Below are 57671 nucleotides of genomic sequence, written 5' to 3'. Positions count from 1 at the left end.
TCCAGCACCGGGTCGTGGGTCTCGCGGATGAGCCCGCCGGCGGGGGCGAACCCGAGCTGGTTCGGGCGCGAGTCCGCGGCCCGCTGACCCGCCGCGCCCGGCTTCGCGCCGACGGGCTTGACCCAGATCACCGGATCGAGCGGCGAGCCGAGCGCCTGGGCCAGCGCGTGGAACCGGAACTGCTCGCCTTTCTTGGCCTTGAACCGGAAGCAGTCCACGTCGCCGGGCTTCTCGATGATGCCGTTGAACGCCACCGGGAGCGGCGCCGCAGTCGCGGGCGCGGCCTCGGGCGTGTCGTTCGGTTCGACTTCCAGCACGTTCGAGAACGGCGACGCCCGTAACCGGTTCGGCGAGGGGGCCGAAACGCCGTCGCTCACCGCGACGAACGGCACGTCGCCGGGCGCCTTCGGCAGCCGGGCCGTCTGGTCCCACGCGCCCTTCGGGTCGCCGAGCACGCGCACCTTGAGTTCTTCGCCCGCCGGGCCGCCCGCGGGGTACACACCGGTCGGGCGGGCGAACGTGCCGACGTGCAGTCTGTACACGTCGTTGGCCGCGTTATACATGCTGTGGCGCACCTCCACGAGGTACGCCCCGTCCCGCGGCGCGACGACCGATAGGACCGGGTCTTGAACGAACAGCGCCGAGTCGTCGGCCGCCGCGAGTTTGGCCCCGTCGGGCGCGTAGATCGCGAGGTGCAGGTCCGGGATGCCGCGCTCGACGCCGAGCCGGGCCGCCTCCACCTCGGCCGAGACGCGCTGGCCGCGCTTCACCTCGACGCGGTACAGGTCCACGTCGGTCGGGTCGTTGAGCTTGCCGAGAACGGTCACGTTCGCGGGCACCGGCGTGGCGGTCTCGGGCTTGTCGTTGCGCGTCTTGCCGATGACCTCGTTCTCTTCGACCGTGGGGAACGGCCCGACGAAGAACCGCTGGTACTCGGTCAGCCCGGTGGCGGTGCGGAGCCGGAGCCCGTGCGGCCCGAGCGGGCAGTCGGCGGCGAGCTTCAGCTTCACGCGGACCCGCGTTCCGGGGTCAACGGGAACGGCCTTCCCGGTCGGCCCGGTCGTGCTTTCGACCGGCTCGACCCCCTCGACGGTGATGCCGGGTTCGTAGAAGAGCACCTCGCGGGTCTGGGCGAGCGCGCGGCCGGTGAACTCGACCTCGACGGTCGTGCCGCGCTGCCCCCCGGGCGGCGACAGCCGCGCGAGCTTCGGCGTGTCGGCGGCGGCGCCCGCCGCGGCCAACAGGAGCGCGGCGCACGTGCTGGCGGGACGAAAGAATCGCATTGCGAGCGGCTCCGGGCGGTGCCGAGGTGAAGCGCGGGGGCGAGTGGGGGCGTAAGCCCCCGAGTGACTTCTGGAGTTCGCGCCGCGGTCCGGCGTCAGCCGACCAGGTCCTTCACCACTTTACCGTCGTCGATGATCTCGATGGGGCGGGCACCGGGGGCCATCAGCTCCTTATCGGCGTTGATGCCGAGCTGGTGGTACACGGTGGTCAACACGTCCTCGACGCGGACCGGGTCCTCTTCGGGCTCGCTGGCGGTGGAGTTGGACGAGCCGTACACCAGCCCCTTCTTGAACCCACCGCCCGCGACCGCCAGCGAGAACACCCGCGGGAAGTGGTCGCGGCCCGCCGACGCGTTGATCTTCGGGGTGCGCCCGAACTCGCTCGTCACCAGCACAATAGTCGAGGCCAGCAGCCCGCGGTCGTCCAGGTCGCGGATCAGGCCGGCGAGGGCGGTGTCGAGCCCGGGGGCCTGGCGCTTCATCGCGCTCTCGATGCCGGCGTGCATGTCCCAGCCGCCGTAGCTCACCGTCACGAACCGCACGCCCGCCTCCACGAGCCGCCGGGCCAGCAGGAACCGCGGGCCGGCGTCCGAGGGGCCGTACTTCGCGCGGGTGGCGGCGGACTCCTTCTCGATGTCGAACGCTTCACGCGCCGCCGAGGAGCTGATGAGGGCGTAGGCGCGGGCATAGAACTCGTCCATCGCGCCCAGCGCTTCGGCGTTTTTGGCCTGGGCGCGGAAGTGGTCGTCCACCACGCCGCGGATCTGCTGGCGGGTGCCGAACCGGCGGTCGTCCACGCCCGGGGGCAGCGTCAGGTCGCGCACCTTGTACCCGCCGCGGGCCGGGTCGCTGCCGATGCCGAACGGCCCGAACTGCGAGCCCAGGTAGCCGGTGCCGCCGTACTCCGACGCGGACGGGACCGCGACGTAGGGCGGCAGGTCCCGGCGCGGCCCGAACTCGTGCGACACCACCGCCCCCATCGCCGGGTGCTCGAGCGCCGGGCTCTTGCGGTAGCCGGTGAACATCGTGTACGAGGCGCGGCCGTGATCCGCCTCCTTGCCGGCGATGGAGCGAACAATCGTCATCTTGTCCGCCACCTGCGCGACCGAGCGGAAGTTCTCGCTCAGCACCACGCCCGGGAGCTTCGTCTTGGCGACGTTGAACGGCCCGCGGTACTCCAGCGGCGCGTCCGGCTTCGGGTCCCAGCTCTCCTGGTGGGCCATGCCGCCGGGCAGCACGATCTGGATGACGCTCTTGGCCACGCCCTCCTTGCTGGCGTAGTTCTTTTGATCGGCCCGGGCCTTCAAGGCGAAGAAGTCGCCGAGCGTGAGCCCCAGCGAGCCGACCACGCCGACGCGGAGGAACTCGCGGCGGCCCGGCGCCCGGGTCGGTGCGGCGGTGAGATTCGTCGACATGCGCGTGGGCCTCTTCTCTGCGAATGAGTGGGGAACGCGAGGGCGTGTTTCGGGGCGGGTCGAGCGAAGGCGGGCACCGGCGGGCGGCGCAGAAACCGACACCATGTTATCTTCGGTCCGCGACCACATAACTGTGAATTCCGCCGCCCCGCGTTCCAGACATCCGCGCGGCAAATTTTCCCCCGCGGGCTACAACAACAATCAGCGATTCGCGCCGAGTGACACGTGTAACAACTGATGCCACAACCGGTTGCCGCGATCGCCACCTCAGCACGACCCCACCTGCGGTGTCGCTTTCTTGCCGAGCCGCGACCGCCCGGGAGCGGTGCCACGTACCCCGCTCCCGGGCGGTCGCGGCTCAGCAAGAAAGCGGCCGTATCACCGCGTTCGCCACCTGAGAACGAACCCGCACACACGCGCAACGGGTGGCAGCCGCATGTGCCGGGCGTCTTTAGTTCCGGCAATCGCGGCTCACGCGAACAGGTCTTTTACCACGGTGCCGTGAACGTCGGTGAGCCGGAAGTCCCGGCCCGCGTGTCGGTATGTGAGCCGCTCGTGGTCCAGCCCGAGCAGCGCCAGGATCGTGGCGTGCAGGTCGTGGACGTGGACCTTGTTCTCCGCCGCGTGCCAGCCGTAATCGTCGGTGGCGCCGTACCGGAACCCGGGCTTCACCCCGCCGCCGGCCATCCACACCGTGAACCCCTCCGGGTTGTGGTCGCGGCCGTCGTTCCCGCCCCCCTCCACCGTGGGCGTGCGGCCGAACTCGCCGCCCCACAGCACCAGCGTGTCCTTCAGCAGCCCGCGGGCCTTCAGGTCCTTGAGCAGCCCCGCGATGGGCTTGTCCACCTCGCGGGCGTTCTTCGCGTGGTCCCGGCGCAGGTTCCCGTGCTGGTCCCACTGCACCTTGTCGTCGCTGTGCGTCACCTGCACGAACCGCACCCCGCGCTCCGCCAGCCGGCGCGCCAGGAGGCACTGGCGCCCGAACGGCGCGGTGACCGGGTCGTCCAGGCCGTACAGCGCCCGCGTCTTGTCGGTCTCCTTCGAGGTGTCTTCGGCCTCGGGCATCGCGCGTTGCATCCGGAAGGCCAGCTCGAACGATTCGAGCCGCCCTTCCAGTGCGCCGTCCGGACCCGTCTGAGCCAGGTGCTCGCGGTTCAGGTCCGCGAGCAGGTCGAGCTGCGTCCGCTGCGCGTCGCGCGTGAGTGCGGGGTTCTCGATGTACTTCACCTTCGCCTTCTCGAACGGCGTGCTGGCGTTGCCCAGCGGCACCCCCTGGCACGACGCCGGCAGGAACGCCGAGCCCCAGTTGTTCACCCCGCCGTGCGCGAGCGTCGGGCACACGGTGACGAACGCCGGCAGGTTCGCGTTCGCGGTGCCCAGCCCGTATGCGATCCACGCGCCCATGCTGGGCCGCACGAAGTTGTCGCTGCCGGTGTGCAGCTTCAGCGCCGCGCCGCCGTGCGCCGGGTTGGTGCCGTGCAGCGAGTGGACGAAGCAGATGTCGTCCACGCACCCCGCGACGTGCGGGAACAGGTCGCTCACCGGGCTGCCGCTCTGGCCGTACTTCTTGAACTTCCACGGCGACTTGAGCAGGTTCCCGGTCTTGGCGAACACCACCCGCGGGCGCGGCCCCGGGTACGGCTTGCCGTCGTCGCGGTCCAGCAGCGGCTTGGGCTCGAACGTGTCCAGGTGGCTCGGCCCGCCCTTCATGAACAGGAAGATGACCCGCTTCGCCTTCGGCTCGAAGTGCGGCTTCGGCGCGCCGCCGGCGTCGGCCGCGTGCAGCAGGTCCGCGAGCGCGAGCGAGCCGAACCCGAGCGCCGTGTTGCGCAGGACCTGGCGCCGCGAGGGCCGGAAATGAGTGCTCATGTCGCCCCTCGGTTACGGAATGTGAATGAACTCGTTGGCCGCGAGCGCCGCCTGACACACCGCGGCCCACGCCTTCCGGGCGCGCTTCGCGGGGTCGGCCTCGCTCGCGAACTCGCGCTCCAGGGCCGCCACGCCGGCGGTCACGCGCTGGACCTCCTTTTCGGACGGCGGCCGACCGTAGGCCAGCGCGAACAGCAGCCCGACGCGCTCGGCGGCACCGCGGTCGGGGCCGGCGAGAACCCGGCCGGCGAGCGCGTCGGCGGCGCGGGTCGCGAGGTCACTGTTCATGAAGAACAGCGCCTGCGTGGGGACGGTGGTGGTGGCGCGGTCGCCGTTCGGCACCGCCGCGTCCGGGGCGTCGAACAGTTGGAACACGTCGTACAGGTTGTTCCGGACCACCGGCAGGTACACGGACCGTCGGGCGCTCGTGTAGGTTGTCTGGTCCTTCGACGTGTGGTCGAACAGGAAGTCGCGGTTCTTGACGTGCGCGAGCACCGGCCCGCCTGCGGAGCGGTCGAGCTGCCCGCCCACCGCGAGCAGCGAGTCGCGGACCGCCTCGGCTTCGAGGCGCTTCACGTTCGCGCGCCACAGGAGGCGGTTGTCCGGGTCCGCGGTCACGGCTTTCGGGTCGTGGGCCGCACTCATCTGGTACGTCGCGGACTGCATGAGCTGCTTGTGGAGCGCCTTGACGCTCCAGCCGTTGCGGACGAAATCGGCCGCGAGCCGGTCGAGCAGTTCGGGGTGCGTCGGCTTCTCGCCGATGAGCCCGAAGTTGTCGGCGGACCGCACCAGCCCCTTACCGAAGTGCCAGCGCCACACGCGGTTCACCATCACGCGCGCGGTGAGCGGGTGCTTCGGGTCGGTGAGCCAGTTGGCGAGTTCGAGCCGGCCGCTCTGGGTCTTCGGTAGCGGTGGCTGCTTCTCCCCGGCTAGCACGACCGGGAACCGCCGCGCGACGACCGGCCCGGGGGTGAGGTGGTTGCCCCGGCGCAGGAGCGGCACGTCAACGGGCGTGCCCTCGGTCGTCCCCATCGCGGAGGGGAGTTCGGGCGCGGCCTTCTCCAGCGCGGCGATCTCGTCCTGGAGCTTCTTCGCGGCCTGCTTGGACGCCTCGTCGGGCTTCCCGCCGAGCGCCTTCAGTTCGCCCTTCCGCTTTGCTACTTTCGCGTCGTGTTCGGCCTTTCGCTTGGCCTCCTCGGGAGCGGTGAGTGGGTTCTCGTGCCACCGCGCGACCTTTCGGAAGTGCTCCATCGTCTTCGTACCGGCGAACACGCCCGCCAGCGCGTAGTAATCGGCGAGCGTGATCGGATCGAACTTGTGGTCGTGGCACCGGGCGCACCCGATCGTCAGGCCCATTACCGTGCGCCCGAGCGTGTCGAGTTGCTCGTCCACGATGTCGAGTTCCATCTTCTTTTCGTCGGGCTCGGCCAGCACCTTCGGCCCGAGCGCCAGGAACCCGGTCGCGATCAACTGCTCGTTCCGCGCGGCGGGCGTGTCGGCCGGGAGCAGGTCCCCCGCGACCTGCTCGCGCAGGAACCGGTCGTAGGGCTTGTCGGCGTTGAAGCTCGCGATGACGTAGTCGCGGTACCGCCAGGCGTTGCCGTGCGCGATGTTCTCGTCGAGGCCGTTGCTGTCCGCGTACCGGGCCACGTCGAGCCAGTGCCGGCCCCACCGCTCGCCGTAGTGCGGTGACGCCAGCAGCCGGTCGACGACCGCCTCGAAGGCGCCCGGGGTGCTGTCTTTCAGGAACGCGTCGATCTCTTCGGGCGTGGGCGGCAACCCGGTCAGGTCGAACGTCGCGCGGCGGATGAGCGTGCGCTTGTCGGCCGGCGGAGCGGGCTTCAGACCGGCGGCTTCGAGCTTCGCCAGCACGAACCGGTCGAGGTCGGAGCGGGGCCACGCCGCGTTTGTGACCGCCGGCGGAGCGGGCGCGGCGACGGGCTGAAAGGCCCAGTGCTTCGTCGGGTCCGCCGTTGCGGTACCGGCAGCCGCTGGGAAGAAGGCGCCGCGGGCGGCCCACTTCGCCAGATCGGCAATTTCGGCATCGGTGAGCTTCTTGTCGGGCGGCATCTGTTCGACGCCGTCCGCGTGGCGCACCGCGCGGAGCAGCAGCCCCTCGTCGGGCTTGTCCTTTGCGAACAGGGGCGTGCCGGACCCGCCGCCCTTCGCGAGCGCCGCGGCCGAGTCGAGCCGCAGGTCGCCCTTTTGCTTCTCCGGTCCGTGGCACTTGAAACACTTTTCGACCAGGAGCGGCCGGATTCGTGCTTCAAAGAACTTGACATCTTCGGGCGTCGGGTCGGCAGCGCGGGCCGGCGCCCCGAGGGCCAGCAGAAGGACAGGTAGAGCGAGCGGGGTTGATCGCATGGCGTGCCGGGTTGGGAAGCGCGGCGGGTGGGAGTCGATATCTTCCCACAGCGACCGCACCGGTGCAAGTCGCTAGACGCCACTCGGTCCGCGGGCGCCTCAATAACCAGATGGCACCGCGCCTCATTTCTCGTGTCGGGCTTCTCGGAAGTTCGCGTTACCGCTTTTTGAGCGGCTCGGCGTCGCGTGTTGCCCGGAGTCGCGAGAGAACACACCGAGGTTATTTGAACGCAAATTGCTATTTCGCAATCGCTTGCGCCGTTGGGTTGAGCGCCGCAAGCCTTCGCTTTGCGAACCACATCGTGCGTTGGCAGGCTGGAATTCGTGGTAGCGGTGCCCCAGCGAACGGGGAGTCGGTTGGTAGCGAGTCGGTAGCAGAGGGCCAGCAAGGAGACCAGCCGGCGACCCGCTCGTCTGTAACCCCTGTTACAGCGACAGTACCGAGTTGGGAGCAGCAAATTACGAGTGGTCGCTCCGTGCTTCTGGCTTGAATTGTGGCTCGCGTGCCGCGAGCGGTTGCGACATCGTGCAAAGTGCATTGGGCACCGTTCATTTGACACACGGAGCGAGCGGGCCACGCTCACGCCAGAGCTCGTTTTGCGGGTCGGGGGCGCACCGGAGCGAGCCACCAACCCTCGTAAGGGCACATATACGGCTGATGGCCCGACGCCATAATTCGGGTTCCTCGCCATTCGGCGCCACGGTGAACGCGCGAGGGGAGTGAGCGGACGGCCTCGCGATTCGATCGCGCCGGGTTCGGCAACGTGAATGAAATTTGCGCCCCGTCTTGGTAAAATCCGGGAGGCCGCCGGCGGCCGGGTGCCCCGCGCCCGGCTCGAAAACTTCTGCGCCCCTGCCCCCCACCGGTCCGTTTCAGGAAGTACGATAAGGGTACCGGGTTGGCGCGGGCGCGCCCCGCCGGCGCAGGGAGGAGTTCGCAGACGATGGCTGAGATCGAAGCGATCACCGACGTCCAGGCCGACCCCAGGAAGTCGGCGGTCATGGCGCGGCAGTACGGGCGGCGGTTCCCGCTGCCCCCGAACAAGCCGCTCAACCTCGGCCGCGACGAAGGCAAGATGGACATCGCCATCCCGGAGGACGACCAGATCTCCCGGTTCCAGGCGATCCTCACCTGGGAGCCGGCCAAGGAGAAGCTCACCGTCCAGACCCGCCCCACCAACCCGGGTTACCCCAACCCCCCGGCCAACCAGACCCTCATCTTCGACGAGAAGTCCAAGAAGCTCGTCGAGGCCCCGCTAGGGCGGTGCGTGGTCGGCCGCGGCGAGTCGTTCTGGATCGGGCAGACCCGGTTCACCCTGCACAGCGACGACGAGGCGGCGCCGGAGAGCCCGGTGGACGCGACCATCGCGCCGCGGCAGGAGGAGAAGACCCGCGCCCAGCTCGAAGAGATCCCGTTCGCCAACCCGTCGGCGGCGCTCCGCGCGATGGAGAACCTGCCCAACACCATCCGCTCCGTCGGCAACGAGCAGGCCCTGTTCCGGCAGATGCTGCGGGTGGTGATGGACGCGATGCCGCGGGCCGACGCCGCCGCCATCGTCCGCATCCCCCCGGACTGCCCGCCGGGCGAGAAGCGGCTCAGCGTGCCGGAGTTCAGCGTGCGGCCCAACACGTCGCACGCCCAGAGCGGGTTCAACCCGTCCAAGCGGCTCGCCCACCGGGCCATCCTCGAGCGCCGCCGGAGCTGCCTGCACTGCTGGTCCCCGGACTCCACCGGCAGCGGCGGCGCCGCCGAGCTCACGATGGCCGACACGCACGTCCACGGGGTCACCCCGTGGGCCGTCTGCACCCCGTTCCAGGACGGCTCCCGGTACGCGCTGTACGTCGCCGGCCAGACCAGCGGCCAGTGGAACATGCTCGACAAGGCCGCCCAGGACAAGATCGTCAGCGACCTCACGCAGTACCAGAAGATCGCCGAGCTGCTCGTCGGGGTGATCGAGACGACCCTCCGCGTCAGCCGGCTCACCGAGCAGAACAAGGTGATCCGCCGGGCGTGGCCGCAGAGCCTGTGGAAGTACCTCGACGACCCGGCCGAGCTGGAGCGGATGCTGGTCCCCGAGGAGAAGACCATCACCACGCTGTTCTGCGACCTGCGGAACTACTCCCTGTTCGCCTCGCAGAACGCGTCGCAGCTCATCCAGTCGCAGCGCGAGATCGGCAACGCGCTGAACACGATGGCCTCGGCCATCACCGACCGCGACGGGGTGGTGGGCGGGTTCCGCGGGGACGCGGTGCTCGGGTTCTGGGGGTGGCCGAAGCTCCAGCACCGGCAGGTGGAGCTGGCGGCCCGGGCGGCGCTGGCGATCGCCGGGCGGCTGAACGACTACACCCGGACCGGGCGGTGCGGGGTGGCCATCACGCACGGCACCGCGGTGGCCGGGCGCCTGGGGGCGCACGACCTGGCGGTGGTGGACCTGTACGGCCCGGTGGTGAACCTCACGTTCCGGCTCGAGGGCATGACGAAGGCGTTCGGGGTGCCGATCATCGTGTCGGAGGAGATCGCGCAGCAGGTGCGCGAGGCGGACCCGACCGGGCGCGAGATGCGGACCCGCCCGCTGGGCAAGGTGCGCGCGAAGGGGTTCCCCGAGCCGCTCCAGGCGTTCGAGCTGTACTCGGCGGTGCTGCCGAGCGTCCCGGACTGGTTGCAGGAGCAGTGGGCCGACGCGGTCGAGCTGTTCACCGACGGGAAGTGGGACGCCGCCGCGAGCCTGCTGGTGGACCAGTTCCCGGACGACCCGGCGGGCAAGTGCCTGATCCGCGTGATGGACGCGCACAAGCGCCGGGCGCCGAGCGCGTGGGACGGCTCGTTTGCGCCACCCGCCCCGGCCGGCTCGGAGTAACACGACCCACGCGCACAATACCCGAGTGGGGTTCGTTTTCGTCCTCTGTCTTGTGGCACAGGCATTCCTCAGTAGTTGCCACGGCTACGGCGTATTCGGTAGTTCGGTCGCTGCTGGGGTTTGCGCCATTGGTCCGGTGGTGGTGGCGGTGGCGGTGTTGGGTGTGAAGATGATGATCAGGTCCCAGCGTGTGGTGGCGAGTGTGCCGGTGCCTCCGGCCATCCACCACGCGCGGATTAGCAAGCTCACCCCGACCAACAGCAGTCGGTACACCGGGTCGTCGCTGGTGGTACGGGCCAGGCACTCGCCCAGTTGCCGATACGAGGTCTCGATCCCGAACCGGGTGCGGTACTCCAACACCACCCGGGGCAACCGGTCGAACCCGTCGGAGCACGCGAACACGAGCGGCCGCCGGCCGTCGTGTCCGGGCACCACGGCCACCCGCACGGTGGCCGAATCGGCCCGGCACTTGCGGCACCGGATGGTGTGCTCGAACCACCCCCGGGTGCCGCGCCGGAACAACGGCTGCACCGCCTTCCCGCGCCGCACCATCGGGATGATGAACCGGAGCTGGCGTCGGGCCAGCGCGTTGGCCACCCGGGCCGAGTAGAACCCGCGGTCCAGGAGCACGTACCGGACCTTCACCCCGGCCCACCCGAGCTGGGCCAGGAGCCGCTCGACCAGGGCGTCGGGGGTGTCCCCGGGGCACATCGCGGTGAGCCCCAGGGTGTGCCGGTGACCCGGCACCAGGGCCACCGCCGTGGCGTACCCCCAGAACCACTTGGCCCCGTCCTTGGGTTTGCCCCCGACCACTCCGGGTGTGTTCTCGTAGTCCCCGTAGAACGGCCGCGCGTGGGTGTCGATGGCGATCGGGATCGGGTGCTCCTGGAACGACCGCGGGAGGTGCCGACGGAACCCGGCGGCCAGGTGCCGTTCCAGCGTGTCCCGGTCCCGCGGCAGATCCCCGGCCAGGGCCTTGCGGACCGTCTCCCGGCCCACGGCCGCGACCCGCCGGGCGACCGCCGAGAGGGCTACCCGCAGGGCCGACGCGACCAGCAGGCACCGGGCCACCGCCACCCGGGTCACCGACGCACCGTCGGTCAGGTGCAGCACGTCGGCCAACGCCCCCGCCCAGGAGTGTTGGCTCTGCACCGCGACGGCGGTATATCGGGAACGGCGCATGGCGAACTCCGCTCGATGGGTTGGCAGCACAAACCATTGTCACGGAAACTCATGCGCCGCTCAACCACCGTGGCAACTACTGATTCCTGCCTGTGCGGCGCGAGGTGGTGGCACAGACCGGAACGTCTGTGCCACAAGGCAGAAGATAAGACAGAAACACTTGGCCGAACCGCCAATGCGGTCGTGGCCTCCGGGAACGATTGACGCTCTCGGGACGGAACTCACCTCACGGGCAGGCGGTCGCGACTCGTTCCCAAACGTTACACCCGTCTTCGGCCGCGCGCGGACTTACTTCGCGCGCCCTCAATCGTCTCTTGATTCGCTCTGCCCCCGCCGGTATGCGGCCCGCCAAACTGTGGTTGCGCGGGCTGTTTTCTGGGGGAGTTCGGCCATGCGATACGTCCGCTCGCTGTTGGGGGTCGGGGCACTTTTGGTCGGCGCCGGTGGCGCCGCGGCCCAACCGGGTGCGTTCCCCGGCGCCGGCGAGCGGGCGCCGGGCGGCGCGCCGTCGGCCCCGATTTCCGCGCCGGCGTCGCTCCCGCCCGCCAGCACCGTCCCGTCCGGAACGGCACCGGCGGCGCCGGTGCGGTCGCTCGCGGCGCTGTCCGACGATCACCTGCCGGTCAAGGACCTGACCCCGCACGGCGGGTTCGGGGACATCCACCCGCCCGCGGACCACGGGAGCCACGAGGTTTCCGGCGCGCTGAACGCGGTGGTGCCGAGCCACGGCGGCTGGTACGTGTCCGCCGAGTACCTGCTGATGCGACCCCGCAACTCGGACCTCGACTTCGCCATCCGGAACACCGCCGCCACCGGGCTGGCCACCACCGGCCCGATCGACTCCCTCAAGTACCAGCTCGGCAGCGGCATTCGGGCCGGGCTCGGGTACGTGTTCGACGGCGGCAAGTGGGAGGCGACGTTCCAGTACACGTACCAGACCGCCGGCGGCGACAGCACCGTCTTCGCACCGGCCGCGGCGGCGAACCCGGCGGCCAACACGGTGTCGAGTTCGGCGGTGCTGTTCCCGACGCTGACCCGCCCCGGTCTGACCGACCGCGCGCTGAGCGCCGCGGCCACCGCGGACCTCGACTACCAACTGTTCGACATGGTCGCCGGCCGCCGGTTCGTGGTCTCGGACAACTTGGCGGTGCGGGCGCTGGCCGGGTTCCGGTTCGCGGACATCCGGCAAACGTTCAACGCGTTCTACGACGGGGCCGACGCGCGGAAGGCGGCGGTGAAGACCCGGTCGCGGTTCGAGGGGTTCGGCCCGACGCTCGGGGCCGAGGGCACGCTGGCCGCGGAGTACGGGTTCCACCTGTACGCCCGGGGCCAGTTCGGGTTCCTCAGCGGCCGGAGCACCAACCAGGTGCTCGAAACCAACGACAGCGGCGCGACCACTTACGTGAACGTCCGCAACGACACCCAGCGCGAGGTGCCGTTCGGCACGGTCGCGCTCGGCCTGGGCTGGCAGTACCGCACCATCGCGCTCCGGGCCGGGTACGAGGTGACGCACTGGCAGGACATTTTCTCCCGCCCGCGGTTCACCGACGACGTGGGACAGGGGAAGGTCATCAACCGCCCGTCGAGCCTGTCGCTGGAAGGGCTGTTCATCCAGGCCAGCGTGATCTACTGAGCGCGGGGGTTGGTTTCGGCCCCAACCCGGTCGTTGGGAACACATACCACCTCGACAAGACTGCACCAAACGGGTTGAAACTGACCCGTCTTCGGAAGCCGGCCGGCGTGAGACCGATGGTAACGTGTGGTGGCGCACCGGCCTCACACCGGCCGGCCCCAGAAGACGGTGTGGGCATCGATCCAGCGGATCGGCATCCGGTCATAAGGTCGCAAGAATTCGCTCTGGCTGAATTTGCAACTTTTGACGAGCGGACTTTGGACCGGAAGCCCTTATCGCACCCCGACGCGGATCAGCACCTTTCCACCCTTTCCGGGCTGCGCCGCGTGATCGACGGCCTTGTTCACCTCTTCTAACGGGTACGTCCCGGCGAACTGCGTTTGCAACACCCCCTCGGCCATGAGCGCCCGCACCCGGCGGAACAGCCCCAGCATCGTGAGGATGCGCTGCTGCTTCGCCCACGTCCCCAGCCAGAAGCCCTCGATGTGAACGTCGTTCCCGATCAGGTGCCGCGGGTGCGCCGAAACGGGCTGGTCGGTGAGCGAACCGTACAGCAGGCACCGCCCGCCGTGCGCCAGCGCCGCGATGATTTGCGAGCCGGTTTCCCCGCCCACGGGGTCGAGCGCGTACCGCACGCCGTCCGGCACCAGCTTCCGCACCTGCTCCGGGATCGGGCCGTCGGACTCCACGACGACGTGGTCGGCCCCGATCTTCTTCAGCTCCTCCACCTGCTCGCGGCGGCGCACCACGTTGATCGTGCGGAACGCGAACTTGTGCCCGAGCCGGATCACCATCTTCCCGAGCTCGCCGCCGGCCGCGGACTGGAGCAGCCACGCGCCCTTCGGGACCTTGAGCACGTCCTGCGTCATCGCGAGCGCGGTCGCGGGGTTCACGAAGAACGACGCGGCCTGCTCGTCGCTCATCCCGTCCGGGACCGGGATCACCTGCCGCGCCTTCGTGACGGTGTACTCGGCCCAGGTGCCGCGGCCGTCGTTGATGACCGCGACCCGCTTCCCCTTGCGGAGCCACCCGAGCAGCCCCCCGCCGGTCGCCTCGACCACGCCGACGCCCTCGAAGCCGGGCGTGGCGGGCAGGTTCGGCTTCAGCCCGTACTTGCCCCCGATGTACATCAGGTCCGACGGGTTGACGGGGCTGGCGAGCATCCGCACCAGCACCTCGCCCCACTTCGGCTGCGGGGCCGGTACGTCGTCCTCGAGGCGCAACACTTCGGCCGGCGGGCCGACCCGATCGAACACGACGCGCTTCACTGGTGCTCCCCCTGCTCGCGGTGGTCACCAGACTCTCTATTGGCGCGCGGCGCGAAGTCCAACCGCTGCTATACTGGGGGCATGCTGTTCTCCGAGTTCGTCGTCGTGGTGTGGCCGGACCACGCGGGCTGGTTCCTGCTCGCGGAGGCCGCGCTCACCGCCGGCACGCTGCTCGCGGTGCTGCACTACAAGCGCGAGCCGATGTCGGCCATCGCGTGGTCACTACTCGTCCTGCTGATCCCGTTCCTGGGCGCGTTCCTGTTCCTCGTGTTCGGCTACCAGACCGTCCGCCGGCGGCTCCGCCGGCGCCAGGCCCGCAGCAAGGCGTACCGGGAGTTCGCGCGCACGAAGGCGGACTCCGCGGGCGTGCCGGCGGCCGTGGAAGTGCTCGCGAAGCTCGGGAGCCACGGCGACGGGTTCCCGGTCAGCGGCGGGAACGCGGTGACGCTGTACCGCGACGGCAACCCGGCGTTCGACGCCATGCTCGACGCGATCGGCCGCGCCCAGCACCACGTCCACGTGCAGTCCTTTATCGTCCGCTCCGACGAGACCGGCCGGCGGTTCGTCGAGGCGCTGTGCGCGTGCGCGCGGCGCGGCGTGGAGGTGCGGTTCCTGGTCGACTCGGTCGGCTCGTACGCGCTGCCGTACCGGGTGCTGCGCCGGGTCCGCGCCGCCGGCGGGAAGGCCGCGACGTTCCTCCCGCTCTCGAACCCGCTGCGGTGGAACCTGCGCAACCACCGCAAGGTCCTGGTGGTGGACGGGCGGGTGGGGTTCTGCGGCGGGCTCAACATCGCCGACGAGTACCTGAGCAAGAGCCCGAAGTTCGGGCACTGGCGCGACACCCACTTCCGGCTCGAAGGGCCGGCGGTCGAGGGGCTCCAGCACACGTTCCTCGACGACTGGTACTTCGCCACCCACGAGGCGGTGAAGGGCGGCGCGTACACGCCGTCGCACCCCGCGACGCCCGGGGACGTGCTGGCCCAGGTGGTCGCGTCCGGCCCGGACAACGACTACAAGGCGATCCGCGACACCTACGTGGCGGCGGTGCTGCAGGCGCGCGAGCGGGTGTGGATCGCCAGCCCGTACTTCGTGCCGGACGCGGGGCTCCGCGACGCGCTCATCCTCGCCGCGCGATCCGGGGTGGACGTGCGGTACCTGGGCCTGTCGAAGCCGGACAAGTGGCTCCCGTTCCTGGCCGCCCGGTTCTACTGGGAGGACATGCTGGCGGCAGGGGTGAAGGTGTACCAGTACCGGCGCGGGATGATGCACAGCAAGTTCGTGCTCATGGACCGCGAGTGGGCGTCCGTCGGCTCCGCGAACACCGACAACCGCAGCCTGCTGCTGAACTTCGAGTGCAACTGTCAGTTCTTCGACGCCGGCGTGGTGCGGGAGCTTGAAACGGCGTTCCTGACCGACCTGGGGGACTCGCTGCTGCTCCGCGCTGAGGCGTACGCCAAGCGACCGCGGGTGGTGCGGCTGGCGGAGAACGCCGCCCGGCTGTTCAGCCCGATCTTGTGAAGGCGAATCGGCCGCGAAAGGGGTACAAGAAGCAGAAGAGAGATGGGCCACAAAAAAGCACAAAGGGCACAAAAGAAAACCAAGACAGAAGACAGAAGGCAAAGAGTATTGGCCGCAAAAAAGCACAAAAAGCACAAAAGAAGACAGGAGACCAAAATAGAAGAATGAGCTAAAACACTTCTCTTCTATCTTGGTTTTCTTTTGTGCTTTTTGTGCTTTTTTGCGGCCAAACTCTCTTCGGTTTTCTTTTGTGCCCTTTGTGCTTTTTTGTGGCTAATACGCTTTGTCTTTGATCTCCGCGCCGATGGCCGAAGTCAATTGCGGTTATCCGCACAGCTTAGCTCTCATCCCCGCGGATCTCGAGCTTAACCGCCCCGATTGCCACGTCCGACGTGACCACCAGCGCCACTTCGTTTCGGGGGGCGAGTAGCGAAGTCACGTCCGCGGCGAACGAACCGGCGGTGGCGAGCGTGCCTACTCGGGCACCGTTTACGGCCACTTCGGCCGATCCCGGAATGTGGTCGCACACGAGCCAAACGCGCTCGTTCGGGTCGAGCGTGCGGGGGCGCCCGAACTTCCGTGCGTGACGCACGGTGCCGTCCGCCGCGGCGACTTCCCACGGCGGGCCAAGACGAATTGTGTGCATGGAGGATTGGAAGAAGATGCTAGAAAGCCGTTTTGACAGGATGTGAAAGGCAGAGTGCCCTGCTGTCTTTCACATCCTGTTTATCCTGTTCATCCTGTCAAAATGTCCTCTCACTTTGGTCACGCGGACTGCATCCGGTCGTGCCACTCGTCGAGCAGCTTGCCGATGTTCTTGAAGGCGAAGTCGAGGTTCGCCAGCTCGTGGCCCAGGTCCAGCGCGCGGGCCAGGTCGCCGTTCTCCGCGGCGCCGGTGGCGAGCTGGTACAGCAGCTCCTTCTTCACCGGCTCCTCGGATTCGGGCACGCCGGTCAGCCCTTCCTCGAAGTTGCGCTGCGCGAGCCGCCAGTTGTTCCGCTTCTTGAAGCACAGCCCGAGGTACAGCGCGGCCCGCCACTTGAGGCGGTCGTCGCGCCGGGCCTGCTGGAGCTCGGCGATCGCCTCGTCGATCTGGTCCGCCTTCAGCAGCCGGGTTCCGAGTTCGATGCGGTGGCCCGGCTCGTTGGGGAACCGGTCCGCCCGGACGCGGTACAGCTCGATCTCGCGCGCCAGCACCTCCTTCTGGAGCTTCGCGCGGAGGGCGGCGAGTTCCGCCTCGGTCATCTCCTCGTCGGTCCCGGTGTCGGTGTCGTCGGCGGCCCGGGCCTTCAGCTTCTTGAGCCGCGCGTCCGCGTGCTCGAGGTTCTTGCGCACCGGGGCGAGGTCGAGCTCCATGAGCTCCAGTTGGATCTGGAACGCGTTACCGGTCGGCCCCAGGCCCTGCTGGAGGACGGCCCGGGCGCGGTCCTCCTGGCCGCCGCGGCGGTACACCGCGGCCAGTTGCAGGTACAGGCTCGGCTCGGTCGGGTCGGCGGCGATGCGGGTCAGCAGCGGGCCGGCCTCGCGGGTCAGCCGGTCCGCCTTCTCGGTCGCGCGCGACTCGATCCGCCCCACCACCGGCGACTCCTTCGTGCCGGCCGCGGCCTGCTCGTACCCGCCCTTCTGGATCGTGGCGTTGGCGGCGAGGTCCTTCGCCTTGTGCTGCGCTTCCACGTCGCTCGGGCTGGTCTCGCGGACCAGTTGCCAGAGGATCATCGCCTTCTGGAAGTCGCCGCGCTTCTCGAACAGCCGCGCCAGGGCGCGGTTCAGGGTGGCGTCCTTGGGGTACTTTTGGCGCGCCTGGTCGAGCGAGAACACCGCGAGGTCCGACAGCCCCAGCGCGTCGAACGCCTCGGCCATGTCCATCTGGGCGCCCAGGTCCCACGGGTTGCGGCACAGCACCTGCTCGCCGTGCTCCAGGGCCTTCAGGTACTCGCGGTTGCGCTTCGCGGTGCGGAGCTTGGCTTTCCACCGCGGGGTGGTGAGGAACGCGAACCGGCTGCCCCGCAGGTTGTCTCCGTATTTGGCCTTCTGCGTCTCGCGGAGCTGCTTCCGGTAGTGGAAGTTGGCCGGGTCGAGCTTGCAGCAGGTGAGCAGCAACTGGATGGCGTAGTCGTACCCGCCCTCCGCGAGCAGCTCCTTGGCCTTGGCGAAGCTCTGGACCGCGATGCGCTTCTGCTCGGCGTTGGGCGCCGGGACCGGGCTCGCGGACGGTTGTTCGGGCATGGCGCTGGCCTTCTCGTGCGTAGCGGCGGCACCGCGCGGGGTCTGGGAACCGCGTACCATGATGTTGTACCACAAAGGGGAGGGGGAAACTGCGCCTTGGAAACGAGCGTCCTGAAAGTCGACCCGACGAATCCCGAATCCGACGTGATCGGCCGCGCCGCGGCGGTCATCCGCTCGGGCGGCCTCGTTGCTTTTCCCACCGAAACGGTGTACGGCCTCGGCGCGAAAGGGCTAAGCGCCGAGGCGGTCGCGGGCATCTTCAATGCGAAGGGCCGCCCGTCCACGAACCCGCTGATCCTGCACGTTTCGGACGCGTCCGAGGTTCTAAACGTGGCCGCGGACTGGCCCGCGACGGCGCAGACCCTTGCGGCCCGGTTCTGGCCGGGGCCGCTCACCCTCGTCGTTCCGAAGCGCGACAGCGTACCGCACATTGTAACCGCCGGCGGCCCGACTGTGGCGGTGCGGTGCCCGAATCACGCGGTCGCGCGCGCCTTGATCCGCGCGGCGGGCGTTCCCCTGGCGGCCCCGAGCGCGAACCGGAGCACCGAGCTTTCGCCGACGCGCGCCGGACACGTTCTGAAGGGCTTAAACGGGCTCATCGCGATGGTGTTGGACGGCGGCCGGTGTTCCGGCGGGTTGGAATCGACCGTGGTTGATGTGACGGGCGAAATCCCGCGCGTGTTGCGCCCGGGCCTCATCACGGTTCCGATGCTGGAAGCAGTGTGCGGGCGCGTCGAGGTGGGGGCAAAAAGCGAAGGCGTGGCCCGCGCCCCGGGGCAGATGGCGAAGCACTACAGCCCGCGCACGCCGCTGGTGCTGGCAGAAGACGCCGACGCCGAGCACCGACGTTTGAAGGACGCGGGCCTTCGTGTGATCTCGCTCGGCTACGACCTGATTTACGACTACCGGTTCATTTCAGACGACCCGGCGGAGTACGCGGCCGACCTCTATGCGCTGCTTCACGAACTCGATAACGGCCTGTACGACCAGATCGTCGTCGAGATGCCCCCTGACACGCCAGAGTGGGCGGCCGTGCGGGACCGGCTCACCCGCGCCGCGGCGCGCGAGTGAGTTACGCGGCCGCAGCTCGGCGGGCGACCGATTCGAGCCCGCGCCCTCACTTGGCGGCCACGTCGTAGCACCACAGCACGTCGCGCTCGCGGACGTAGAACTTGCCGTCCACGACCACCGGGTGCGCCCAGGTGTCGTTCTTGCCGTTCGGCACCTTGAACGCGCTGATCTCGGTGTACTTGTCGGCGGTGGCGTCCGCCAGCACCACCCAGCCGTCCGAGTACCGGATGTAGAGCTTGCCGTCCGCGTAGGTCAGCGACGCCGACCCGCGCCCCTCGCCGCCCTTGCGGGTCCAGAGCACCTTTCCGGTTTTGAAGTCCGCACAGAACGGGGTGCCGCTGTCGTCGCGGTCGCCGAACAGCTTGTCGCCCACCAGGATCACACCGCCGTGCTTGTTCGTGAGCTGGTTGGCCCAATAAACCTCCTCGACCGCGAACTTGCCGCCCGCGGCGCTCACCTTCAGCAGCGCCGCGCCCCGGCCGTACCCCGCCGACGCGAACACGTACTCGCTCGTGACGATCGGGGTCGGGATGTTGGCGGTGTTCCCCCCGAACCGGCTGCTCGCGGTGCCGTACCGCCACAACTGTTTGCCGGTTTTCGCGTCGAACGACACGAGCCCGTTGGCCATCAGTTGGATGTACTGCTTCACCCCGCCGAATGTGCCGATCACCACCGACGAGTACCCGGCGGCGTCGCCGCCCTCGACGGCGCCGGTCCACACCGGCTTGCCGGTCTTCTTGTCGAGCGCCACCATCGTCGCCTTGGCCCCGCCCGGCGTTACGATCAGGTTGTTGCCGTCGAGCAGCGGCGACTCGGTGAAGTTCCACCCGCCGGCCTGCCCGCCGAAGTCCTTCGGCAGGTTCTTGCGCCACACCTCTTTCCCGTCCTTCGCGCCGGCGCACACGAGGTCGCCGAACTGCCCCAGCGCGAACACCAGTGTTCCGTCGGTCGCCGGGGTGCAGCGCGGACCCTGGTAGTTGCCGCCGGTCTTGCCGACCTTTCGCTCCCAGACCTTCTTGCCGGTCTTGCGGTCGATCCCGAACAGGAAGCTGCTGTCCTTCCCGTCGCCCATCGTGAACACGCGGTCGCCGCTCACGGACACGCTGGAAAACCCGATCCCGATGCCTTCCGTCTTCCACGCCAGCGGCGGGCCGTCGCCGGGCCACTCTTTCAGTAGCCCCTTGTCCTTCGATACGCCAGTGCGATCGGGGCCGCGAAACAGGGGCCAGTCGTCGGCGCGGATGGGGCTCTCGACGAACGCGAACGCGACGAGAAGAAGCGCTACGGGCACGCGGGACATGGTGACCTCGGGGGCGGGAGATTGTTGACTCGTGGCGTGATGCAGTGGGAACGGGGCGGCGCTCGGCGCGGGGCGGGCCGGCAGCCACACCCGACAGGTGTCAGGATTTCATACTGGCGCCATTCCCTGGGGCAACGATAGCACGGGCGACCCGGCCACCGCCACCAAGATGATGTGAGTTAGGTAGGCTGGCTTCGGAATGCGGAAGCCGAGGCCGTTCGCGGTGGGCTGTGCAAATGGCGGTGCTATCGGCCGAAACGTGCGCCGAACGACCCGAGTCCAAGAAGTCGGGTGGACCCGCGTGCTATCCGGCCGAGGCGAGCGGGGCGCGCTCCCGCAGCACGCGGTCCACGAGCAGGATCAACTTCTCTGGATCAACGGGCTTTTGGAGGAAGTCGTACGCGCCGAGCCTCATGGCCTCGACCGCTTCGCGCACCGACCCGTGCCCGGTGACCACCACCACCTGGCACCCGAGCGCGCGGTCCTGCACTTCGCGCAGCACCCGCATCCCGCTCGCCTTCGGCATCCGTAAATCGGTGATAACCAGCGCGTACTCGCGCTCGGCAAGCAGTTCGAGGCCGCGCATGCCGTCCGAAGCGGTATCGACTTCAACGCCGAGCGCGACCTGAAGCAGATCTTGAAGAGACGTGCGGCTGTCGGGCAGGTCTTCAACCACCAGTACGCGGCGTGAAACGGGCGGGGCCAGGCGTGCGCTCATCGCGGGCTCCTGTGTCGGTCCTGACATCGGCCAGAACCAGTATACAGGCGACCGATCGCGCAACTGCGACAAATTCGCAGATTCGATAAATACGCTACAGTTTCCCCAAGTTAATTGTAGCGGCACGAATCGCCCTTCCACTTGAAGTGCCGGCGCCGGTCGTGCCGATTATGATGTTGTGCCACATCCCACGACGAACGCGCGACGCCGTCGCGCGCTGTGGTTCGCCGGTTACGCGCTGCTGGCGCTCGCGGGGTGCCACGCGCGGCCGTCGTCTTCGTTCTCTCCGGTGCCGGGGCCGGCACAACTCCCGGTCGCAAGCCGGCCCAATTTCGAGCCCGACCTGTCGGGTGTAACGGCCGAAGCGGTGCCACTCGTCCGCCCGGACAAGGGGCGGCGCCTCACCGCCCCCGACACGCGCCGGCTCGCACGCGCCAACGCCCCGTTCGCGGCGGACCTCGACCGGCACGAAGACAACCAAGGGCCGAACCACGAGAAGCTGAACAGGAAAGCGGCACGGTTCGCCGCGGCAAGCCGCCTCGTGCGCGGCCACGCCGCCGACGAGCTGCGCAACCGGGCCGCGGGCGAGGCCCTCGACGAGTTCTTTAAACTGGCCGGGGCCGAAGGGCAGTTCGATCTGCTGGCCGCCGCCGCGGCTGAACTCAAGGCCCAACTCGGCGAAGCGGAGCGGGCCGAACAGGCGGGATTGAAGGACCGCGCCGACACCCCGGCGCTGCGGCGCCAGTTGCTCGACATCGAGGCGCAGCAGGCGCAACTCGAGGCCGGCATCGGGGCGCTGAACGCCAGCCTCCGCGCCCGTCTCGGGTTGGAGGCGGGCGATCCGCTGCCGCTCTGGCCGGTCGACCCGCTCGCGGTCCGCCCCGACGACATCGACGTGCCGGCGGCGGTTGCCACCGGGTTGGTCTACCGGCCGGACCTGAACGCGCTGCGGGTGCTCGCGGACGGCGGCGCCGCGGACCTGACGGACGCGGTGCTGACGGGGCTGAACCCGCTCCTGGCGAAGCTCAAACCGGACAGCCCGCTCGCGCTGCTGCTACTGTCGTGCGTCAGGGAACCGGAGCGCCAGAAGGAGGCCGCGACCGGCCGGGCGGCCAGCGCGCTCGCCGCCCGAACCCGTCAGGCCGAGGCCGAGATCCGGGCCGCCGCGGTGGGTCTGCGCGGGCACCGCGCCGCGGTCGCGGCCCGCGCGCTCGATGTCCGGGCCGCGGAGGCGCGCGTCAGCGAGTTGGAGCAGCGCAAGACGGCCGGGCTCAGCGTGGCGGCCGACCTCGCCGCCGCGAAACTCGCGGTGCTCAAGGCGAAGGGCGAACGGCTTTCGGCCGTGATCGAGTGGCACACGACGGAAGTGAAGCTGCGGCAGGCGATGGGGCTACTGGTGCGGGAGTAAGAACTGGTGGCGGAACAGGCAGTTGCTCATGGCTTTGTTTCGGCACATGCGAGCCTCGTGTTCACGAAGACAGATTTTGACAGGATGAACAGGATTTACCGGATGAAGCCCGATCGATTTGAAATCCTGTTTATCCTGTAGATCTTGTCAAAATCTTCTGGAATCGCTCCGACGATCGTTGGCACCACACGCCCTCGTCTCGGGCCTACTACCCCCGATCGCAGTTCATTCCGCCACACGTTTTAAGCGAAGCGGAGCGCGGACCGAAAGCCAAAGGCAGCAAGTGCTTTTGGCTTTCGGTCCGCGCTCCGTACTTCACTGGCACGCGATCCGGTAGGCGGCTTTTGTTTCTTGTGGCACAGACATTCCTGTCTGTGCGGCGATTTAAGACCGCACAGACAGGAATGTCTGTGCCACAAAGCCAACAGCCAATGTGGCACCTGCAACCGGGTCGCTAATTACGGCTTGATCGACGCGCCGACCGCGTTGGCGTCGATCTTGTACTTCAGTGTGGCGGTGGTCAGCTCGGACTCGACGCGGCCGAGCTTGTCCTTCATCTGCACCTTCACGTCACCGCTCATGGCGACCTCGCCGGTGCCGGCCATGAACGACAGCTCCTCGCAGGTGCCCTCGACGCCGAACCCGGCGAACCGCACCTTACCCCGGGCGGTCACCGCCGAGAGGCCCACGCCCTTCTCCGGCGACTTGATGTCCACCTTCTCGCACGCCACCTTCAGCACCAGGTCGTCGCCCGACTTCACCTCGAACGTCGGCTCGCCCTCGCCCACGCGGAGCACGATGCGGTACTTCATCGCCTCCACCTTGACGGCGCCGGCGCCGGCCGCCGGTGCCGGGGTCGGCTTGCTCGCCGGCACGTCCAGCGTCGGCTTTTCTTGCTCGATCGGCGTCGGCGCGATCTTCGGGCTCTCGATCAGCGCGGGCGGTTGGGCCGGCGCCCCGGTACCCAGCGGGAGGATCGAACCGGTCGGCTGCGCGGTGCCGGAAGCCGGCATCACCGGCGGGGTTGCCAAGGGCTTACTCGGAACGGTGGCGCCCGTGCTCGCAGGCGCCGGCAACGGGTCGATGACCGGGGCGATTTTCGGCACCTCCGGGACCGGCTTCGGCGGGTTCATCGGGGGCGCGGCCGGGGCCGGGGTGGTCGTCTTGGTCGGCTCCAGCGCCGGCTTCGCGTCCGGGAGCGGCAGGGTCGGCAGCGCGGGGGCGGCCTTCGGCTCCTCCGGCTTCGCCGCCTTTTCAATCGCCGGGACCGGCGGGGCGCCCGCCGGCATGGACCCGACCGGCGCCGGGAACGCCGCCGGCAGCGCGGGCGGCAACTCGGGGAGCTTCGGCGACGACGACGGGGGTGTCAAATCGGGGAGCATTGGCGCCGACGGCGCGCCGGCCGGCGGCAGCTTCGGGGCCTCGGCGGTGACCGGCGCTTCGGGCTGGCGGCCCTTGGTCTTGTCCAACTTCGGGCACTGGCTCGCGGCCGCGGCCAGGCCGCCGATCGACACGCCCAGCACGCCGGCCATCAGCTTCCAGCGGGTCAGCAACATGGTGATACACCTCTGCGCGGCGCGGCAACCAGGGGGACCGCGGGCATCCGAGCCCGGGGGTCACGTGCGCCAGGTTAAATCCCGGACAGGGAAATACCCGCGCCGGCTTCCCGTGTCTGCGCCACTTTCCCAGTGGCTCGGCTCGCGGTGGCAAGGCGGGGCAACCGGGCGCCCAATCACTACACCTCACAGGAACCCGCTCGCCCCCGATTCGAGTGCGCAACATGAGCCGTCCAAAGGTGTTCATCGCCCGCCGTATTCCCGACGAAGGGCTGAACGCGATCCGGGCCGTCTGCGACGTAGACGTGTGGCCGGAACAGCTCCCCCCGCCGCCCGCGGTGCTGCGCCGCCACGTGGCGGACTGCGACGGGCTGGTTTCGCTGCTCACCGACCGCGTGGACGCCGAACTCCTCGACGCGGCACCGAAGCTGAAGGTGGTGAGCAACTTCGCGGTGGGGTTCAACAACGTCGACGTGGCCGCCTGCACCGCCCGCGGGGTGTGCGTCGGGAACACGCCCGGCGCGCTGACCGACGCGACGGCCGACATCGCGGTCACGCTGCTGCTCGCGGCGGCGCGGCGGGTGGGCGAGAGCGCCACCGACGCGAAGGAGGGGCGCTGGCTGACGTGGGAGCCGCTCGGGTGGCTCGGCTCGGACCTCGCGGGCCGCACGCTCGGGATCGTCGGCATGGGCCGCATCGGGTTCGCGGCGGCGAAGCGGCTTCACGGCGGCTGGGGCATGAAGGTGCTCTACACCGCCCGCGGCCCGAAGGAGGACGCCGACAAGGAGCTGGGCGCCACCCGCGTGGAACTCGACGAGCTGCTCGCGCAGAGCGATTTCGTGTCGGTCCACGCGGACCTGAACCCGACGACGAAGGGCCTGTTCGGAGCGGCGCAGTTCGCAAAGATGAAGCGGACGGCGGTGTTCGTCAACACGTCGCGCGGGCCGCTGGTCGATCAGGCCGCGCTGGCCGCGGCGCTCCGCGACGGCACCATTTTCGCTGCGGGGCTCGATGTCACCGACCCGGAACCGCTGCCGACCGATCACGAGCTGTTCCGGCTCCCGAACTGCCTGATTGTGCCGCACGTCGCCAGCGCCACCATCGACACGCGGAACGCGATGGCGCGGCTGTGCGCCAACAACCTGCTGGCGGGGGTGCGGGGCGCGGCTCTGCCGAACTGGGTCAACCCGGAAGTGGCCGACAAGCGGCGCGCGTGACGAACGGTGTGGGCCGGAGCGCCGGCATTTCTGGAGTGCGGGCCTTCGGCCCGCCGGTTTGCTGCGAGGTGCCGCTCAGCGGATTTCCCGAAGGCACCTCACTCGCCGAGCCAGCAGCCGGACTCCGGGAAAGCCCGGCTCCGCGAAAGCCGGCCGTTCATATGTCTTTGACTTCACGTGAGGCTGAAAGCGGCTGGAACTGATTTTTGTCTTTGTGGCACAGACACGACCAGCCGGCTCGCAACTCAGGCGCCCGAAGCGGGCGGCGAGAGCGGGCACACGTCCATCGCCCGGATCAAGCCGGACTCGATCGTAAAGCGGTGGCCGACGGACACGTCGGCGATGACGGCCCCGGTCATGTCGCGCACGACCTGGTGCACGTGGACCAAAACCTGATTCGCGGCCTCCGGGTGGAAGGACGTGGGCTCGACCCGCGGGTCGATCTCGGACCACTGCTCCGTCCAGTAGGCGCGGACCTCCTCGTGACCGCGGGCGAACCCGCCCTTGAACGCCTTCGGCCAAACCACGTCCGGGGCCATCGTGGCAAGAGCGGCATCAATGTCGCGGGCGTTGAAGGCCGTGTACGCCGCGCGGAGCAGGCCGACGGGGGCCGACAGTTGATCCGACATGAACGCTCCCAAGTACACGCTTCGATCGCCGAGTCGCGAACGCACCAGCCGCGCACCACAGTGCGGCCGACCGCGCACATTATACTTTGCGCAGGCAGGAGTGAGGCCGCGTCGAGTTTCTGGAGCTGGGGTGTCATCCACGAACTCGACGTGTCGGCGTGAGTGGTGCCGATCCGTTTCCTGAGCGTCTGTTGGACCATTGCGGCGCTGATGGCATTGCCCCCCTCAACGGCACCAATTCTCCGCCGTTCCCTTCTCGCGGGCGATGGCTGCCTCACAAACCGTCCGTTCGGCGCCCTGATTCACGGCCCGGCTGGTCGTGTCTGTTTCTTGTGGCACAGACATTCCTGTCTGTGTGGCCTTCTCGCGCTGCACAGACAGGAATGTCTGTGCCACAAAGACAAAAAATAAAACGGACAGCAGCAGCCAGTTCGTGTGTGAGCCGAACGATGTACTTCTTGTTCACGGACGACGTGGATTGAGTTCCGGTCGCGCGGGGCGGCCAATTGTGATCGCTGTCGTCGAACTTCGGGCCGCAGCGCGGAACTCGGTTGGGAGCGATCCCCGCTCCGCCCCGCGCCACCCGGAGTCACGCCATGTCCGCGACCGCCACAGACCTGATCCCGGTCCGCGCCCTGAACCAGGTGACGTACTGCCCGCGCCTGTACTACCTCCAGTACGTCGATTGCGTGATGCCCACCAACGAGCACGTCGAGGGGGGGCTGCACGACCACCGCCGGGTGGACGCCCCGGACCTGAAGAACAAGACCCGCACCGACCGCGGCACCACCACCAGCCGCGGGGTCGCGCTGTCCAGCGAGCGGCTCGGCGTCACCGGCGTGCTCGACGTGCTCGAGGAGAAGGGCGGCGCGCGGTACCCGGTGGAGACCAAGCACGGAAGCGCCCCGCACGACGCCGACGGCAAGCCGACCGTGTGGGACAACGACGCGGTCCAACTGTGCGCCCAGGCGATGCTGCTGGAGGAGGCGTTCGGGCAGCCGGTGCCGCACGGGTTCCAGTTCCACGCCGGGAGCCGCGAGCGGGTGCCGCTGGAGTTCGCGCCGGAGCTGCGCCAGAAGACCCGCGACGCCGTCGCCCGGTGCCGGGAGCTGGCGGCCCTTGACGCCCCGCCCCCGCCCCTTCCGCCCGAGCTGCGGCACCGGTGCTTTGGGTGCTCGCTGGCGCCGGTGTGCCTGCCCGAAGAGACCCTGTACCAGCTCGGGCACCCGGCCCCGGGCGCGGACGCGGCCGAGAAGCCGGTCGCGGAGCTGAAGAAGGTCATCCCGATGACCGACGACGGCGCGGTGCTGTACCTCCAGGAGCCCGGCACCTCGGTGGGCAAGCGCAGCGAGCACCTCGTGGTGAAGAAGGAGGGCCAGGAGCTCACCCGGGTGCCGATGCACGCGATCCGGCAGGTGGTGGTGTGCGGGAACGTGCAGGTGAGCACGCAGGCGCTGGAGACGCTGGCGGCCAACGACATCGCGGTGGCGTATGTGACCGGGCACGGGCGGTTCATCGGCTCGTTCGTGCCCGCGCCCACCAAAAACGTCTCCCTGCGTGAGGCCCAGTTCCGCACGTTCGACGACCCCGCCGCGTGCCTCGACCTCGCGAAGGCCGTGGTGCGGGCGAAGCTGAGCAACCAGCGGGCGCTGCTCATGCGGAGCCTGCGGGGGGAGGGCGAGGCGCGCGGCAGTCACGAGCATTCCGCGAAGGGCATTTACGGGCTGATCGGGGCGCTCGACGCCCAGACCTCGGTGGAGTCCGTTCTCGGGATCGAGGGCCAGGGCGCGGCCCTGTACTTCGGGGACTTCGGGCGGTTCCTGAAGCAGCCGCCGACCGGGAAGGGGTTCGACTTCACCACCCGCAACCGGCGGCCGCCCCGCGACCCGGTGAACGCGCTGCTGTCGTTCGCGTACGCGATGCTGGCGAAGGACTGCTTCTCGGTCGCGTGTGCCGTCGGGTTCGACCCGTACAAGGGCTTCTTCCACGCGGGCCGGCACGGGAAGCCGTCGCTGGCGCTGGACCTGATGGAGGAGTTCCGCCCGGTGATCGCGGACTCGGTGGTGCTGACGCTCATCAACAACGAGGCGCTCACGCCGGACGACTTCATCGTCTGGCGGGACGCGTGCAGCCTCACGGAGAAGGGTCGGCGGGCGTTTTTTGCGGCGTACGAGCAGCGGAAGGCGACGGTGGTGACGCACCCGGTGTACGGGTACCGGATGAGCTACGCGCGGATGCTGGAGGTGCAGGCCCGGATGCTGGCGGCGTTCGTGCGCGGGGGCGTGCCGAGCTACACCGGCTTCACGGTGCGGTGATGGACAGCTACCTGGTGTGTTACGACATCTCGAACCCGAAGCGGCTCCGCAAGGTCGCACGGACGTGCGAGGACTTCGGGTATCGCAAGCAGTTATCGGTGTTTCTGGTTCGCGTGAGCGCCACTGACTTTGTAAGATTACGCTCCCGCTTGTATGACATCATCGACCTGAGCGAAGACCAAGTGCTGTTCATCCCGCTCACGGAGTCGGGGTTGCAGCGCATGGAGGCGATCGGCCGACCGACCGACCCGCACGACAAGAACGACGTGGTGATGATTTTGTGAGGAGTTCGCCCGATGAATAAGAACGAGTTTGCCACCGCCTTTGCGACGCTCGCGGGCACTCCCGGCCCTTTTCCTTGGCAGTGGGAGTTGTATAAGCGGTTCATCGTTGGTGACATCCCGGCGTCGTGTAACCTGCCAACCGGTTTGGGCAAAACATCGGTCATCCACGTCTGGCTGCTCGCTCTGTCTGTGAACAACAAGCTCCCGCGGCGGTTGGTGTACGTTGTGAACCGGCGCACCGTGGTGGATCAGACGACAAATGAAGTGGAGAATCTCCGAGAGCGCTTGCCGGATGTCCCGGAGGTCGAAGCCGCGCTTTGGGCGTTGTGTTCGACACGCCCAGAGAAGCCTGACCCGAAGAAGGACCGGCCGCTCGCGATCAGCACACTACGCGGCCAATTCGCGGACAACCGCGAGTGGAGCGCCGACCCGTCGCGCCCGGCGGTGATCTGCGGCACCGTAGACATGATCGGCTCGCGGCTGCTGTTCAGCGGGTACGGGTGCGGGTTCAAGACGCGCCCCTTGCACGCCGGGTTCTTGGGCCAGGACGCGCTCATCGTCCACGACGAAGCGCACCTGGAACCGGCGTTTCAGGAGTTGCTCGTAGAGATCGAAAAGGAACAGCAGCGGTGCAAGGACTTCCGGCCGCTTCGGGTGGTGGAACTGACCGCGACCTCGCGGGCCGATGGCCCGCCGCCGTTCACCCTCTCCGACGAGGATTACAAGGACGAAACCGTTCAACGACGCGTCGGCGCGAAGAAGGCGCTTCACCTCCAGCCGAACAAGGACGAGAAGAAACTCGCGGACGAGATTGCGGACCTTGCGCTGAAGCACAAAGAATCCGGCAGTGCGATTCTGGTTTTCGTCCGCAAAGTTGATGACGTTGATAAAGTCACGAAGAAGCTCCCGAAAGGTTCGTTCGAGCAACTGACCGGAACCCTTCGCGGGTTGGAACGCGACGACCTCGTGAAGAAGCCGATTTTCCAGCGGTTCTTACCGCCCTCGAACCGCAACACGACCGCCGCACCGCAACCGGGCACGGTGTACCTCGTCTGCACGAGCGCGGGCGAGGTGGGGGTGAACATTTCGGCGGATCACCTCGTCTGCGACCTCTCGACGTTCGAGAGCATGGCCCAGCGGTTCGGCCGCGTGAACCGCTTCGGGGAACGTACCGACACCGAGATTCACGTCGTTCACCCAAGAGAAGCGGACTTCGATGGCGAGAATACGATCGACGTGCGGCGGATGCGGACTCTCACTTTGCTTCTGCAACTTAACGGCCAAGGCAGTCCGGCCGCACTCGGGATGCTCGACCCGAAGGCGCGCCAGGAGGCGTTCGCGCCGACACCGACCATCCTCCCCGTGTCCGACATTCTGTTCGATGCGTGGGCGCTCACAACCATCCGCGCCAAGTTGCCCGGGCGCCCGCTGGTTGAAGCGTATTTGCACGGAATCAGCGACGATCAACCGCAAACGACGATTGCTTGGCGCGAAGAGGTGGACGTGCTGACAGAGGATATCCTACAACTCAACAAGCTTGACCCGGAAACGGTTCTTGAGCTATTCCCACTCAAACCGCATGAAGAGTTAAGCGGTCCGACCCACGGCCGGAGCAAGGTATTTGAGCAGTTAGAGGAGATCGCCGCGCGTGATGCGAAGCAAGAACCGGACAAGCGGCTTTCCGCCTGGGTGATCGATACCGACGGAACGGTAACCGTTCACACACTCTCTAAACTTGTCGAGAAGGATAGGCAGAACAAACCGGTTGTCGGTCTCGGCGGTCGAACCGTGCTGCTGCCGCCGCGCGCCGGCGGGTTCTCAGGTGGGTTACTCAAGGGCGATGAACCCTACACGAAGGACATCACTTACGACGTGAGCGATGAGTTGTTTCTGGATACGGAGAAAAAAGAACGTCGCCGTATCCGTTTGTGGGAAAACGACACCGCGCTGTCCGAGGTGCGGAAGGTGATGCGACTCGTTCGCGTTATCAACATTCCGGTTGGTGGTGCCGACGAGGATGCGGAAGGCCGCTCGTGGTACTGGTTCGAGCGCCCGCGCGGCGGTGACGATGAGGGGTCCAAGTCCGCAGCGACCAAAGACCCGATCGCCTTGGACCACCACACGAAGGACGTAACCGATAGCACCCGACGCATTGTTTCGGCGCTCGGTCTCCCCGGCGAACTCCACAAACTGCTCGTCATTGCCGCACAATTTCATGACCTCGGAAAGCAGCGAGAGGTGTGGCAGCGTTCGATCGGTAACCCGAAGCCGAAGGGGCCGCCTTGGTTCGCGAAGTCCGGTCGCGATTGGACGCCGCGCGAAATCACCGACTACCGGCACGAGTTCGGTTCGCTCATTGATGTCACCTTTGAGAAAGAGTTCACCGACCTTGTTAACGATGACCTGAGAGCGTTTGTGCTGCACGTCATCGCGACGCACCACGGGCGCGGGCGCCCGCACTTCCCAGAGGCCGAATCGTTCGACCCTGAGCGCTCCGACAACTCGGCGCGAACGGTTGCTCGTGAGGTGCCGCAGCGGTTCGCGCGATTACAGCGCCAGTACGGGCGGTGGGGGTTGGCGTACCTGGAGTCACTGTTGCGCGCCGCGGACTACGCCGCAAGTGCCAAGCCGTCGGCGTTCGTGACGGAGGGCGTGAAATGAGTTTCAGCGTAGCTGTGGACCCGACTAATCCGGGCCAGTTCTTTGCGTGCTGCGGGTTGCTGGAGTTGGCTGACCGTCTCTGGCCCGGCGCGGAAGGTTGGTTCGAGGACGGAACGTTTCATGTGTCGACGGGTGATATCGCAACGTTAATTGACCAGCTTGTCTGCCTGCGATTCGTTAGTTCGCTCGGCGACGACGGATTGAAGCGGCTTGGCAGCCTACTGAGTGCCGACAAATCGACACTAACGGAACTGGACAAGCAAGATAAAGAGCGATTGCGAAAGGCTTGGCAAGTTGAGCGAGTTCAAATCCCCGCTCCGTTCAATTTCTGGTTGGATTGGTGGTGGGATGATAAATCTGGCGTGACGCTGCTCAAGACTTGGGCGGCGAAACAATTCGTTCTGTCGATGGCTAACCCGATGCTGTCCGCTCTTAAGAGCCTGACCTGGGACAGCAGCAGCAGGGAAAACTGTTTGCAGCGGACAGCGAAATTGTCAGGGTTGCCCTTTTATTTTGATGCAGCAAACAACACTCAAAATACGCCGCGCGACAATGGTTTTGCTCCGGGGGCTGTAAAGTCAGCTCCCAACGATAGACCGCTGCTTGAACTGCTCGCGTTTGTCGGGTTGCAGCGGTTTCGTCCACATCGACCCGATAAAGCTGAGCGAATTCTGTACGCAACTTGGTCCATTCCCCTTCCGCCTTCTGTCGCTTCGGTAGCAGCAGCGGGGATGTTGAACGTGACAGGTAGTCGAGCCTTTGAATTCCGCATGCTTTACCGGACTGAGTATATGAAAGCGTTTCTTCCTGCCCAAGCCGTGCGAGGTGTCAAATGAGCGAGTTAACCAAGTTCGACAATTACCTGAGCGCTGACGGCCCCGCGGCGCTTGTCATCCGCGAATGGCTAATGCCAGCCGAAGGTGCGGATGGCGTGCTTTTCCCGGCAACGTTCGCGCCCGGTGGCAATTTTCCAGGTGGTTACAACATTGACACCGATCCGAGTGGTAAAAACGTCTGCCTCATCGACAGCGTAGGGTCGCAAGCGAATCGCATCGAGCCGATGTTCATGCCTGACAAGTGTGATGGCAAGTACGCGCACCTCGTTCCGCAAATCGTGGTGAAAGCTGGAGAGAAAGAGGTGAGTATCCTCGAAGCCGGACATCGCGCCGGCGATGCAATCGTTCGTTGCTCTTCACTTCAGAGGGAACTGCACGACGCATTTAATGACGTGTTGAAAGGTGACGCTACAAAGCTCGCGAAGATTGCGCCGACATCACTGGTTTTCGGCGTGTGGGACTCGCGTGACACACAGGCCAAACTCCCGCGAGTCGTAGCGTCTACGGTTCGTGCCGAACAGGTGCGCCCGCTCACACGCGGCGCAGTCTACATGCCGCCGGTAGATTACGCGGCTCTTGAAGTGTTCAGCGAAGAAGAGAAAGCGAAAGCCGAAGGCGACAACAAGAGCCCGTTAGCGAAACGCGGATTCGTTCACGTTCCGGCGTCAGCGTCTCACGGCGGCGTCATCGCGGACGGCGGTGTTCGGCGCGACGCTACGCTCGGTCTTGCGGCTCTGCGTCTGCTTCACGCGGGAAAGGACCCGGCGCGGACACTCGCACTTCGCCGCTACATCCTTGGCCTCGCGCTGGTCGCGTTTACGCACAACCCATCTGGCTACCTGCGGCAAGGGTGTTTGCTCGTCCTCGATTCGGACAAGCCGCGTGAGTTCGTTGAAGTTCACCCTTCCGGCGAGCGGAAGCCAGTAACGATTACGCCGAAAGTGGCGCTGGAGTATGCCACCGCGAGCGCAAAAGAGTTCGGCGTCGGTGATAGCAGAACGGTGCCTTTCGAGAAGGAGCGGGCGAAGACTGATCTGAAAGAGGGGGACAAAAAAACGAAAGGAAAAGCGAAGAAATCAAAAGAGAAAAGTGCTGAGGAAACGCCCGAACAGGAGGCCCAGTAGTGCCTTCTCAATTCTGCATTACGGTGCGGTTTCTTCAGCCATGTGCGCACGGACGTGGTGACGGCGAAGAACCTGAGTGGCCGCCGTCACCGTTACGGGTGTTTCAGGCGCTCGTTGCCGCGGCTGCGGCTCGGTGGAACGAGCGCACGCGACTTGAATACGCTGTGCCCGCCCTTGAGTGGCTCGCGAAGCAACCAGCGCCTACGGTGATCGCGTCGCAAGGCGTGCCATCGGGCGTGAAATACCGCCTTTACGTCCCCGATAATGTGGCCGATAAGGTGGCGAAGGCGTGGAGTGGCGGAAATACGAGTGCGAGCATCGCGGATTCCCGAACCGAAAAGGACGTTCGCCCCACGCATCTGATCGGGAAAAGCGACGAGCTCCCGGCGGTTAATTACCTCTACCCCATTGGGGACACCGATTCGGAGTTTGCCACGCACAAGGAAACGCTCGTCACCGCGGCGCGGAGCGTCACGCACCTCGGCTGGGGCGTGGACATGGTCGCGGGGGACGCGCGGGTGCTGTCCGAAGAGGAAGCCGCGAACCTCACCGGCGAGCGCTGGCGCCCGGCGGCGGGCGCGTCCACGACCCAACTCCGCGCCCCGCGCGCCGGGACGCTGAACGCACTGGCGCAGAAGCACGAGGCGTTTCTGAACCGGCTCTCGGCCGACGGGTTCAAGCCGGTGCCGCCGCTGACGGTGTTCGACACGGTCGGATACCGGCGCGACACCGAACCGGCCGCGCGCGAGTGGGTCGCGTTCCGCATTACGTCGGTCGATCCGGACGCCCCGAACCCGTCGTTCGACACACCGGCCAAGTGCCGCGACGTGGCGGCGTGGGTGCGGCACGCGACCGGCGAAGTGTGCCGGAACTGGCCGTTCCCCGATTTCGCGTCGTTCGTTCACGGGCACACCGAGAGCGGGTCGCAAACGAAGGGGGAACGCGCCGACGAGCGGTTCATGTACCTCCCGCTACCGAGCATCGAACGCCGGGGCGACCGCGGGGAGCACGTCGGAGCAATCCGCCGGGTGCTGGTGGCGGCGCCGCCGGGGTTTGGGGAGCGCATCGAGTGGATTCGCCGCCGACTGCCCGGTCAGGAACTCGTCTGGGACAACCGGGCGCAGGGCCTTCTGAACGCGCTGCCGGATTCGGACTGGGTGCTCCGGCGGTACACCGAGAATGCGCAGACGTGGTCCACGGTGACGCCCGTGATATGGCCGGGGCACGACGACCACAACCCCGAGAAGGCCGCTCGCCTCCTGCGGAAAGCGTTCGTGGATGCGGGCTTCGCGCGGGCGGTGGTCGATGCCATCACCGAACTGGACTGGCGCCCGGTGGGTTTCCGGGCCGGGGCCGAGTTGGCTTCGCGCTACGCCTTGCCCGACCGGCTCAACGGGCGGCGGTATCACGTGCGGGTGCGGTTCGCGCACCCGGTTCGCGGGCCGCTGGCGGTCGGCGCCGGGCGGTATCGCGGGTTGGGAGTGTTCGCCGCCGAGTAGTACGGACCTCAACGCCGAACTGCCGGAGCGGTTCTGGCGCGTGGTGCGGGCGTGGGGCTGGTGGGGCGCGGCCTACCGGGAGGCGGTGTTCCGGTTGGCGGACCACGCGCAGAGCGCCGCCGAGCAGGTCCGCGACGCGGCCCCGGCGCCGGTGGCAACCGGGTGGGTGTCGCGGCCGGCGCGGGTGTCGCGGGCCGAAGGGCATGCGCTCCCGCTGACGGGGCTCGATGGGGCGAACCCGCTCGCGTTCCTCGCCGCCCTGGGAACGCTCCTCACTTGCGACCAGTTGTCGCGCGCGGCGGCGCGTCCCGATTGGCTCGGCGGTCGCGTTACGTTGTCGTGGGGCGACGCGACCTCCCCGAACGTGCCCGTGCTTCACCTCCCGGCCCCGCCCCCCGCGACGGTCGCGTTCGCCGATTTCCTGGCCGCGGGGCTGGCGAAGCGGGTGGAAGATCACTCGGCCGCGTGGGTGGTGCGGATGCTCGAACTCGGGCTGCCGAAGGGCGCGGCGCGCGACTTCGCCAGCATCGCCCGACACGCGGTCCCGCCGCGGCCCGAGGACCGCCACCGCCTCGACTGGGTTACGGCGCTGTCGTGCGAGTCGGCGATCGACGCGGACAGTCAGTTGCAAACCGTTCGCTGCGATTACCTGCTCGGCAACATTCGGTCGGTGATGCACCGCACCGGGGCCGATCACCTGCACCGTGCCCTCTTCGCCCCGTGGGACTACAGCGACTCGCTGAACAACCAGTCGCTGCACTGGGAACCGAGTGAGGACCGCCGCCACGCGTACCAGTGGCTCGTGCCGACTAACTCGCGGAGCCGAGAAACCGGCGGCATGCTGGGGGCGAACCGCCTGGCGCTGGAGGCGTGGCCGCTGTTCCCGTCGTTCCCGGACGGGGACCGCGTGCGCACCCGCGGGTTCCGGGGCAACCGCGCGGCGAGTACGTTCTGGCTGTGGCCGCTCTGGGATTCGTGCTTGACAGCCGACGGGGTGGCCTCAATGCTGTCCCTGCGGGGCCTCCAGGCCGACCCCTTGGGGGCGGACCCGCTCCGCGGGTTCGGCGTCGTGTCGGTGTTCCGGAGCCAGCGTATCCTGGTCGGCAAGACGCCGAACCTGACGCCGCCCGACCGGGTGATCTAACACGCGAGCGGCCCGGTGGTGAAACGCGTCGTCGGGCGTTTCGCGCCGAAGGTCTTTGACAACTAACGAGTTTCCACCGGGCGCCAGTTCGCCACCGCTCGCAAGTCGCAACTGATGGCTTGGTCAGCGGGTTGTGGCAACTGGTGCCCCAGAGTTCACGTCATGACCGCGTTTCGCGCTCAACCGCTCGCGGAGATTGCGATAATCCGTTGCGACGATATAATTTCCGAGAATTGATGTTCTCCGCGGCTCATAGCCGCGGCCGAATTGAAGGCAGGATCAGTTGCCGCTCACTGTCTCCGTCGGTGACGTTCTCCGCGGCTCATAGCCGCGGCCGAATTGAAGGCCGCTCGCGGCCAGCGCCGCGACCCGCGTGATCGCGTTCTCCGCGGCTCATAGCCGCGGCCGAATTGAAGGGGATCGTTCGCGAAGGCGTTCAGTGATTCGATGAAGGTTCTCCGCGGCTCATAGCCGCGGCCGAATTGAAGGCACTTGGGCGAGACACTTGAAACCGGCACGATCGAAGTTCTCCGCGGCTCATAGCCGCGGCCGAATTGAAGGGCCGCGCCGCCGCACGTGTCAACTAGATTCGCGAAAGTTCTCCGCGGCTCATAGCCGCGGCCGAATTGAAGGACGACCTTCCAGGCGGGCGGTGCCCACGCCGGGGCCGTTCTCCGCGGCTCATAGCCGCGGCCGAATTGAAGGCACGAGATCGGTGCCGTCAGCCTGAGCGAAGTAGATGTTCTCCGCGGCTCATAGCCGCGGCCGAATTGAAGGGGCCGCCGAGGCGCTCGGGCTGCTCGTCCCGCCGCACGTTCTCCGCGGCTCATAGCCGCGGCCGAATTGAAGGTTGTTCGGCCGGGGCGGTGAGGCCCCGGAAGAGGCGGTTCTCCGCGGCTCATAGCCGCGGCCGAATTGAAGGTCGGTGAGTACGCCCGTGCCCTGGTCGAGCACCTCCACGTTCTCCGCGGCTCATAGCCGCGGCCGAATTGAAGGACTGCTCATTCGGCTTCCTCGTGGGGAGTGGGGGCGTGGTTCTCCGCGGCTCATAGCCGCGGCCGAATTGAAGGCGACCTGATCGATCTCACGGCACAGAGACTCGACGCGTTCTCCGCGGCTCATAGCCGCGGCCGAATTGAAGGGTGGCGGGGGGATCGACAAAGGTGAACGTTTCGCAGGTTCTCCGCGGCTCATAGCCGCGGCCGAATTGAAGGCCGACCTACCTGCCCCCGGGCGGGATGAGCCAGGCCGTTCTCCGCGGCTCATAGCCGCGGCCGAATTGAAGGCTCGACATCGTGTTCGTTCTTGCATTCGGCACAGGTGGTTCTCCGCGGCTCATAGCCGCGGCCGAATTGAAGGCGGCGTCCCGCAGCTCGGGGACCGGATCACCGAGGTTCTCCGCGGCTCATAGCCGCGGCCGAATTGAAGGCAGCTAAAATGAAACGCAAACGCGCCCTGTTTGCAGCCGTTCTCCGCGGCTCATAGCCGCGGCCGAATTGAAGGGCGGCGTGCTCGCCGGCCTTGCCCCGCGCGTGCCGCGTTCTCCGCGGCTCATAGCCGCGGCCGAATTGAAGGCGAAGCGGCTTACTGTAGTCGGGTTGAGGGTGGATGGAGTTCTCCGCGGCTCATAGCCGCGGCCGAATTGAAGGGGTTTTGGTTGGAGGAGGCAACGGGTTCTTGGTGTGGTTCTCCGCGGCTCATAGCCGCGGCCGAATTGAAGGTGGTCGCGCCTGTTCAGCCGCAAGCCGGCCGCCCCGCCGGCGTTCTCCGCGGCTCATAGCCGCGGCCGAATTGAAGGGACGTGCGCATGATGCACGGGTCGTCGCCGATCAGGTTCTCCGCGGCTCATAGCCGCGGCCGAATTGAAGGGTCAAAGGACACGCCCAGTCGCCGCGCCCATTCGGCAGTTCTCCGCGGCTCATAGCCGCGGCCGAATTGAAGGCGGGCGCTCGTCGCCCTGTTGCCCGGCGAGCAGCCGGGTTCTCCGCGGCTCATAGCCGCGGCCGAATTGAAGGTCCGTCCGGTCGAACTGTGCGTCCGGGACGTGTGCGTTCTCCGCGGCTCATAGCCGCGGCCGAATTGAAGGGGCCTGTTGGGTCCATTGCGTCGGTAGCACCAAGCAGTTCTCCGCGGCTCATAGCCGCGGCCGAATTGAAGGGGTAGCGGAGCGGCCTTGGGCTGGGTCGGAGGGGCGGTTCTCCGCGGCTCATAGCCGCGGCCGAATTGAAGGTTGAACGCGGTCAACGATGACTGGTGGGATGTGGCATGTTCTCCGCGGCTCATAGCCGCGGCCGAATTGAAGGTGCCGCGCCGCCCACGCCCGGTAGCGGTTCAAGGCGTTCTCCGCGGCTCATAGCCGCGGCCGAATTGAAGGACCTACCGGCGAGTCCGCACCCGCCGCTCCAGCGCCGTTCTCCGCGGCTCATAGCCGCGGCCGAATTGAAGGAGGAAACGATGCCGACCGCCGAGGAACTGTTCCCCCGGTTCTCCGCGGCTCATAGCCGCGGCCGAATTGAAGGGTTCTGCCCGCGCTCGCCGCAAGAGGCGTGCTGCTGCGTTCTCCGCGGCTCATAGCCGCGGCCGAATTGAAGGAACACCTTCCGCAGCTCGACGCCGAAGTTGGCATCGTTGTTCTCCGCGGCTCATAGCCGCGGCCGAATTGAAGGATCCGGCACGTCGAACAGCCCCTGACGACCGGTGAGCTTGGTTCTCCGCGGCTCATAGCCGCGGCCGAATTGAAGGCCGAACGACAGCCGGGGCGCGGGCCGGGTCATGCGGTTCTCCGCGGCTCATAGCCGCGGCCGAATTGAAGGGTGTGGCACAACAGCCACTCACGCGCCGATTACGACGTTCTCCGCGGCTCATAGCCGCGGCCGAATTGAAGGCGACGGCAGCGAAGGCGCCGCGTACCACGTGACGTGGTTCTCCGCGGCTCATAGCCGCGGCCGAATTGAAGGCTCGAACTCGCGCTGAAGACGGACCGGGCGCCCGCGTTCTCCGCGGCTCATAGCCGCGGCCGAATTGAAGGACGTTCTCGCTCCGGAAAGGCCCCGGACGAACCGGGGTTCTCCGCGGCTCATAGCCGCGGCCGAATTGAAGGCCGTGCCAACGTCCTCGCCCTTTTCCTGCTCCCCTTGTTCTCCGCGGCTCATAGCCGCGGCCGAATTGAAGGGCCTTTTCTTAGCTAGATCCCCCTGCGTGTTCATCGGGTTCTCCGCGGCTCATAGCCGCGGCCGAATTGAAGGCAGATCGCCAGGCAGTGAATGCAACAGTGAATGCAACGTTCTCCGCGGCTCATAGCCGCGGCCGAATTGAAGGCCGACGACGCCTTTGGTGCCGTGGCCCCGTTCGGTGGTTCTCCGCGGCTCATAGCCGCGGCCGAATTGAAGGGCTCATGCGGCCTCCAGATCGTCAAACAAGCCCCGCGTTCTCCGCGGCTCATAGCCGCGGCCGAATTGAAGGCGCACGCTGCCGGGGAGCGTCTCGACGGACCCGCGGGAGGTTCTCCGCGGCTCATAGCCGCGGCCGAATTGAAGGGCGGTTGGCCCGCGGGTGGACGCAGGCGCAGCTCGCGGAGGTTCTCCGCGGCTCATAGCCGCGGCCGAATTGAAGGTCACCTTCAGCCCTTGAACGAGCACAAGAAGCGTGGTTCTCCGCGGCTCATAGCCGCGGCCGAATTGAAGGGGGCGAAAGTCCGCGAAGCAATCGCGGCCAAGCACCTGTTCTCCGCGGCTCATAGCCGCGGCCGAATTGAAGGGAGGCGGTGCTCGCCAAGGCGGTGCCCCCGGCGGCGTTCTCCGCGGCTCATAGCCGCGGCCGAATTGAAGGGACGACGGCACTGACGACCCGTTCTCGGTGCATCTGGGTTCTCCGCGGCTCATAGCCGCGGCCGAATTGAAGGAGAACGAGGCCAAGTGGGTGCGCAAGGCGCTCCTGGTTCTCCGCGGCTCATAGCCGCGGCCGAATTGAAGGACACCCCGCGCGGGGAGCGCTCACGGCACCGCCGACCGGTCCGCCCCGTTCTCCGCGGCTCATAGCCGCGGCCGAATTGAAGGTCCGACGGGAGCGCCACGCACTCTTCGGAGTGGTACAGTTCTCCGCGGCTCATAGCCGCGGCCGAATTGAAGGCCCAACCCGGACGAGAGCACCACGAGGACTGGTTCCGTTCTCCGCGGCTCATAGCCGCGGCCGAATTGAAGGCTTCCTTGTCGAGACGGGAAAGCGCGGCGCGTTGAAGTTCTCCGCGGCTCATAGCCGCGGCCGAATTGAAGGTTGGTCACGAGGTGCGCGGCGGCGGCCTGGATGTCCTCGTTCTCCGCGGCTCATAGCCGCGGCCGAATTGAAGGGGCCCGCTCTGTCGGTGTCATCGCGTCCCCTCCTGAGGTTCTCCGCGGCTCATAGCCGCGGCCGAATTGAAGGTTCGTGACCAGAAGTTCGCCGAAGCGTTCGCGCTGCGTTCTCCGCGGCTCATAGCCGCGGCCGAATTGAAGGCGCGTCGGTGGTGGGCAAGACCGCCGCCAGCTCGACGTTCTCCGCGGCTCATAGCCGCGGCCGAATTGAAGGTCGCCCAGGGTGCGGATCTGGTTCACCTTGTCGTAGTTCTCCGCGGCTCATAGCCGCGGCCGAATTGAAGGGTCGTCGGCGAACGTGATGTCGTCGAACGCCAGCGCGGTTCTCCGCGGCTCATAGCCGCGGCCGAATTGAAGGAGCACCGGATAGCCCACAAGGCCATCGAACCCCAAGTTCTCCGCGGCTCATAGCCGCGGCCGAATTGAAGGGACTGACGGCGCCGGGCGAGGTCGGGCGGTTCCCGTTCTCCGCGGCTCATAGCCGCGGCCGAATTGAAGGGGGCCGGCGGAACTCCGCGTGTGCCGAGAGCAGTTCGTTCTCCGCGGCTCATAGCCGCGGCCGAATTGAAGGCCTGTGCTCGATCAACTGATTGCGTTCGTTGCGGCGTTCTCCGCGGCTCATAGCCGCGGCCGAATTGAAGGTGTGGTCGCCTCGCCCGCTGCCGCGCCCTCGCCTGGTTCTCCGCGGCTCATAGCCGCGGCCGAATTGAAGGCGGTACTCGTTCACGTCGATCACGCCGGCCGTCAGGTTCTCCGCGGCTCATAGCCGCGGCCGAATTGAAGGAGGTAAATTAATTCCGTCGAACTCCCCACCCTGCCGTTCTCCGCGGCTCATAGCCGCGGCCGAATTGAAGGGCCGCCTGCTGCACCGCGGGCGTTTGGGGCAGCTTTTCGTTCTCCGCGGCTCATAGCCGCGGCCGAATTGAAGGACCACGTCGTCGATGTCGAGCGCGTAATCGGTGTAAGTTCTCCGCGGCTCATAGCCGCGGCCGAATTGAAGGGACCCTTAACGAAAGGCTCCCTGTGCTCGATCAACGTTCTCCGCGGCTCATAGCCGCGGCCGAATTGAAGGGCCGGCTCGGACATCATCGTGTATTCGCGCTCGGTCGTTCTCCGCGGCTCATAGCCGCGGCCGAATTGAAGGCAGTTCGGCAGCCGGCAGTGCGTCCAGGCCGTCGTCCTCGTTCTCCGCGGCTCATAGCCGCGGCCGAATTGAAGGCGGCAGGCTCGGCGTCTTCCGCTTCACCACGGGCACCGTTCTCCGCGGCTCATAGCCGCGGCCGAATTGAAGGTCGGTGGGCTTCAGCTTCGGGGGTGCGGGCGCCCGGTTCTCCGCGGCTCATAGCCGCGGCCGAATTGAAGGTGCGATACCGCGCCGTGCATCTGCTGTGCATATTGGTTCTCCGCGGCTCATAGCCGCGGCCGAATTGAAGGCAAATCCGCACTCGCCGAAGCCGCCAAACGGTTCGGTTCTCCGCGGCTCATAGCCGCGGCCGAATTGAAGGATTGCGCGAGTGATCGCGACGTAGGTGAGGTTGCGCGTTCTCCGCGGCTCATAGCCGCGGCCGAATTGAAGGCGTGATCTCCGGGGGCTGACACAGCAGCGTGCCGGCCGGTTCTCCGCGGCTCATAGCCGCGGCCGAATTGAAGGGACCACGAACGTGATCGGCCTCTTGGCTGAACCGGGGTTCTCCGCGGCTCATAGCCGCGGCCGAATTGAAGGAGCCCCATGCTCGGCATACTCGCCCCCGCTGGTGTCGTTCTCCGCGGCTCATAGCCGCGGCCGAATTGAAGGCCCAGGCCGTCGTCCGACATGCTCGGGTGCGTGAAGTTCTCCGCGGCTCATAGCCGCGGCCGAATTGAAGGGCGACCTCGTTGATGTGCGGGTCGTCGGTGCCGAAGTTCTCCGCGGCTCATAGCCGCGGCCGAATTGAAGGACCTTCGACGCGCACGGCCCGGCCGGCTGGCGGCTCAGTTCTCCGCGGCTCATAGCCGCGGCCGAATTGAAGGGCAACCTTCGGCGAAGCGGTACAGGCCGCCAGCGACGTTCTCCGCGGCTCATAGCCGCGGCCGAATTGAAGGTCGAGCAGCGGCAGCAGCGCGACGAACGCCACCGCGTTCTCCGCGGCTCATAGCCGCGGCCGAATTGAAGGCCCAGGTTGGCGCACATCTCGGCCGAGTGGTCGTCGTTCTCCGCGGCTCATAGCCGCGGCCGAATTGAAGGTGCGGCCCTTGACATGCTCTGGAAACCTGAAGAGAAGTTCTCCGCGGCTCATAGCCGCGGCCGAATTGAAGGAAAATTGCAACGCAACTCTTGCGTCGGGTTGTCGTGTTCTCCGCGGCTCATAGCCGCGGCCGAATTGAAGGTCAACGTGCGCGCGATCTCGTTCCTGAAGCGAGAGGGTTCTCCGCGGCTCATAGCCGCGGCCGAATTGAAGGGTTTCTCCGGTTCGGGGATGCGTGTAGACTGACCGAGTTCTCCGCGGCTCATAGCCGCGGCCGAATTGAAGGCCAGTGCTCTATCACATTTTCAAACGGTTGGGGCTCGGGGTTCTCCGCGGCTCATAGCCGCGGCCGAATTGAAGGTCCTCCCCATCTGTCACGATCACGAACACCACCAGCGTTCTCCGCGGCTCATAGCCGCGGCCGAATTGAAGGTCCGCTGCCTCTTTGATAACTAGGTACTGCTCTTCGTTCTCCGCGGCTCATAGCCGCGGCCGAATTGAAGGGAGCCACTTTTTCAGCCACTCCGTGAGTAGCGGGCGTTCTCCGCGGCTCATAGCCGCGGCCGAATTGAAGGGTCCCGCATCGTGGCCGGCACCAACGGCAACGCGATGTTCTCCGCGGCTCATAGCCGCGGCCGAATTGAAGGCCGGGGAATGAGCCCGGCGAGCAACCACTACTCTGGTTCTCCGCGGCTCATAGCCGCGGCCGAATTGAAGGCCGCCTTCCCTCTGTGTTGCGTGTAGACGGGAATGAGGTTCTCCGCGGCTCATAGCCGCGGCCGAATTGAAGGGTTAGCAGTCGGGGAAACATCCTGTCACGTCGCACCTGTTCTCCGCGGCTCATAGCCGCGGCCGAATTGAAGGCTGGGCGAGCATTTGGGCATGTACCAGAAGAAGGTGGAGCAGTTCTCCGCGGCTCATAGCCGCGGCCGAATTGAAGGTGCGTGCTGGCCAGGGTCGCCTTGACGGCCTCGGCGTTCTCCGCGGCTCATAGCCGCGGCCGAATTGAAGGCATCACACATCCACTCGAAGTGATGAAACTGGTTTGGTTCTCCGCGGCTCATAGCCGCGGCCGAATTGAAGGTTATCCACAGGTTCCGCAGTCATCCGTCCCCGCCGGGTTCTCCGCGGCTCATAGCCGCGGCCGAATTGAAGTCAACGAACGCCTGGACATCGGTCGCGAGCGACTTGGGTTCTCCGCGGCTCATAGCCGCGGCCGAATTGAAGTGCGCGCACGCACTGGCACAGGTACCGCCGCCCCGGTTCTCCGCGGCTCATAGCCGCGGCCGAATTGAAGTGCGTTCCGGCACCGCGTCCGAGTGCGTGGTTTGCGCGGTTCTCCGCGGCTCATAGCCGCGGCCGAATTGAAGTGGCAGGTACTCAAGAGGGTGTGACGATGGGGTGGCAGTTCTCCGCGGCTCATAGCCGCGGCCGAATTGAAGTTCGTAGTGTCCGTTAATTCCCTTGGAACCACTCAGGTTCTCCGCGGCTCATAGCCGCGGCCGAATTGAAGTGTTTCTTCTCTGCCATGTAATCTCCTTGTTAGTTAAGGTTCTCCGCGGCTCATAGCCGCGGCCGAATTGAAGTCCGCTGGTGGCGTACCCCGGGGCGGTGCGCTTCACCGGTTCTCCGCGGCTCATAGCCGCGGCCGAATTGAAGTTCGCTGGCGTCCGCGGCCAAGTTGTCGAGCGAGAAGGTTCTCCGCGGCTCATAGCCGCGGCCGAATTGAAGTGTCACCGGCTCGGCCTCCGTGGCCCGGGCGAGTTCGGGGTTCTCCGCGGCTCATAGCCGCGGCCGAATTGAAGTACCAACTCGGCTCTGACCATCCTGTTCGAGGGTGAGGGTTCTCCGCGGCTCATAGCCGCGGCCGAATTGAAGTGTTCCCCCACTTAGTTTGTGCAAAGTAGACACCGCCGAGGTTCTCCGCGGCTCATAGCCGCGGCCGAATTGAAGTGTGAACTTGAGCTCGGCCGCGGTCGGGGTCATCTTGGGTTCTCCGCGGCTCATAGCCGCGGCCGAATTGAAGTCCCCCGTCGTCCACCAACATGACCGCCTGAAACCCGGGGTTCTCCGCGGCTCATAGCCGCGGCCGAATTGAAGTCACTCATCTAGAATCCCACCACACCCGCGGAAAAGACGTTCTCCGCGGCTCATAGCCGCGGCCGAATTGAAGTGTCGGCCCGAATGCGTGCCGCCGGTCGGACATCACCGGGTTCTCCGCGGCTCATAGCCGCGGCCGAATTGAAGTACGAGCACGGTGACGCGAGCGATCGTGCCCGTGCCGGGTTCTCCGCGGCTCATAGCCGCGGCCGAATTGAAGTTCGGCGGCGCTCAGGAACTTCAGCACGTCCCCCTTGTGGTTCTCCGCGGCTCATAGCCGCGGCCGAATTGAAGTTTGGTGTTCAGCTTGAACTGAAACCGGCCCGGAGGTCCTCCGCGGCTCATAGCCGCGGCCGAATTGAAGTTACCAGGACGCGGCGAAAACGACGCTCGCGCTCTCGCGGTTCTCCGCGGCTCATAGCCGCGGCCGAATTGAAGTTCCGGCGCTGGGGTGCCGGTTGCCCTGAATCACCAGGGTTCTCCGCGGCTCATAGCCGCGGCCGAATTGAAGTGCCGGGCGCCCCGCGCTGTCCTGCGTTGTGTTCGGGGTTCTCCGCGGCTCATAGCCGCGGCCGAATTGAAGTTCTTCGGGGCAAGCCATGTTTCCTGGCCTCCTCTGGGGTTCTCCGCGGCTCATAGCCGCGGCCGAATTGAAGTTGGAAGGACTCCGAAGAGACCGCGGAAATCCGCTGGGGGTTCTCCGCGGCTCATAGCCGCGGCCGAATTGAAGTTAGGACGTGACGCGGTAGTTGATTGTTGTCTTGGCTGGTTCTCCGCGGCTCATAGCCGCGGCCGAATTGAAGTGCACCACTCCCCTCGATGCTGAAAGTGGCGTTGCTGGGTTCTCCGCGGCTCATAGCCGCGGCCGAATTGAAGTTGGGCGCCGCTCGTGAAGGACGGCAACGAGCCCGCCGAGGTTCTCCGCGGCTCATAGCCGCGGCCGAATTGAAGTTTCACGTAGCGGGCCGTCTCGAGGTCCAGGGTCGGCGGGGTTCTCCGCGGCTCATAGCCGCGGCCGAATTGAAGTAGAACCGCGCGCGTCCCGGCCGCGTGCGCGAGCCCGGGGTTCTCCGCGGCTCATAGCCGCGGCCGAATTGAAGTGCGGGCGTCGAGCCCGAGACGCTGCGGCGGTTCACGGGGTTCTCCGCGGCTCATAGCCGCGGCCGAATTGAAGTCGACCTGTCGCCGGACAAAAGCACCCTGAACTACGAGGGTTCTCCGCGGCTCATAGCCGCGGCCGAATTGAAGTGGCTGCTTTGCGGCCCACTGTGTGAAGAACGCCATGGGTTCTCCGCGGCTCATAGCCGCGGCCGAATTGAAGTCGAGCACTGGCATCGGGGAATCTGCGGACGGGTAGGGTTCTCCGCGGCTCATAGCCGCGGCCGAATTGAAGTGGTTCGCTTCCTTTTCGGCCTCTGTAACGTGTGCAGGTTCTCCGCGGCTCATAGCCGCGGCCGAATTGAAGTGACAGGCCACCCCTCCCCAGCACACCAGACTCTAGAGGTTCTCCGCGGCTCATAGCCGCGGCCGAATTGAAGAGTGTTGCCTGACCGGTCAAGTTAACTCGAACTCTTCGGTTCTCCGCGGCTCATAGCCGCGGCCGAATTGAAGATGCGATCCGGCTTCTCTCTTCTGGACTCAGGGCCTTGGTTCTCCGCGGCTCATAGCCGCGGCCGAATTGAAGATGAGCGAACAATTCACCGCCCTCATCCAAGCTCGGAGGGTTCTCCGCGGCTCATAGCCGCGGCCGAATTGAAGGGCCCTGATCCCCTTCTCACAGCCCAACGGTCACACGGTTCTCCGCGGCTCATAGCCGCGGCCGAATTGAAGGTCATCCACTCGCTTACGGAGACTATCGAGCAGCTTTAGGGTTCTCCGCGGCTCATAGCCGCGGCCGAATTGAAGGTATGGTTTGACTCCGCTCGAAGTTTTCGATTGCATGAGGTTCTCCGCGGCTCATAGCCGCGGCCGAATTGAAGGCCGAGTGGTCCAGTGCAGAGAGTCCCAGAGTCTTTGTTCTCCGCGGCTCATAGCCGCGGCCGAATTGAAGGAAGTTCTCCTTTGGTGACTGTACTCTATCCTCTCTGGTTCTCCGCGGCTCATAGCCGCGGCCGAATTGAAGGGTCAGACTGAGTTTCGCGAGGTGATTGCAGGCTGGGGGTTCTCCGCGGCTCATAGCCGCGGCCGAATTGAAGGTCGGGGGCGTCCTGCTGGCATACCGCCACCATCCCAGTTCTCCGCGGCTCATAGCCGCGGCCGAATTGAAGGAGCCTACAGCGGACCGTGATCCGCTGAGCCGACCGCGGGTTCTCCGCGGCTCATAGCCGCGGCCGAATTGAAGGGCGCACCGGGAGCACGCCCTCCTCCGCGAACACGAGGGTTCTCCGCGGCTCATAGCCGCGGCCGAATTGAAGGTGGACGCTGTTCGCCTCCAACGCGGCCGACTTCAAGGTTCTCCGCGGCTCATAGCCGCGGCCGAATTGAAGGCCGACATGGCCAAGCAGCCGAAGAAGCCGACGGGCGGAAGGTTCTCCGCGGCTCATAGCCGCGGCCGAATTGAAGGGCTGATGCGGTTGCTCGCGAGCCCGGACGAGACGCCGGTTCTCCGCGGCTCATAGCCGCGGCCGAATTGAAGGGTGAGTGGCAGCTTCGGTCCGGCGGCCGTGAGCGCGGGTTCTCCGCGGCTCATAGCCGCGGCCGAATTGAAGGTTCATCTCCGCTGCGGTAACCATGTCCGCCACTGCCGGTTCTCCGCGGCTCATAGCCGCGGCCGAATTGAAGGGGTGTCATCTGGTGCCCCCGCTACGGCCTGCTTGCCGGTTCTCCGCGGCTCATAGCCGCGGCCGAATTGAAGGCGGGTTGTCGCTGCTCGCGAGGTCCGCTTCGAGCTGGTTCTCCGCGGCTCATAGCCGCGGCCGAATTGAAGGTTGTCGGGATGGCGGCTAGCTGCGGGATTGCCCAAGGTTCTCCGCGGCTCATAGCCGCGGCCGAATTGAAGGATCCTCGACAGCCTACCGGGCGGGCACCAGTTACGGTTCTCCGCGGCTCATAGCCGCGGCCGAATTGAAGGGCGGGCTGAACAATAGACTGTCAACAGCGAACAATAGTTCTCCGCGGCTCATAGCCGCGGCCGAATTGAAGGTCCGCCGTGTGCGATTTGACGACCCTCTCAAACCGCCGGTTCTCCGCGGCTCATAGCCGCGGCCGAATTGAAGGCCGGTCGCGTCCCGCCACGGCACCGCCGGGTACGGCCGCGGTTCTCCGCGGCTCATAGCCGCGGCCGAATTGAAGGTGTCTTGCTCGGCCATCTGCTTCGCCTGCGCCGTGGTTCTCCGCGGCTCATAGCCGCGGCCGAATTGAAGGGCGGAGCCCGGGAAGGTGGCGCCCGGGGTGTCCGTGGTTCTCCGCGGCTCATAGCCGCGGCCGAATTGAAGGGGCCGAATCCCGGGTCTGCGCGTCGTCGATGACGGCCGGTTCTCCGCGGCTCATAGCCGCGGCCGAATTGAAGGCCTGAACTGTTCGGTGAGAACTTCGCGAACAAGGTGAGGTTCTCCGCGGCTCATAGCCGCGGCCGAATTGAAGGCACACGGTCACCGGGTTCTTCCCCACCCGCTTTGCGAGGGTTCTCCGCGGCTCATAGCCGCGGCCGAATTGAAGGCCGTTGCCTGCGGCGTGCCCACCACACACGTGACTGGGTTCTCCGCGGCTCATAGCCGCGGCCGAATTGAAGGGACAGCCCCGCGGACGACACCGCGCGGGCCGTGTAGGTTCTCCGCGGCTCATAGCCGCGGCCGAATTGAAGGGGAGCCCCACGGGTCGCCGAACTGGTCCAGGATGAAGGTTCTCCGCGGCTCATAGCCGCGGCCGAATTGAAGGACCCCCGGCGACTTCGCGCGAATCGTCCAGACCGGCGGTTCTCCGCGGCTCATAGCCGCGGCCGAATTGAAGGTGTATACATATGTAGTCGGCTGAGTGTGAGTTCTGAGGTTCTCCGCGGCTCATAGCCGCGGCCGAATTGAAGGAATTGGGTACTATCACAGACGCTTTCCTCAACCAGGGTTCTCCGCGGCTCATAGCCGCGGCCGAATTGAAGGCCGACCGTTCAGCGGTTGCAGCCCATCGTGGAGCGGGGTTCTCCGCGGCTCATAGCCGCGGCCGAATTGAAGGAGTCTCGCCCGCTGGCTGCTGAGTTGCTCGCGCGGCTGGTTCTCCGCGGCTCATAGCCGCGGCCGAATTGAAGGATCGTCTTGTGCGTGGCGTCCACGGTGAACCCCGCGCGTTCTCCGCGGCTCATAGCCGCGGCCGAATTGAAGGTGCCCGGCCGATGTCACGCAGGCGGCGCGGGCGCAAGGTTCTCCGCGGCTCATAGCCGCGGCCGAATTGAAGGTCCCGATGCTGGTGGACGCGCTTGAGGCATACGGCGAGGGTTCTCCGCGGCTCATAGCCGCGGCCGAATTGAAGGCTGACCTACCAGAGTATGCGGCCGGTGGTGGTGAGGGTTCTCCGCGGCTCATAGCCGCGGCCGAATTGAAGGGTCAAGGACGGCACCACGCGCCCGTACACGGCCCCGTTCTCCGCGGCTCATAGCCGCGGCCGAATTGAAGGGGCGCGCCCACGCACCGCCGCCGGTTGTTCCTGGTGGTTCTCCGCGGCTCATAGCCGCGGCCGAATTGAAGGCGGACCCTGTTCCCGCGAGGCTACTTCCGGACGAGCGTTCTCCGCGGCTCATAGCCGCGGCCGAATTGAAGGACGATTCCCGACCTGAGCGCCTACGCGGCGGTGACGTTCTCCGCGGCTCATAGCCGCGGCCGAATTGAAGGGCTTCGGCCCGGGCGCGCAGTTGGTCCCAGGTCGCGGCGGGGAGCCGCTTACCGAAGTTCTCCGCGGCTCATAGCCGCGGCCGAATTGAAGGCACGGGCGGGGAGATGGTCGTGTTCGGGGGCTCGGAGTTCTCCGCGGCTCATAGCCGCGGCCGAATTGAAGGTTGGAATACTTGACAGCTTCATCCCGCACCGCCCGTGTTCTCCGCGGCTCATAGCCGCGGCCGAATTGAAGGGCCGACTTCGCAGAGCTTGACGAACTGTACGAAGACGCGTTCTCCGCGGCTCATAGCCGCGGCCGAATTGAAGGTCGCGCATCGCGCCCCGTGGTGGCGCGAAGTCCACGTGGGTTCTCCGCGGCTCATAGCCGCGGCCGAATTGAAGGACCTTTGCCCACGAGTCGAGGAACGCCGTGACGCGCGGTTCTCCGCGGCTCATAGCCGCGGCCGAATTGAAGGCAGAAGATCGACACGTCCGGCCGCGGCGGCCCGGCGGTTCTCCGCGGCTCATAGCCGCGGCCGAATTGAAGGCGCACGTTTGGGCCGAACTGTCACTGGCGTGCTGGGGTTCTCCGCGGCTCATAGCCGCGGCCGAATTGAAGGGTGTCCCTGTTCACCAACTTGCACGAACGTGACGCGGTTCTCCGCGGCTCATAGCCGCGGCCGAATTGAAGGCTCCTTTTCGGAAGTCAAAACAATCTGACTGTGAAGTTCTCCGCGGCTCATAGCCGCGGCCGAATTGAAGGGTTGTTCGGGATGCTCGCCTGAATCTTGTACGGCGTGTTCTCCGCGGCTCATAGCCGCGGCCGAATTGAAGGGTATGGTTGCTTGTTTTCCATGCCTGAAGCCTACCAGTTCTCCGCAGCTCATAGCCGCGGCCGAATTGAAGGGGCTCCAACGATACTTGCAGAGTAACCAGTTTCTAAGTTCTCCGCGGCTCATAGCCGCGGCCGAATTGAAGGTCGCCCCGCGCGAGGTAACCTGCATGGCGGCCGGGCGTTCTCCGCGGCTCATAGCCGCGGCCGAATTGAAGGTTGGTGGCCGGCACGACAATCGTCGTCATCCGGCCCGCGGGTTCTCCGCGGCTCATAGCCGCGGCCGAATTGAAGGGCCACGTCGCCGATCGGCACACCGCGGCTCACGAGGTTCTCCGCGGCTCATAGCCGCGGCCGAATTGAAGGTACAGCGAGGAGTTACCCGCGTCGGTGTGTGACCGGTTCTCCGCGGCTCATAGCCGCGGCCGAATTGAAGGGCCTGGGCGATTTGCTTCTGGTCCATGAACCCCGGCGGTTCTCCGCGGCTCATAGCCGCGGCCGAATTGAAGGGGCAACGGCCTGCCGCGCGCTGTCCGTGAGCGTCGTTCTCCGCGGCTCATAGCCGCGGCCGAATTGAAGGCCTCGCCTTGCCTCGCCAAACCTCACCAAGCCCCGGCGTTCTCCGCGGCTCATAGCCGCGGCCGAATTGAAGGGGCGAGCCGAGAACGTCGCCGCGCCACGCGCCGGCCGTTCTCCGCGGCTCATAGCCGCGGCCGAATTGAAGGTCGACAACTTTTCAACAATCTGTGGGTTGGTCATTTCGTTCTCCGCGGCTCATAGCCGCGGCCGAATTGAAGCTGACCGATTACGTCGGCGGGCACCACGGCACCCTGGGTTCTCCGCGGCTCATAGCCGCGGCCGAATTGAAGCCCGATGTCCCGCGCGATCCGCACCGGGCGTGTGGCCCAGGGTAAACGCACTCAATCTGCTGGAAAGCGTTGAGGATTAGCGGCCTGCGACGCGCGTGACTGGGTGGCCATCGCAGGCCCGCCTTCTCGTTGGTGTTGCGACGCCATACGATTCCGGCTTGGCCCCCACCGACTTGGAGTCCGCCGATGAGTGCCGCGCCCGGCCCGCGCCCGTTGATGGAGTACACGGCCCGGATCCCGGACCCGCGGGTCGAGTTGAAGTGCCTGCACGACTTGATCGATGTCATCATGATCGTCACCTGCGGGACGATCGTGGGTACCGATGACTTCGTGTCGATCGCGGACTTTGCCCGGGCCAAGGAGAGTTGGCCCCGAGATCGCCCGGGGCTGAAGTGGCGGAACGGGATCCCGTGTCACGACGCCCGGAACCGGGTGCTCGCCCTGGTCCGGCCGGAGGCGCTCCACCGGTCCTTCGTGGCCGGGGTGGCGGATGTGTCCGCGGGGCTCCAGGTGCCCCACATCCCGATCGACGGGAAGACCATGCGGGTTCCAAGCGGGTCACCGGCACGGGAGCTCGCAAGGCCACCCACGCGCGGACGATGTGGGCTCCGCCGTTGGGCCTCACCCTGGCCCAGGTGAAGACCGGCGAGAAGTCCAACGAGATCACCGCGATCCCCGAGTTGAAGTTCCCCACGTTTGGTGGGCAGCGGGAAAGCGGTGTAAACTCTGAGGCTCACCAAGTTTGGTGGACACGAGGTTAGCGGTGTAGACTCAAGCCAAGGAGTCCACCGGTGCCCCGCAAGCGTTCGACGTACACGGCTGAGTTCGAGCTGTCGGCCGTGAAGATGATCCTCGATCAGAAGCGGTCCGTCGCCGAGGCCGCGCGTCGTCTGGGTGTCAGCGAGAACCGGTTGCACGCCTGGAAGAAGGCGGTCGCCACGGACGGGGCCAACGCCTTCCCGGGCCACGGCAACCCGACGCCGGCCGAGGGCGAACTGCGACGACTGCGGGCCGAGAATGCCCGGCTGCGGGCCGAGCGGGATCTGCTAGAGCGTTTTCAGGTAATACGTAGCGACTCTGGGGTCATCAGCGCTTTGAAAAATAGGCGTTGCATGCTCGGAGAGCCGCTACGCATTACCTGAAAGTGCTCTAGATCATCCGGGCTGAATCGGGCTTCCATGAGGGCGGGTAGGTTCGCTAGATTCACACATTTAGCGGCCGACCCGCGTACGTCCACTTGTACGGCTTCGCTAGCGTGCTGTTGTAATAGTCAATGAACTTCAGGATGCGATCCCGCAGATCGTCCGTCGATCGGAACACCCCGCGACGGATCACCCGCCGGCTTAATACGCTGAACCAGATCTCGATCTGATTCAACCACGAGGTATGCTTCGGCACGTACACGAACCGCACCCGGTGGCTCGCGTCGGTCAAGAACGCCTTCCGCGTGGCCACGGATTTCAGCACCCCGCTCTGGCCCTTCGCTCCGAGCGTGTCCGTTGGGCTCCCGCATAACCCCGCGATCAACAGCACCAAGGTCGCCGAGCAATGGGTCGTCAGGTTGTCGGCCACGAAGATCCAACCGGCCGACGGGTCCGTGGCGATGGTGCGTGCGATGTGCGTGGCGAAGTCGGCCTCGCCGCGGGTCTTCTGGACGGTCGGAGCGATCACCTGGCCGGTTGCCACTTCGAAGTTGCCGATGAGCGTTTGCGTGCCGTGCCGCGTGTATTCGAACTCGCGCCGTTCCACCTGGCCGGGTCGCATCGGCTTGGTCGGGGCCTTCGGCTCGAGCGCCTGAATGCCCGTCTTCTCATCCACGCACACCGTGTGAGTGCCCTCCTTCTCCCGCCGCTGCGGCGCGTCTCGGTACGTCGCGCAGGCGTCACGCACTTGCGGCTCAAAGGCGGCCACGTCCTTCGGATGGGCGTTGAGCCAGTACCGGCTCTTGTGCGGTTGAAGTTCCGCCGCCTTTTAAAAGGCGTCCGACCTGTCGGACGGAAATCGAGGTCACGATGCCACGTTTGCGAACCTCTTCGGTCAACTCACGCGGGGTCCAGTGCGTGACCGGCCGCCCGGATTCCTCGGGTGGCTCGCACGCCACCGCCAGGATCCGGGCGATCTGCTCGGCCGTGAACGTGCCCCCACAACCGGCCCGCGGCAAATCGCCGAGCACCGCTTCAATGGCGGCACGCAGCGCCGGCGGCTTCTCGACGCATTCGACGACCGTCAACCGCTCGAACGCGTTCTGCCACCGCCGCCGCCAGGTGCCGATACCGTGCCGCTCACACCGGAGCTGTTGGGCGATCGGGTCGTTCTTGAGGCCGCCGAACGCGCGCAGGATGATTTCCGCGCGGTGGGCCAACCCGCGCGGGCACGACCGCGAAACGACCATCGCTTGCAGCACCTGCTGCTGACGTTCGGTCATGACCACCTTGGCCGCCATCCCGGGCATGACACAGGGCCGTTCCGTTATTCATGTTGGGGGATCCCGATAAGCCGTTGGGCGTGATCGGGGTGTACCTGGAGCCACTCAATGGCCTCGGAACAACTGTTGGCGGGTACGGTGTGTAACAAGTGGATCACGGCGTTCCGGAGCGCGGCCAGCACCTGCGGCGCGGCACCCCGTCGCACCCGGCACGCATCCTCGCGCAGAGTCACATCCCGCACGTAGTGCAGTTGGTTCTCGATGAGCCAATGCGACCGGAGCCAGTCCAGAAGTGCTCGTGCGTCGGCCCGCTCCCCGGATAGGCTGGTGATCCCGTGTGACACCTCGACGGTGGTCACACCTCGGATCGTCCGCTTGCGGGTCACCCGGAATCCTTGCTTCAGCCCGGCCCACCGGTCGTGGGCGGTTAGCACCGGAGTGGTGCGCACGGTCCGCGCCTCGATCCGCCCGTGCCCCTTGTCCACCGTCGTGGCCTGGCGCCCCAGTTGCTCGAGCGTTGGGACCGGCTCAGGGGGACGTGGCCGCCGCGAGTCCTCGGGCGGCGTCCTCGAACCCCAATCCGGCCTCGATGTCGCTCACCAACCCCGGTTGGTTGTCCTTGGCCACCAGCACGTAATGGCCCCCGCCCGCGATCACCTGTTGGGCCAGATCACGCTGACCGAACATGGCGTCCCCGGTGAGCACCGAACCGGCCACCGGTACGATCCCCAACAACGTTAGGGCCGCCTTGTGCTCGTTGGTCTTGGCGTCCACCCGCACCTGGGCCAGCACCGCGCGCGCCGCCGGGGCGTAGGCCGCCACCAGGTGCGCGCCCGGCACCTCCCCATCCCGGCTGCCGCGCAACGTCTTGCCATCCAGGGCGATGTGGGCCCGGGCCACGGGGCCGACGCGCCCGTCGAGCCACCGGGTCCGGGCCGCTTCGAGTTGCTGGGGATCGAACCGGCGCAGGGTCCGGGACCGGGTCGACGCGGCCGGGGTCTTGCCGCGTCGGAACCCGAGCGCGTGGGCCAGCGGGACCCCGTGCTGGCGCCCGAACCGAGCGATCCCCTGGAGGCTGGTGCGCCCCATCAGAAGGGCCAACGTGACCAACCCGAGCACTGCCGGCAGCGGGTGGATCAGGCCCTGCAACCCGCGCGGGTCCGGGATCGTTGACAACTCCTCATACAGCGAGCGCGCGGGCATCGAGCACCTCGGGTCGAAGGAGTTCCCCATCTACCCAACAAACCCGCTCGCGCCAAGATGAAATAAGGAACGGCCCTGCATTAACTCCCGCGGGTCGATCTTGCGTCCGGCGGAGAAGATGGCAAAGTAGGCCCTCGGTTGGAAGCCCGATTCAGCCCGGATGATCTAGTGAGTTGCGGACGCTATGCGCGGCTCCGCGCCCGCCCCATCGCCGGGGGCCGCTCCGGCCTTACCAGCACGCAGTTTGTCTTGCTCTCGTAACAGGGAGAGACGCGGACCGCATGCGCCACGATTGCCGTCACTTCGGCAGTTCGTGAATCGTGTTGTGGATCGTCCCCGTCACCGCCCGGCCGTCCCGGCCCTTCACGCGGTACGCGATCTCCATACCCCAGGTCGGTGCGAGGTCCGGGAGGTCCAGACGCACCGTCTTGCCGTCGGCCGAAACGGTCGCTTTCTGAACCGCGAGCGGGCGCTCGTCGACGTGCTTCGACCCGTAGTTCTGGCTCCGCTTCAGCCCCCACACCTTCACCGCGTAGTTCTTCGGGTCGGCCGCGGCGGTCGCGTCCAGCGGGTCGGTGAACGTCACCTCCACGCCCCCCGCCCGCGCCTTCAGCACCACCGGCAGGTCGGCGGGCCGGCCCGTGTACCGTACCCGGTAGAACCCGCCCGCGGCGGTCTGGTTACCCGCCCAGGCGAACATGCCGCACACGTACAACTGCCCGTCGACCGGCCCGAACCGCGGGCGCATGATCCCGGTGGGGAACGTCGGCAGCGGCAGCGCGCACATCCCGCCCTGCGCCTGACCGTTCACCACCTCGTGCGGCACCACGTACAGCTTCCCGTGCCCGTATGAGGTGTTCAGCAGCGCCCCTTTCAGCGGCCCCCAATTGTCGCTCGTCACCCACACCAGTTCCGCCGGCGAGCGGTCGAAGCTGTTGGTGATCCAGCACAGCGGCTGCTTCATCGCCGCGTCGCTCGTGTCGGTGAGGTCGGTGTAGCCCCACATGTTCCCGTAGAACCCGCCCTTCGTGACGAGGTTGATGCGGTTCTTTGGCGTCCAGAACCCCTCCTGGTCCGTCACGAAGAACGTGCCGTCCGGGTTCAGGCACACCCCGTTCGCGGCCCGGAACCCGGTGGCCAGGACCTCCGTCTTCGAGCCGTCCTTCGCCACCTTCAGCAGCGTGCCGTGGTGCGGCACCAGCGCCGGGAGCGCGTGCCGGCCGCTCTTGGCGTAGTAGAAGTTCCCGTCGGCGTCGGTCTGGAGCCCCATCGCGAACTCGTGGAAGTGCTCCGTCACCTGGTGGTCGCTGTTGAAGCACTCGTAGAAGTCCGCTTCGCCGTCGCCGTTGAGGTCGCGCAGCGTCACGATCTGGTCGCGGCAGCACACGAAGATCGCCCCGTCGCGCACCTTCAGCCCGAGCGGCTGAAACAGCCCGGACGCGATCCGCTGCCACGTCAGCGCGCCGCCGGGGGCGCCGAGGCCACTTACCAGCCACACGTCGCCGTCCCAGGAGCACACGGCCATCTGCCGGCCGCCCGGGAGGAAGTCGAACCCGGTGAGCCGCAGTTGCGCGTTCCACGGGTTAGGCTCCGGCAGCCCGAACGTGTCCACCGCGAACGGACCGCTGTCTTTGCCAACCGTCACGGCCGTTTTGAGCACCTCCGGCCACCGCCGCGGCCCGCCCGCCGTGAGCGGCGCGAGAGCGACCGGGGCCGGCGAGGTCTTCGCGTACCCCTGGAGCGCCGCGGCCGTGCCCTTCGCCAGCAACACCTTCACCCGCCGCGGCTCGCGCCGGGCCGGCACCTTCAGCAGCACGAAGCCGTCCGCCCGCGCGAGTTCCGCGCCCGGTTCGCCCACCAGTTCCACCGCGACGCCGTCCGGCGCCAGCCGCGCGAGCAGGTCGTGCGCGGTCGGGCCGAACTCCAGCGTGCGCGTGAAGACCGCGACGCCCGGCTGTTTCGGGTCGCTCTCCGTCCCGAACAGTTCCAGCACGTCCGCCCGGCCGACGCGGTACGACAGAACGGTGCGGTCGCCGTACTGATAGGCGCCTTTGAACGCGGCCCACGATTTCGGCAGCGGGCCGTAGGGGCGCTTGTCGCGGCCGAGCGGTCGCGGGTCACGGAAGCCGCCGGTTTCGGGGTCGGCCCAGCCCGGCCCGACCGGCAGCGCGAACGCCACGTCGCCCGCGAGTTTCGGATGGATCTGGTGCTGGCCGTTGAAGTGGATGCCCTTCCAGTCGATGAAGCCGTCGCCGGCCCACGCCGCCGCGAACCGCATGGTGTCGTGGTCGAACAGCGCCCACCGCTTCCCGCGGGACACGCCGCCGGCGCCCGCGTCGAGGCGCACCGCGACGCCCTTGTACGCGGTGTTCGGCCCCGGCCCGCCCACCTCGTAGGTGTTCATCAGGCTCGGGCCGTAGTCCGCCGCGGCCCACGGCTCGACGTTCGCCGGGGCCGGGCCGAACTCGCCCTTCTTGCCCGCGGGCAGCTTGGCCAGGTAGGCGTCGTCGGCCTTCGTGTACCGGCCGGGGTTGTGCGGCTTCAGGTACGTTTCGCGGATGTAGTGGATCACGTCGTACTTCTGCCGCGGCACCATCCACGTCTGCGGGGCCATCAGGCCGTACCCGCGGGTGAGCGTCTGGTACAGGCTGTAGGGGTCGCTCCCGTTCTTGAACGCGTGCGCGGCGAACCGCGGCGACGCGGGCAGCGAGCCGGGCTGGTCCTTGGTGCCGTGGCAGTTCGCGCACACCCGCGCGTAAATCGCCTCGCCGCGCCGCAGCGCCTTGTCGTCGAGGGCGCGGATAAGGCCGGTGTGGTCGAGGTCCTTTTCGTACCCGGGTATCACGAGCGCCGTCACCGGTGGGCGCAGCTCACGCGCCCGCCCCGGCCCGCCCTCGGCAACCTCAATGAGGTACCGCGCGAGGTCGAGGAACTGCTGCCGGTCGGACAGCAGGTCCGCCAGCCCGTCGGGCATGAGCGACTGCGCGGCGGTCGTGCGCTTCGCCACGTCCGCTTTCGGAACGCTGACCCGGCGGCCGTTCGCCGCGGGGTCAACGAGCGCGAGCGCGTCGGCCGTTTCGCCCGCGAGCAGCCCGGTGATCGTGCGGTCGTCGGTGGTGATGACCGTGACCGTTTCGTAGCCCTTTTTGATCTGCTTCGAGGGGGCGAGGACCGATTCGATCAGGTGCTCGGCGGTCGTCCCCTTGTCCGCGCGCGCCAGGTCCGGGCCGAGGGGTACGCCCGCCTCCGCGTCGTGGCACTTGGCGCAGCCGAGGAACGGCTGGAAGAACAGCACCGCGCCGCGGGCGGCGTCGCCCCGGGTCCGCGCGTCCTTCGCGAGCGCCGCGGGCGGTTCCGTCGCGAGCCGCCGCGCGAGCGACTCGGGCTGCGCGCTCAGGTGCGGGGACAGGCACGCCGCCGCAACGAGCGCGAGCGGCACCGGGCGCCAGTGGTGTGTCATAACGGCCTCATCAGGTGTGCCGGAGTCC

General features: G+C 67.0%; 30 protein-coding genes, 2 pseudogenes and 1 CRISPR repeat array (1 of these 33 running past the window's edge). Of the genes and pseudogenes, 15 read left to right on the top strand and 17 right to left on the bottom strand.

Features of this window, described 5'->3' with window-relative positions; translation table 11 throughout:
• From R5W23_RS05995 to R5W23_RS05980, 4 genes are all read right to left on the bottom strand, one after another.
• Nucleotides 1-1283, bottom strand: the 5' portion of a protein-coding gene (locus R5W23_RS05995) for a PPC domain-containing protein (RefSeq protein ID WP_320685549.1). 1195 nt of this gene lie to the left of the window's left edge; only the first 1283 of its 2478 coding nucleotides appear in the window; its start codon is at nt 1281-1283; its stop codon lies off the left edge, out of view.
• A 95-nt stretch (nt 1284-1378) separates the two neighbouring features.
• Nucleotides 1379-2698, bottom strand: coding sequence for a DUF1501 domain-containing protein (locus R5W23_RS05990; protein WP_320685548.1), 1320 nt, complete (start codon nt 2696-2698; stop codon nt 1379-1381).
• Nucleotides 2699-3169: 471 nt separating this feature from the next.
• Complete coding sequence (locus tag R5W23_RS05985) at nt 3170-4567, bottom strand: DUF1501 domain-containing protein (protein WP_320685547.1); 1398 nt, start codon at nt 4565-4567, stop codon at nt 3170-3172.
• A gap of 12 nt (nt 4568-4579) precedes the next feature.
• On the bottom strand, nt 4580-6931 hold the full coding sequence (locus R5W23_RS05980) for a PSD1 and planctomycete cytochrome C domain-containing protein (RefSeq protein WP_320685546.1): 2352 nt from the start codon (nt 6929-6931) through the stop codon (nt 4580-4582).
• 944 nt (nt 6932-7875) lie between these two features.
• Between R5W23_RS05980 and R5W23_RS05975 the strand changes: the two genes are divergently transcribed.
• Nucleotides 7876-9789 (top strand): adenylate/guanylate cyclase domain-containing protein, encoded by a 1914-nt coding sequence (locus R5W23_RS05975; protein ID WP_320685545.1) that lies wholly within the window; start codon nt 7876-7878, stop codon nt 9787-9789.
• 84 nt (nt 9790-9873) lie between these two features.
• Here R5W23_RS05975 and R5W23_RS05970 read toward each other — a convergent pair whose 3' ends face one another.
• Complete coding sequence (locus R5W23_RS05970) at nt 9874-10971, bottom strand: hypothetical protein (protein WP_320685544.1); 1098 nt, start codon at nt 10969-10971, stop codon at nt 9874-9876.
• A 391-nt stretch (nt 10972-11362) separates the two neighbouring features.
• Here R5W23_RS05970 and R5W23_RS05965 point away from each other — a divergent pair, with 391 nt between their 5' ends.
• Nucleotides 11363-12604: an Lpg1974 family pore-forming outer membrane protein gene (locus tag R5W23_RS05965; RefSeq protein WP_320685543.1), complete on the top strand. Its 1242-nt coding sequence runs from the start codon at nt 11363-11365 to the stop codon at nt 12602-12604.
• A 272-nt stretch (nt 12605-12876) separates the two neighbouring features.
• Here the strand turns inward: R5W23_RS05965 and R5W23_RS05960 are convergent, their stop codons facing one another.
• Complete coding sequence (locus R5W23_RS05960) at nt 12877-13872, bottom strand: zinc-dependent alcohol dehydrogenase family protein (protein WP_320685542.1); 996 nt, start codon at nt 13870-13872, stop codon at nt 12877-12879.
• Nucleotides 13873-13953: 81 nt separating this feature from the next.
• Between R5W23_RS05960 and cls the strand changes: the two genes are divergently transcribed.
• Entirely contained in the window at nt 13954-15390 is a 1437-nt protein-coding gene (gene cls / locus R5W23_RS05955; RefSeq protein ID WP_320685541.1) for a cardiolipin synthase, read from the top strand.
• A gap of 337 nt (nt 15391-15727) precedes the next feature.
• Here the strand turns inward: cls and R5W23_RS05950 are convergent, their stop codons facing one another.
• Together R5W23_RS05950 and R5W23_RS05945 are read right to left on the bottom strand one after the other, a co-directional pair.
• Entirely contained in the window at nt 15728-15982 is a 255-nt protein-coding gene (locus R5W23_RS05950; RefSeq protein WP_261187160.1) for a hypothetical protein, read from the bottom strand.
• A gap of 173 nt (nt 15983-16155) precedes the next feature.
• On the bottom strand, nt 16156-17616 hold the full coding sequence (locus tag R5W23_RS05945) for a tetratricopeptide repeat protein (protein ID WP_261187159.1): 1461 nt from the start codon (nt 17614-17616) through the stop codon (nt 16156-16158).
• A gap of 96 nt (nt 17617-17712) precedes the next feature.
• Here R5W23_RS05945 and R5W23_RS05940 point away from each other — a divergent pair, with 96 nt between their 5' ends.
• Complete coding sequence (locus R5W23_RS05940) at nt 17713-18687, top strand: L-threonylcarbamoyladenylate synthase (protein WP_320685540.1); 975 nt, start codon at nt 17713-17715, stop codon at nt 18685-18687.
• A 46-nt stretch (nt 18688-18733) separates the two neighbouring features.
• Here the strand turns inward: R5W23_RS05940 and R5W23_RS05935 are convergent, their stop codons facing one another.
• Together R5W23_RS05935 and R5W23_RS05930 are read right to left on the bottom strand one after the other, a co-directional pair.
• Nucleotides 18734-19987 (bottom strand): PQQ-binding-like beta-propeller repeat protein, encoded by a 1254-nt coding sequence (locus tag R5W23_RS05935; RefSeq protein ID WP_320685539.1) that lies wholly within the window; start codon nt 19985-19987, stop codon nt 18734-18736.
• A 304-nt stretch (nt 19988-20291) separates the two neighbouring features.
• Entirely contained in the window at nt 20292-20705 is a 414-nt protein-coding gene (locus R5W23_RS05930) for a response regulator (RefSeq protein WP_261187156.1), read from the bottom strand.
• Nucleotides 20706-20883: 178 nt separating this feature from the next.
• On the opposite strand from R5W23_RS05930, the gene R5W23_RS05925 reads away from it, so the two are divergent.
• The gene (locus R5W23_RS05925; protein WP_320685538.1) at nt 20884-22113 is read left to right on the top strand and encodes a TolC family protein; all 1230 of its coding nucleotides are present in this window, start codon (nt 20884-20886) and stop codon (nt 22111-22113) included.
• Between the two features lie 458 nt (nt 22114-22571).
• Here the strand turns inward: R5W23_RS05925 and R5W23_RS05920 are convergent, their stop codons facing one another.
• Nucleotides 22572-23669 carry a hypothetical protein gene (locus R5W23_RS05920; RefSeq protein WP_320685537.1) on the bottom strand — a complete coding sequence of 366 codons (1098 nt, stop codon included), beginning with the start codon at nt 23667-23669 and terminating at the stop codon, nt 22572-22574.
• 224 nt (nt 23670-23893) lie between these two features.
• Between R5W23_RS05920 and R5W23_RS05915 the strand changes: the two genes are divergently transcribed.
• Nucleotides 23894-24886 (top strand): 2-hydroxyacid dehydrogenase, encoded by a 993-nt coding sequence (locus R5W23_RS05915; protein ID WP_320685536.1) that lies wholly within the window; start codon nt 23894-23896, stop codon nt 24884-24886.
• 245 nt (nt 24887-25131) lie between these two features.
• Here the strand turns inward: R5W23_RS05915 and R5W23_RS05910 are convergent, their stop codons facing one another.
• The gene (locus R5W23_RS05910; protein ID WP_320685535.1) at nt 25132-25515 is read right to left on the bottom strand and encodes a nuclear transport factor 2 family protein; all 384 of its coding nucleotides are present in this window, start codon (nt 25513-25515) and stop codon (nt 25132-25134) included.
• A gap of 596 nt (nt 25516-26111) precedes the next feature.
• Here R5W23_RS05910 and cas4g/cas1g point away from each other — a divergent pair.
• The 9 genes and pseudogenes from cas4g/cas1g to R5W23_RS05865 form a co-directional block, all read left to right on the top strand.
• Entirely contained in the window at nt 26112-27830 is a 1719-nt protein-coding gene (cas4g/cas1g, locus tag R5W23_RS05905) for a CRISPR-associated endonuclease Cas4g/Cas1g (protein ID WP_320685534.1), read from the top strand.
• Nucleotides 27830-28114 (top strand): CRISPR-associated endonuclease Cas2, encoded by a 285-nt coding sequence (gene cas2 / locus R5W23_RS05900; protein ID WP_320685533.1) that lies wholly within the window; start codon nt 27830-27832, stop codon nt 28112-28114. Before cas4g/cas1g ends, cas2 begins: the two co-directional genes overlap by 1 nt.
• A gap of 12 nt (nt 28115-28126) precedes the next feature.
• A complete protein-coding gene (cas3g, locus tag R5W23_RS05895; protein WP_320685532.1) occupies nt 28127-30775 on the top strand; it encodes a type I-G CRISPR-associated helicase/endonuclease Cas3g in 2649 nt (882 codons plus the stop codon).
• Nucleotides 30772-31611 carry a type I-G CRISPR-associated protein Cas8g2 gene (gene cas8g2, locus R5W23_RS05890; protein WP_320685531.1) on the top strand — a complete coding sequence of 280 codons (840 nt, stop codon included), beginning with the start codon at nt 30772-30774 and terminating at the stop codon, nt 31609-31611. Before cas3g ends, cas8g2 begins: the two co-directional genes overlap by 4 nt.
• Nucleotides 31608-32735: a type I-G CRISPR-associated RAMP protein Csb1/Cas7g gene (gene cas7g / locus R5W23_RS05885; RefSeq protein ID WP_320685530.1), complete on the top strand. Its 1128-nt coding sequence runs from the start codon at nt 31608-31610 to the stop codon at nt 32733-32735. Before cas8g2 ends, cas7g begins: the two co-directional genes overlap by 4 nt.
• A complete protein-coding gene (csb2, locus tag R5W23_RS05880) occupies nt 32735-34234 on the top strand; it encodes a type I-G CRISPR-associated protein Csb2 (protein WP_320685529.1) in 1500 nt (499 codons plus the stop codon). Before cas7g ends, csb2 begins: the two co-directional genes overlap by 1 nt.
• Before the next feature lie 40 nt (nt 34235-34274).
• Nucleotides 34275-35378: a type I-G CRISPR-associated protein, Cas3-extension family gene (locus R5W23_RS05875; RefSeq protein WP_320685528.1), complete on the top strand. Its 1104-nt coding sequence runs from the start codon at nt 34275-34277 to the stop codon at nt 35376-35378.
• 238 nt (nt 35379-35616) lie between these two features.
• Nucleotides 35617-50556: direct repeats of the CRISPR family, unit length 36 nt; unit sequence GTTCTCCGCGGCTCATAGCCGCGGCCGAATTGAAGG.
• Between the two features lie 185 nt (nt 50557-50741).
• Nucleotides 50742-51238 (top strand): annotated as a pseudogene (locus R5W23_RS05870) (ISAs1 family transposase); the annotation flags it as partial.
• Between the two features lie 108 nt (nt 51239-51346).
• Nucleotides 51347-51601 (top strand): annotated as a pseudogene (locus R5W23_RS05865) (transposase); the annotation flags it as partial.
• Nucleotides 51602-51758: 157 nt separating this feature from the next.
• On the opposite strand, the gene R5W23_RS05860 reads toward R5W23_RS05865, so the two are convergent.
• The 5 genes from R5W23_RS05860 to R5W23_RS05840 all read right to left on the bottom strand — a co-directional run bounded on the left by R5W23_RS05860 (nt 51759) and on the right by R5W23_RS05840 (nt 57643).
• Complete coding sequence (locus R5W23_RS05860) at nt 51759-52445, bottom strand: transposase (RefSeq protein WP_320685526.1); 687 nt, start codon at nt 52443-52445, stop codon at nt 51759-51761.
• Between the two features lie 7 nt (nt 52446-52452).
• Entirely contained in the window at nt 52453-52980 is a 528-nt protein-coding gene (locus R5W23_RS05855) for a helix-turn-helix domain-containing protein (protein ID WP_320685525.1), read from the bottom strand.
• 44 nt (nt 52981-53024) lie between these two features.
• Nucleotides 53025-53486, bottom strand: coding sequence for an ISAs1 family transposase (locus R5W23_RS05850; RefSeq protein WP_456320361.1), 462 nt, complete (start codon nt 53484-53486; stop codon nt 53025-53027).
• 22 nt (nt 53487-53508) lie between these two features.
• Entirely contained in the window at nt 53509-54183 is a 675-nt protein-coding gene (locus tag R5W23_RS05845) for an ISAs1 family transposase (RefSeq protein WP_320685523.1), read from the bottom strand.
• A 298-nt stretch (nt 54184-54481) separates the two neighbouring features.
• Nucleotides 54482-57643, bottom strand: a complete 3162-nt coding sequence (locus tag R5W23_RS05840; protein WP_320685522.1) for a DUF6797 domain-containing protein — start codon at nt 57641-57643, stop codon at nt 54482-54484.
• Nucleotides 57644-57671 lie beyond the last annotated feature (28 nt).

The sequence above is a fragment of the Gemmata algarum genome, assembly GCF_034097035.1.
In the GTDB taxonomy this organism is placed as follows: domain Bacteria; phylum Planctomycetota; class Planctomycetia; order Gemmatales; family Gemmataceae; genus Gemmata; species Gemmata algarum.
This window is presented reverse-complemented; position numbering and strand designations above follow the sequence as displayed.

Coding starts and splice junctions, on each gene's coding strand:
- cas7g (WP_320685530.1), top strand. CDS start 31,608: ATGAGCGAGTTAACCAAGTTCGACAATTACCTGAGCGCTGACGGCCCC.
- R5W23_RS05920 (WP_320685537.1), bottom strand. CDS start 23,669: ATGTTGCTGACCCGCTGGAAGCTGATGGCCGGCGTGCTGGGCGTGTCG.
- R5W23_RS05965 (WP_320685543.1), top strand. CDS start 11,363: ATGCGATACGTCCGCTCGCTGTTGGGGGTCGGGGCACTTTTGGTCGGC.
- R5W23_RS05930 (WP_261187156.1), bottom strand. CDS start 20,705: ATGAGCGCACGCCTGGCCCCGCCCGTTTCACGCCGCGTACTGGTGGTT.
- R5W23_RS05840 (WP_320685522.1), bottom strand. CDS start 57,643: ATGACACACCACTGGCGCCCGGTGCCGCTCGCGCTCGTTGCGGCGGCG.
- R5W23_RS05910 (WP_320685535.1), bottom strand. CDS start 25,515: ATGTCGGATCAACTGTCGGCCCCCGTCGGCCTGCTCCGCGCGGCGTAC.
- cas4g/cas1g (WP_320685534.1), top strand. CDS start 26,112: ATGTCCGCGACCGCCACAGACCTGATCCCGGTCCGCGCCCTGAACCAG.
- cas3g (WP_320685532.1), top strand. CDS start 28,127: ATGAATAAGAACGAGTTTGCCACCGCCTTTGCGACGCTCGCGGGCACT.
- cas2 (WP_320685533.1), top strand. CDS start 27,830: ATGGACAGCTACCTGGTGTGTTACGACATCTCGAACCCGAAGCGGCTC.
- R5W23_RS05855 (WP_320685525.1), bottom strand. CDS start 52,980: ATGACCGAACGTCAGCAGCAGGTGCTGCAAGCGATGGTCGTTTCGCGG.
- R5W23_RS05945 (WP_261187159.1), bottom strand. CDS start 17,616: ATGCCCGAACAACCGTCCGCGAGCCCGGTCCCGGCGCCCAACGCCGAG.
- cas8g2 (WP_320685531.1), top strand. CDS start 30,772: ATGAGTTTCAGCGTAGCTGTGGACCCGACTAATCCGGGCCAGTTCTTT.
- R5W23_RS05915 (WP_320685536.1), top strand. CDS start 23,894: ATGAGCCGTCCAAAGGTGTTCATCGCCCGCCGTATTCCCGACGAAGGG.
- R5W23_RS05845 (WP_320685523.1), bottom strand. CDS start 54,183: ATGCCCGCGCGCTCGCTGTATGAGGAGTTGTCAACGATCCCGGACCCG.
- R5W23_RS05980 (WP_320685546.1), bottom strand. CDS start 6,931: ATGCGATCAACCCCGCTCGCTCTACCTGTCCTTCTGCTGGCCCTCGGG.
- R5W23_RS05985 (WP_320685547.1), bottom strand. CDS start 4,567: ATGAGCACTCATTTCCGGCCCTCGCGGCGCCAGGTCCTGCGCAACACG.
- R5W23_RS05970 (WP_320685544.1), bottom strand. CDS start 10,971: ATGCGCCGTTCCCGATATACCGCCGTCGCGGTGCAGAGCCAACACTCC.
- R5W23_RS05975 (WP_320685545.1), top strand. CDS start 7,876: ATGGCTGAGATCGAAGCGATCACCGACGTCCAGGCCGACCCCAGGAAG.
- R5W23_RS05935 (WP_320685539.1), bottom strand. CDS start 19,987: ATGTCCCGCGTGCCCGTAGCGCTTCTTCTCGTCGCGTTCGCGTTCGTC.
- cls (WP_320685541.1), top strand. CDS start 13,954: ATGCTGTTCTCCGAGTTCGTCGTCGTGGTGTGGCCGGACCACGCGGGC.
- R5W23_RS05990 (WP_320685548.1), bottom strand. CDS start 2,698: ATGTCGACGAATCTCACCGCCGCACCGACCCGGGCGCCGGGCCGCCGC.